Here is a 57671-nt window from a genome sequence, read left to right on the forward strand (position 1 = left end):
CGCCATCAGCAAAAGGGCGCTCTCCTCCCCATTGTGTCGGCACCCACTCTTCGTATTCTTGCTCGGTTAAGTTGGCGTATTGAGAAAGATCTAGCTTCAATGGCGAATCTGCATTCATGCCTGTCATCGCGGCATATTCCCTGAATACCGCCCGCTCAGAAGTAAACGCAAAGCCATTTTGTGTCTTTTCCAATGCACACAGAGCTTGCCCAACTTGGCTTATCGCCCACCAATCTGATTTTGCTTCACCGGGAGGCGTTTGAAACTGGCGCTGCCTTGAAAGTCGACGCTCAGAGTTGGTCACCATGCCTTGCTTCTCACCCCAACCAGCGGCGGGCAGCAACAGATCCGCGTAATGCGCCACATCCGAATCCGCTGTGATATCGGAAACAATCACAAACGGACAAATCTGTAGTGCACGTTTTACCAATTGGTTATCTGGTAAAGAGACAACAGGATTGGTTGCCATGATCCACAGAACTTTAATCTCACCACGTTCTACCGCCTCAAACAGTTCAACGGCTTTTAAACCGGGCTGAGTGGCAATTTCTGGTGAATCCCAGAACGTCTGCACTTGCTTGATAGACTCTGCGTCAAAAGCACGGTGAACCGCTAATTGATTTGCCAAACCACCCACTTCTCGTCCACCCATCGCATTCGGTTGACCTGTAATAGAAAATGGCCCGCAACCTGACTTGGCAATTTTACCCGTCGCCAAGTGTGCATTAATGATTGCATTGCCTTTGTCGACGCCATTTTCGGCTTGGTTTACCCCTTGGCAAAACAACGTAATTGCGGTTGGGCTTTGCGCAAACCATTGGAAGAATGTCGTGAGTTTTTCTTCTGAAATGCCAATGGAAGACGTCAAATTAGTGACATCGTAACGCAAATCAGAAACTTCTTCTCTAAGTGCATTAAATCCGTCGGTATAAGAATTTATGTATTCAGAATCAATCAATTGTTGTTCAATAAGAAACTTGAGCAGCCCATTGAAGAGTGACACATCACCATCGTTTTTAATCGGTAGATGCAAATCCGCTTGCTGTGCGGTGACCGTTTCACGCGGGTCAATGACCACCAGCTTGAGGTTAGGATTGTTTTCTCTCGCTTGTTGAATACGTCGGAATAAAACAGGGTGCGTCCAAGCGGTATTAGCACCGCAAATGATCAATAGCTCAGTCTTATCAATATCGTCGTAATTGACGGGAACGACATCTTCACCAAATGCTCGTACATGAGCCGCAACCGCCGAAGACATACACAAACGCGAGTTCGTATCGATGTTTGCGCTGCCAACATAGCCTTTCATGAGTTTGTTGGCGACGTAATAGTCTTCCGTTAACAACTGCCCTGACACGTACATCGCGATGGAATCCGGTCCAAACTCCGCTTTCGCTTGATGAATCTTTTCAGCAATCAGATCCGTGGCTTGTTGCCATTGCACCTCTTGCCCTTGAGGTCGTTGCTTGGTGACAAGCTTTGGATACAACAAGCGCGAAGGCATATTCAAGCTCTCTGCCAGCGCGACACCCTTCACGCACAGTGATCCCGCATTTGCAGGATGACACGCATCCCCAACGATTCCTTTCGCATTGACCTCGACACCACATCCAACACCACAATAGGGACAAGTGGTTTTTTTGCATCCTTGCGACATAACACCTCCAGTGCGATTCAGCCCAACTTACTAGCAAAAAAAAGCCTCTCCCGAATCGAGAGAGGCAGCAATGCCTTTAACGCTGTTAGTACATTTTCAAAAAGTAATACCCTATACCGCTCTCGCCTGCTATTAAGAGCGGCGCATCGAGTTATCGATGAACGTTTATGTAAAGCAAGTGAGGTGCCAAGATTAAAAACCCTTACCATACAAAGGGTTAGCTTAAAACCAATTATAGCAACGTAATGCTACGCACTGATTGTGTGCAAATTTCGGTCATTATCGTGCAGTATTACTTTACTAATTCCATAACTAACCTGGATTCTTCGTCACCAAAATAATGCGCTTCTTCTTCTAACGTTTTAAAGCCAAGGGAGAGGTATAAAGACAATGCAGGTTGGTTCTTAGGATCGACAGTCAATTTCACGCTTGAGCCTAACGTCAACGACGCAATAACGTTTTCTAGGAGGGAACGCGCAATACCTTTACCTCTATGTTGAATATCGACGGCCAATGACATGATCCAATATTGATGTGCATTTGTGCTAGTCGTTAGCAATATATACCCTGCGACCTGCTCTCCCTCTTTTGCTACCAGTAAACTCTCTCCCCAACAATCAAAAGCTTGCCGAAAGAAAAATTGAGGATAGGCGTGTTCTCCAAATAAAGTATTTTCGAGCTTATATATGGCAAATAAGTCCTCTTTTTGCGCAGACAAGATGTCCATTCAATGACTCCTTCTTTAACATGAATGGCAGCAGTATACCTAAATCTCATCTAAATGACGGGACACAAACATCTCAATTAAGTGCTTAAGAAATGTAATATTCTTCCTGAAAATTAGGCCTAACTCACTTAGAACATACATCCGTGATTAAGTTTTAACCGCAAAATCAAAAACCACACAAGATGAAAATTTCAATACATACAACCATTAAATGCATTACATTTAAGAACTTTATTCTGGTTTATTGAAAAATTCATAGTTGGATAATTTACAACCACCCCAAATTCACAGCATTATTCACCAAGCTTCGCGTGTGATAATAAACACTAAAACCTTTACCATTTTCAGCATTATTATTTTTATAAAAGCGAGTTTTAAAGTGAAAGAATCTCGAAATGCCTTAAATCCTAGTGAAATAAACACAACCACAGCTTGGTCAAAACATGATACACATTGGGTTCTTAGCCTATTTGGAACAGCCGTTGGCGCAGGCATCCTGTTTCTGCCAATTAACCTTGGGATTGGTGGTTTTTGGCCTTTAGTCGCGATGGCAGTACTTGCTTTTCCAATGACCTATCTTGCGCACCGTGGCTTAGCTCGTTTTGTACTATCTTCTAAGATCAAAAACGCAGACTTCACTGATGTAGTGGAAGAGCACTTCGGCGCAAAAGCAGGTCGTTCTATTTCACTGCTGTATTTTCTTTCGATCTTCCCGATCCTGTTGATATATGGGGTTGGAATAACAAACACAGTAGATAGCTTCATGGTAAATCAGGCTGATATGGCTTCTTTACCTAGACCTTTGCTTTCTGGCGTACTAGTGTTTGCACTAATTGCTATTATGATGGCGGGTGAAAAAGTAATGCTACGGGCCTTTGCCATCATGGTGTTCCCACTTGTTGCCATTCTTGCCTTTCTATCATTTTACTTAATACCGAACTGGACCATGCCTGTCATGGATGTGCCAGAAGCGTCAGCTTTTGCTAGCACTATGTGGTTAGCAGTTCCTGTAGTGATTTTCTCGTTTAGTCACGCAGCTGCAATTTCAAGCTTTGCAAATGTACAACGTCGCCATTACGGTAAGCAGGCAGATGCCAAATCCGAAGTTATTCTTCGTCGCACTAGCATCATGCTGATTGCCTTTGTTCTTATTTTTGTATTTTCCTGTGTGCTAACACTGTCACCTGAACAATTGGCTCAAGCAAAAGAACAAAACGTATCCGTATTGTCTTACTTAGCGAACGCAACCGATAATCCATTTATTGCAACACTTGGTCCTTTAGTAGCGTTTGTCGCTATCACTTCATCTTTCCTTGGGCATTTTTTAGGTGCGCGTGAAAGCTTAAATGGTTTAATTAACAAGCATTTTAACCTACCTGAGAAGCGTGTTGATCGTATCAGCGTGGCAGCACTGTTCTTCTCAATCTGGGCGGCGGCGATCATGAACCCAAGTATTCTTGGTATGATGGAAGCATTGTCAGGGCCTGTTATTGCAATGATCTTATTTATTATGCCAATGTTAGCGGTGTATAAAATCGAGGCGATGAAACAATATCGAGGAAATATCTCTACTTACTTTGTTCTAGCAGCAGGCATTGTGGCGGTAAGTGCATTGATTTTTAGCTTCTTCAGCTAATAACTAAAGACTAGCTTGGATTTTCAGGGGAATACCTTACACAAGGTTAAGGTGATTCCCTGAATTTTCTTACTCTTTAAAAGGTAATCATCGTTACCCTTGACTCTTAAATAAGAGCGAAAACACCCGCAATCATAAGTACTGAAGCAATGCAGGTACGGCCGATAATGCCGAAGTGCGAAGGTTGAATCATTTCATTATGCATAGTTAATCTCCTATTTATTATAAAAGCCATTTTTTATTGGCTTAATAACACTATGTCTAATATCCAGTTTTTTAACAACCCATACAAACATTAAATATTTATGACAGAAACGTAATTTTTTACACTTCACTCTGATTTCGAGCGATGAATCCGCAGCTTAAATCATTAGATTGAGTCCACCGAATATGCTCACTTACCTTCCATCGTTACCCTACCTATGCCATCTTCCAATCATTACATAAGTTTTCAATAGATTTTGTTTTTATAAATCATAATATTATAGAGATCCTTCTCGTCTCTCACTCCCAAAGCACTTTGCCACTGGGAATCCATCCGCACTTAACCAACAAGAAATGGTAGACTTAACTGGTATTCGGTTAAGAGATCACATTTTATTAATACGCTCATGCACTTCTCAATTAAAAAACTGGCTTGCGCACTTTGTACTGCACTTGGACTTTTCTTGCATCCGACCAACGTGCTGGCGAGTACCGAAAAGCAAGCTTATCTGGAAGAACACATTTCAGCAGAAAGCAAGCCCATGTTAAAACTCTACTTTCGCTCGATGGGTAAGCCGCGATCAATTCAAAAAGATGAGTTAAATACGCCACAGCATGCATCAGCGGAGTCTCTTGCTCTGTATTACTTTGCACGAAAGTACCTTAAGCGTTACGAAGGCGTTCCATTACCGAAAGATATGCCCGATTTAATCGAATTCGGTAAAAAGCACCATTTGGAATGGGTCGTCGCTGAAGCACAGCTCAATAAGGCAGTAACAATGATTGAGCAAGACGATAACTGGAACGCAGAATTGTTACTCCATGACGTTGTTTCTACAGCCCGTGATCTTGGTTATCTAGCATTAGAAGGCCGTGCTTACCGCTGGTTAGGCAATCTAGAAGTATCTCGAAATCAACTACGCAGTGGCCTAAAATATTATCGCAATGCCTATGAGTTATTAGAAAAAACAGTATTTGAAATACAAGTCGCGATGACACTGAACAACATTGGGACGGTCTACATCGACGCATCAGATTGGGCTCGGGCCAACAGTTACCTAACGCAAGCTCTCGACACTTACCTAGAGAGCGAATATCAATACGATAATAGCTTTTTTATGGGGGTTATCTACGCAAACCTTAGCATCGTTCACTCGAGCCTCGGAGATAACAAAGAAGCGGAATATTATTTCAATGAAGCCATTCGACTTTCAATGCAAACAGGGTCGGACACAGTCAAGCACCACTCTTTATCCAGCTTTTCACAAATGTTGAGCTCGGTAGGAAAAATTGATGATGCATTAATGGTCGCACAGCGTTGCGTAGACCTGCCCATTCCAAAAAATCTAGAAATGCTAAAAACGTCTTGTTACGAGGCATTTGCAGAGGCTTACCTCGCAAACAAACAATACGATAAAGCTATTACAACAGCACTTAACGTTCTAGAACAAACCAAATCAACCAGTGAATTAGAGCTGCGTCAGCGTATTGATATGCTTTCGGTACTGGTAAACGCTCATCAAATTCTTAATGACTATGAAGCGGCTTTTCATTATTTAACCCAATTAAGAGAGCTAGAGGCTGAGTTTTCTCATCATATTCATGGTGAAGAGATGATTAACATTAAGTTTGACCTCGAAGCTAAGTTAGCCCAGAAAGAACTCAAATTGCTAGAAACAAAAAATGCGCTACAAGCCTCTGAACTGCGTTCACAGCGCTATCGAGAAATGTTCTACTTTATCGCTATTGCGGCAATTGGAGTCGTTGGTTTTCGTTACGTACTGCGCGTTAGACGTATTAATAAAGCACTCACTCAAGAAAATACTACCGATCCATTAACTCAACTGCATAACCGTCGCTATCTTCACATTTGGTTGGACAAAATGGCTCGTAGAAGCCCAGATAGAACATTTGCCTTAGCAGTTTTAGATGTTGATCATTTTAAAACCTTTAATGATCAATATGGACACGATATTGGCGATAAAATGCTGACTCATATTGCCACGCTATTTAATGAATCCACTCGCTCTGGTGACCTACTCATTCGTTGGGGTGGAGAAGAGTTTGTCCTATTATTCGAAGTACAGCGAGTTGAAGATTGCGCTAAGTTTTTGGAGCGATTGAGATATACTGTTGAAAACACGCCATTGGTGGTTGACTCTAAACCATTAAGCGCGACAATTTCCCTTGGAGCAGTGGACAAACTGTCGGCACAAATAATTAAACAAGAATGGGATCAGTGGTTTTTCTTGGCAGACCAAGCTTTGTATGATGCGAAGCAAGCTGGCAGAAACCAGTTCATCATTCACCCTACATCATAAAAAAGCACACATGAAAAAAAATCTAATCATTATTACTTTTGCGCCTCTATTTCTTATGGCGTGCAGTAATCAGCAAGCATCTCAACTGGGAATGCGCAGCAGCAGTGTCAATGTATATGCCCAGCAAATGAGTAACACTCAACTATGTGAAACTCTCTACTACAACCGTGCAACCAACCAAACCAAAGTGGCGATTGGTGCTGAGTTCAATCGACGTGGATTAAACAAAAAGTGGTGTGATAAAGAATTCGATAAGTTGTACATTAAAAAGTGGATTGATAACGTGCTGCCTAAAGAAAAAGCCGAACCTAAGAAACCAATAGCAACTATTCAACCCGCTTCAACTAAATAACTCCCCTCTTGAAGCAGACGGTACACTCGTATTTTCTGCTTTTCACTTTTCATGCATGCTCGATGCGACATATAAAAACCTCATGGTTTCAGTAAATTAACAAAGACTTATGTTGTCCATCGAACTTTTAATGTAAACAAGTTGTAAATGGTTTTCGTCCTTATTCTTTGTCGTTAGCTTTGTTTGTTCCTGTTAGCGGAATATGAAACAGGAACTAAAAAATTCCAAACAAAGACATGAGGTCAAAAATGGAAATACGCATTAATCGCCTATTTGCTGCTATGTTGGCAGTAGGCATTGCACCTGCCGTCTCGGCGTTTGATCCACTCTATTCTGAACAATGGCACTTAGACAACACGGGGCAAACTGCGTTTGCGGCTAATCCTGCTGTTGCTGGGAACGACTTAAACACTAAGCTCACTCAGGCAATGGGGATTGCAGGTGTTGGTGTGAAAGTTGCCGTTATTGATTCTGGAGTGCAGATCGATCACCCCGACCTTGCAGGTAATATAGTTACAGGTAGCAGAAACTTCGTCGAAGACTCTTCATTCCCACCAAGTTATCCGGTTGATACTAATGGTCATGGCACTGCTGTAGCCGGTTTGATTAGCGCCGTCGGCAACAACGGTGAAGGCGGACGCGGTGTCGCTTCTCACTCTTCCCTCATCGGTTTTAACTGGTTAGCCAACCAGACATTAGAAGGCTGGTTAATCTCCCATGGCATGGACCCAGCAACACGCGATGTTCGCGTATTTAACCAAAGTTACGGTTTCAGCCCTATAAACCCGATTACTTTTGATGAAAGCGACCCTCAGCTAAAACTTGAAATGGACGTGATGAAAAACGTCAGCAACAGTAACGCCTGGGGTCGAGGTGCTGTATTTGTAAAGTCAGCAGGTAATGGTTACCGCTATTTCAATGCAGGGCGATTCTTCGTATTGCCAAGTAACTTCTTTGCTGGTGGAGACAATCAAGGCTTACCGATGCACAACTCTGCTCAGTCTTATGATAACGCCAATTACTTCAATTTAGTCACTAGTGCACTACGAGCGGATGGTACGCGAGCGAGTTACTCATCGGTGGGTTCGAACGTGTGGGTTGCAGCACCAGCAGGTGAATATGGGCAAGATTTCCCTGCTATGGTCACCACTGATTTAATGGGTTGTGAAGAAGGGCAAAATACCAGTGAAGGCCTTGGCATTAATGGGTTACACGGCGGAACGGAGCTCGATCCGAACTGTAACTATACCAGTACGATGAACGGAACCTCATCGGCTGCGCCAAACACATCGGGTGCCATCGCGGCAATCATGTCAACCAACCACGCACTTTCTGCTCGTGATGTACGTGCTTTACTAGCGGAGACAGCAAAAGTAACGGATAAAGCGCATCCAGGCGTACAGCTTGAATTTACTAACCATAAAGGTGAACAGGTTAGCTACGAGGCCATTGCCCCTTGGCAAAAAAACGCAGCAGGCGTAGATTTCCATACTTTTTATGGCTTCGGCGCTGTAGATTTAGATGAAGCGATGCAACGTGCTCGCATGACGAATCGTGTTTTACCAGCTCAAAGCATTACGCCATGGGTTCATAACGCTACAGAAGTAAGTGTACCCGATGCAAGTCTAGTTGGTGGTTCTTCAAGTATCGCCATTGCCGATGAGCTGACAGTAGAATCCGTTCAGGTGACATTGACATTGGACCACGCTCGTCTGCCCGACTTAGCTATCGAGCTCATTTCGCCATCAGGGACTCGTTCCGTTTTGCAAACACCGCGCAATGGTCTTGTTGGTCAATCTCTTGATCCAACGATTACAGGCTACAAAGATCAATTAATGTTGTCTAACCAATTTTATGGCGAAGATGCAAAAGGCGAATGGACGTTGCGAGCAATAGATACGAACGGCGATGAAGCCTATTCTTACATTGCATATTTCAACTCTTCCACCATCTATGACGTTCCGATGGCAAACAACGCTCAACCCGGTGTTATTAAGAACTGGTCGATGCGCATATTTGGACACTAAGGAGTCAATAACATGAAATACAAATCATTTTCTATGCTGGCTCTCGTTATCATGACGTCGAGTGTATACGCAGAGCAACAGCTCTCTCAACAACCTGCACCAGAACTGTTTGTGCCATCAGAAGCGGTTGAGATTAATGGCCAAGACTATCGAAAAGTGCAAACTGGCACTGTTAGAACCCTATCTGAAGACGTAAAACTTCAAGCGGGTGATGAGGTGTTTAAGAATGCGTTTAGTAACGTATCCAAAGCCACTGGACTGGTTTACATCACCGTAAACAATCCTAACGAAGCGAAAGCAGTCGCCAAAGAGTTAAAATTAGAAGTTATCTTCGCAGAGGGGGAATCAGCGGTGTTAAAAGCATCTCAAGATCAAGATCTGCTAAGTATTAGCGACTACCTAAACGCAGACAGCCGGGTAAAAGCGTCTAAAATTGAACTAAACAGCGGTAAATACCGTGCACAATAATTCTCTAACAAGAGAAGTTGGCCTGTAAAACCATGCCTCAGCGATTGCTGAGGCATTTTTATGGGTAGTAACATATAGGCTATTATTCTTTAATAACATTTCGCATAACCAGTATGATACCTAAACACCCTACTCGCCTGCGCCTGTCATTTCTTAAACAAAATAATTTCCGTTCTTAGCTCTTCTTCCGTGGTTTCCTTCGGGCTATTCAGATAGCGTTCGATTCCTAAAGGACTGGTTTTGACTTTCATACCACTCTGACGAACCAAGTTCATCGCTAAAGCCCATGCATTTCCCAAAAACTGATATTCACCTCGGTGTTCAACGACAAATGTTTCACTCTCAGGAATGGTACCAGTAACCGCCCCTTGAGGCGCTGGTACTGAGTTAAGAAGAGGAAAGCAAGTGATAAACTCGAATGTACCTTTCTGCATATCCATCGACTGGTAATAACAAAACAATTCACCATTCACGGATAGGGTTTCGTCACTAATTAACTGTTCTAGTTGCTGAACATGCTTCTCAATTACCGAACCTAATTCCTGCAAGCTAGCCACACCCTTGATCCCAATGTAATGAATTTGAGGCAACGTTCGGTTACCAATTTCGGCTAAGTCTGAATGCACTCGTCCGGTTTCAAGCTTACTTTTAAGCATGCGTAACCCACGTTGATAATCCATCTCTATCATCGACTTAAACATACTTTTCAGAAAGAACAGATACCAAGGGACGCGAGATTGCATTTGCCATTCGACTAAACAGCCATTTTGTGACGGCGTCACGATTAGAGTCACCTTTCCATGGCTCTTGATTGGGCGAAAGAAATGTAGCTCCATATCTAATCGATGCTCTTGAGTACTTTCCAGTACAATCGCGCCAGTCCCAATACGCTGACCATTCCATTGATAACCAGCTCCAACGTGGCCCTGATTATCACTGAATGTCAGCTCGCAGCTTGGTTCAAGAATGACCCATGGTGACCAGCTGGGCCAGTTATTGAAGTTCTTGAGATAGCCAATAATTTCACTTTGATTCTTATTAATTTCAATACTTCGGCTGACCTGATAAGAGAGCATAACGGTTCCTCGAGTTTCCGCTTCACTAACTTCAGTCTAATCCAAATTCCAGTTTTTTCTTGTTTGACTGCGGGTTAGATGCGTACGACAAGAAAAATCCAGAGCGTTAATTCTCACTTGAATCAATACGCGCAAAGCTAAGAGCAGAACTCCACTTTTGCACTAAATCGAACACCATCATCGTCCAGTACTAACGCCCACCCCATCCGTTCACATATTCGTTGTACGATAACAAGCCCACAACCATAACCAGCATTGTACGTCTCGTTGCCATCGTGACGGTTTAGGATCTTAAGCGCATGACCTTTCAACTCAATTTCAATATCTCCCACACTATAGCTAAAGGCGTTTTTAATCAGATTGTTGATTACAATGGTCACAAAACTCTCCGGTGCATTCACGACACCACTATGTTGTTCGTGCAAAGCGTAGTTCGAATCTTGCTTGGCAAATAAAGGCGCTAGCTCTTCCAACTGTTTTTGTAAACAAGTGAGAAGCTGATGCTCTCCGTAATGCTGAGGCTCTATTTTCTCTTTACCAAGTAAGAGAAACGCTTCTGTCAGTACACGCATCTCGTCACAAGCTGACTGCATCCTCGTGATGGCTTTTTGCGCAATTCGAGGTTGATCAGGAATACGCGTCAGAATGTCTGTTGAGCCTTTTATCACCATAATTGGCGTTCTCAACTCATGTGATGCAAAACGACTAAATTCTTGTTCTCGTTTGAAATAGCCCGCGATATCGTTCTTATTATCCAGCAAAGTCTGCTCTATCTGGCGTGTTTCGCTGAACTTAGTTTCAACTTGGAAAGCGGGTTGATCCGGTGACATTTGGCTAATTTTGTCTTCAATTTGCGCTAATGGCCGAGACAATATTCGAACCATGTAAATGCCATACCCAACCATGACAAATGAAAACAAACCACCGAGCAGCAGCGTAAACTGATGCAGCGAGCTTTCGTATTCGTCCAAGTAATCATCTGAGTCATCTTGAAACACAATGTACATAAGCCCCTTCCCTGAGGGATGGTTCAATACAACAAAGTGTTTGTCTTCTTCACCAAGCAGGTATTCGTAAAAACCAGGTGAAGTAAAAGAGAGCAACCAATCGGGTGTCGGTGCTTCACTCCAATATGAGTTGAATTCCAATACGTTTGGCAATGGCGCATCCCAGCCCTGTTTCTCGAAATTCTCACTATAAAGCGCAGCTTCAGTATCTAGCCAGTGATGTAAACTCAGCACTTCCAGTTTGTTTTCTGCCACATAAATCAGCGACCAAAAAAGAGTAAACATCACAAACGTCATGACCCCAAAACCCCAACGGATCTTGCGATAAATGCTTGGATATTCGTTATGCTTTAAGTCGGTAACCTTGTCCATGAATAGTCTCTAATCGTGATTCTTCAAAACCTTTGTCTAGCGCGGTTCTTAAACCGTAAATATGGCTACGAAGTGCATCACTTCCGGGTGGTTCGTCTCCCCATACACTATCGATCACTTCTGTGCGCGAGACCGCTGCTGGAGCACGTTGGAGGAGCAATTTTAAAATTTTAGTTTGAATTCGACTCAGCTTAATTTCTTTGTCTTTTCTCGTTACTTTTCCTGTACGCGCATCTAAACAAATATCTGCAAATTTGAGCGTTCCGATATCTTGTCTTGGACCACGATTAGCCAAAGCATGAGCACGCAAACTGAGCTCTTCCATCGCAAATGGCTTCATTAAATAGTCATCTCCCCCCGCTTTAAAAGCCGCGATTTTGTCATCTAGCGTATCTTTTGCCGTTAGGAAGAGAATTGGCGTTCCACATAACTTATCTTGTCGAAGCTTCTGTACCGTACTGATGCCATCGAGCTTCGGCATCATGATATCCATGATGATTACATCGTAATGATTTTCCTCGATTAACTTAATCGCAGCCTCTCCATGAAACGCACAATCGATAATCATGCCTTCTAGCTCAAGATAGTCTGCAATCGTCTCCGAGACGTTATGGTTGTCATCTACAATTAAAATTTTCATAAAATCACATTTCTTCACGATCTCTTCACGATATGCCCAATAAGATACAGGCAATTTCCTAAACTCGCTCGTAAATTGAGGTTAATACAATGAAAAAACTCGCTCTTATTTCTGTAGTAGGTTTGGCATTGTCTGGTTGTGGTGGTTCAGGTGGTGGCAGCAATAGCGATAGCACATCAACTCAACCAGCAGTGAAACCAAGTGTAGCGATTGGCTCTGTTGAAGCGGTCAACGCTGAAGAAAGCACGTTAACCGTCAATGGACATACGTATCGTGTGTCTGAGGTGGTTTATGACGACACACAAGTGCAACTGGCCGATGTAAAACCAAAAATGGTGGTTCGCGTGGGGTCAGATATTCGGCAAGCTTCGAATAATGGCGTCCGAGTCACACTTGAACCAACCATTACAGGACGTGTCACAGCGATTGATCATGTGAAGAAAACATTTACGGTAAACGGCGTAGATCTGCAGTTTGACGGTTTAAGTGATGATATAGAGGTCAACGACTGGGTGATGGTGTCATCCTTGCCGACTGCGGATGCGGGTTATCGAGTGTTGTCTGTGGTCGAACTCGACGTAGATAACGATTACCCAGTACTTGATAACGACTACGAACTGGAAGGCCGTATTACCAGTATCGATGAAAATGCTGGCACGTTTGAGCTTGGTACAAATATAACCGTATCTTACGACAACATTAGCCAACTTAGCATCGGCCAATGGGTGGAAGTAGAAGGTGAAATGCAAAACGGTATCTTCATGGCACATGAGGTAGAAGTTGAAGGCTACGACGTCATAAGCAATGACAGCGATGTGGAAGGCATCGTCACTTGGGTTGCAAATGACTACAGTGAGTTCTCACTAAACTACCGAGGTGCATTCTTCATCGATAACGCAACACGATTTGAGGATGGTAGCAAAGCTAATCTAGAACAAGGTCAAGAAGTAGAAGTGACCTCTGTGATGAAAAATGGCAAACGCACAGCTACCGTCATCGAATTTGAGCGGTCGGAGTTTGACAATGACAACCAATGGCGGGGTAAAGAGTTTGAATGTGAAGGCTATGTATCAAACTACGATGCTGATTCAAGAGTGTTTGAAATTGAGCATTGTGAGAATGATGCTGATCAAGTACTAAGTAACACCACCGTTGTGATTGATGCACAAACACGCTTCCAAGGCATTGAAGAACTTAACCTAAATGGTACTCGTGTCGAAGTCGAAGGTGTGATCATTAACGAGCAAAATATTGCCCGTGAAGTGGAGTTAGACGTTTACGACTACTAATCCCTTCTACGCTTAAGAAAAAGTGTCACTTCGGTGGCACTTTTTCTTTTCACCTTACTTTGCTTCCCAAGCTCAAACCAACAAATTCTCAGCCAAAGCCTTTTCTCTCCGTTACACTTTACCTATGTTTCACAACATTGGTGACGAATATGAAAAAACGCAACCTCATTTTGTTAATCTTGTTTTTTGGTTCAGCCACGAGCTTAGCTAGCGTTATGGATCCTGACTGCGATGCAGAAAAGGCAGCTAAAGCCGCTGCGACAAAAGCCGTGGTTGGTGTTGGGGGTCGCTGTACGCCTAAAGAGGCACTGAAAGATACCGCAGTTGATGCAGGAAAAGACAAATTGCCAGATGAAGGGGTGGCGGGTAAAGCTGTTGATGCAATGACACCGGAAAAAGAGAAGAAAACGGTGAAAGACGTAACCAAAAAGCTCAATAAAGATTGATACCTACATCATAGATGTTTGAGCGTAGAAAACATTTTCCTAGAATAAAGTGGTGATTTACCAGTTGTTTGAAGCACACGTCTAATCTTGGTTTTTCATATTCAAAAACCTGCATTTGACCACACACTATTTTTACTACACAAGTTCAAAAATTAGTAATAGTTTCTCCTAACTTTGAGACTTTGAGTCTAACTAAATGCGTAATGCATTGCATACGGATTGCTTGCCTATATTGTACACATACTATATCGGTTTAACGATGGTTAGAGGTTATAGTGAACAGACTCTAAAAACCGAACTGTAGTTCAATTGGCGGTACTGACTGGCTTAGATGTCGATTTGAGTTCATCAGAAACAACAGAGAAAAGGTTTTGCCTATAATCACAGGTCTCATTTTGTATCGACAGCTCAATAGACTCGACCAAAGAAAAGTCCTTGAGCAGGTACAGGCTTTAGGGAGTTCGAAATTTTTCGGTAAGATTAAAATGCTGGTAGCGCAAAGTATTGCAAAGCCAATGTGGAACCCTTGGAGCCTATCAGATGGTGAGCTGCGCCAGTATTTTAATACTCATAAAGCAGTTGCAAATTTCCTTTCTACATGGTTTATCACCATCGATATTAAACTTGAGGTCGGCTTTATGGCAGCTGTTATATACGCACTATCAAAAGGTCAAGGGGCTGCATTGATTAAAGAAATGGCTTCAGTGCACATCGCTGAAGAGACTTTCAAAAAACTCAGCCTCTCATCAACTGCACAACAAGCTGGCGCGAGAGCATTTTTTGTAGCTGTTATTCTCGCTAGTGTACTCAAAGGCTTTAACGAGGCAGATGCGCTAGCTGCAAAGAAAGAGTTGTTACGACGTAACATGCTTGGAATAGAGGATTTGTAAGCTATGTTTTGGATACTGGGTCTTTTAGTTTCCTTGTTTATCATGTACTCGGATTACGCGCATTACTTCTATACCAAGCGACATGGAAAGAAATCTAGGGTTTCTCGCTTATTTAGCTTGTTGATCACGGTAACGCTTCCTATGATTGCGACTACCGAGATTTTGAACGATCTTAATGTAGAGAAAACCAGCTACCAAGTGTGTGTAGTTTTAGTCTCAGCTTTAGTTGGCCTTCTGGTCTGCTTGTCGGAACAGTATCGTTTTAAGTCAGAAAGAGATTAGTGGAACCGGGTTGTCCAGCTATCACCAAAGGCATCAAATTGGTGCCTATTTTATTATTGGTTTATTAATAACTGATCTGGCGAGTAAGGCCGGTTCGAATATCTTCTAACGTTCACCTTCGAGCACGAGACCGCTATCATGACTTCTTTAATGAAAAAAGAGAGCCTTTTGACTCGGGGATTTAGAGCTCTTGAACGTCTGAATGCGCATAGTTCATACCCTCTATTGAGACGTCGGAATTATTCGCTGTACCGTGATAGAAAATTATTTATGTATTGAAACACATATACCTTGCTCGTGAATATCTAGCTGTCTCGGACATCTCAAATCTAACCTCAACTTATATCCAAATGAATTTGTAGTTTGTATCACCAACTGCTCATAGTTTATTTAACAATTAACAACGAGTTCATGGGGAGCTAATACAAAAAAGAGCGCCGATTGACGCTCTTTCCGATCTCTAATAGATAACCAATTATGCGGTCTCTGCTTCACCTATCCAATGATAATGGTGGTTGGCTTTTTTCCCCACTAAACCGAGCTCTGCCAATTCTTCAAATACCTCGTCTACCTCTTCCGCAGACAGCCTAAACTGTTTAGCAACGGCTTTTTTGGTGCACGTAATTTGATGCGTTTTAAGTGCATCGCTAACTTGCTCTAACAAGGTTTTCGGTTCCTTTGGTTCTTCTGGCTCCGGCGCTACTGGTATTTCTTGCTCTTCTTCCTCTTTTATATGAGGAAGATAACCCGCAGGCGCTGGGTCTATATCGCGAACTGTTTTCAATATCATGCCCTCATTTCTGCGATAGAAATATCGGAACCGTTGCTCTTCACCAATCAAGCCAACAAAAAATGCAGCAAAGAAGTCCAACAGAATCGAAAGAAATATAACCAAGCCAAGCTGAGCTTGCTGAGAGGTGGTACCAAATGCGTTAGCTAGACTATCAATTAAACCAATCACTGATCCTTGCGTGACTGGCGGTAAACTATCACGCTCCATAGCCAAGCGTTGCTGCTCTTCACGTAAGGTTTTGTTTTGATCCTGAATGCGAGTTACACCAGTCGCGATACGCTCCATCTCGATGTATTTCTGCGCTGCCATATTGTTGAGCTCAATCTGCTTATCGATTGCCGCAATCTGACGATTAAACGCTTCCACTTTCGCCTGCTCTACCGAAATATGACTTTGTGCACTATTGGTTGCACTATTAATGCCACCAATACTACCGCCAATGGAAATCGCAGCTAAGACTAAATAAAACACGAGAGCGGTTGCGGCTCCTGTGTAGTTGCGATGGGCTCGGCGCTCACCGTATTCATACCAAGCGTAAAATTTACCCGCTTCAAAAATGATCGCTAAACCACCAAATAAGGTTTGCATCATCGGATTTTCGTCGATAGACAAAAACAGCAATAGAGAAAAAATAGTCGATGCTAAAATCGCAGCACCGGTGAATGCATATACACTCACCATGGCAAATCGACCTTTAGGGTATCGATATCCAATCTGTTGTTCGTATTTCATTTGAGAAATTTCTTAAGATTAATCGCCCCTCCGACTAAGTAGGACGGACGTTTCTGGCATGTACAAAGGAGCGCAGAATACCGTATCCTTTATTAAATTACTGTCATAATTCCGTTAATGGAAAACAAGTGAAGATTCGGTGTGCATTTTGAATCGATATCAGCCAAATCTAGCACGTAAAAACACCACCACGACACCCACTAACCGAAGCTTCAGTGACATATAAGAGAGATTAATTCGGTATCTTCAGAAGCGACTAAGCAAGACTGACAAGTTGAATTGGAGGTTGTGAATGTCAGCCTAATCAAGACATTAAAGCGTTAAAAATAGGCAATAAAACAAATAATGCACACTTGCATCACCTTTTAGTAAACTGATAATTACATTGTTTGGTTAATTTGTTAGTATCCCGCGCCGAAGAAGATAAGCACTCAATTGTATGGAAAACACTCTAATACAGCACAAACACCATCGCTTGCACGCTATTGCGGTTATTATCGCGGTGTTGTTTCAGTTGTATTTAGCGTCCACAGCCGCTCTTAACCCTACACAAGTTCACAGCACAACTTGGCTCAACAAAGTCCAAAGTGAAAAGGTTTTACTGTGTACCGCAGATGGTTTCAAATGGGTGGATATCAATACGTTGATTGAGGCTAACGCTCAATCTTCTTCTAAGCTCATCCAAGATCTTAACTTACACGACGGCTTTCAGTTTGAATGCCCGCTTCTTCAAGCTGTTCAATTCTTTCTTTTGGTTGCGATTGGGCTTTACCTGACAACCATCCATTGGCTGCGCCGAGTAAAGTATGCACTGACGACTTATCACTTTTCAAAATGCGATAAGCTCGTTTACAAACACATCGCGCCTAAGCACTCTCCGCCGAGTGTTTTTCCTGCCTAACAGGCATCTAATCATTGACAACTTTATTCAAAAATAACGATGACTCTGTTTGTTGTCCATTCAGAGAAGCTATTCATTCAAAAGGAAAAACACATGCTTAAATCATTTAAAACCGCCGCTATCGCGCTTATTGCTGTCATCGCTAGCCCACTGAGTTTAGCGCACGATTATGAAGCAGGAAAAATTCATATCGACCATCCATGGAGCCGAGAAGCGCCACCAAACGCACCTGTTATCGGTGGTTTTTTTCAACTAACCAACCACGGTGACAGTGAAGATACATTGATCGCAGCAGAAAGCCCTATCGCAGGGCATGTCGAAATTCACACGCATAAGAAAGAAGATGGTGTGATGAAAATGATTAAGATTGACGAAGTGCGCGTTCCAGCCAATGAGTCTGTGTTGTTTAAACCAGGCAGCTTCCATTTAATGATTTTTAACCCAACACAAACTCTTAAAGAGGGTGACCGCTTCCCTATGACATTAACCTTCAAAAACGCAGGTAAGGTTGAAGTGGAAATGGCGGTTGAGAAACAAGGCCACATGGAAAAACACATGCATCATTAATGACGCAAACAAAAGTGCCCGCTGATTTAGCGGGCATTTTTATCTCAGCTTAGTCAAAATCATTATCCAATAGGTCCTAACTCGACTCTTCAGAATAATGGTGATAAATAACGCTTGGCGAAACGGCGTCATATATCATAACAGCGTGCTCGGGCAAGAGATTCTAAATCACGCTCGTCCCTCGCTATTCAGAATGACCTTGAAAGACTTAAGATCCTAAAAAGGTTCCCTACCCGCTTAAAACTCAACCTCTCGGCAAAGTTCTCCAACCATCACTTGGCAAGCCTAAATGAAATCATAAGTTTGGCAACAAAGACCCACGGTTAATCAGCTTTCTTTCTACTAGAAACAAACCTCAGCCCAACGAGCTAAGCCCGCAGCTATAAGCTCAATTGTTTATGCATCCCAATTATCCTGACTAAATACAAACCATACACGACCGTAAAAGTCGATATATACCACTGGATGAGTCAGCATCTCAAGAAAGTACGTGATCGACTTCTCATTGTTGGTGTTTCTCTGTTTATTAAACTCATTTGTATTACAATAATACTCTATGTTAAATAAAAAATCCTTTCCAACTCTACAAACATGAGAGAACACCATTATGTCTACTAAAATTGCATTTATTTCTGGTGCTACTGGCGGTATCGGCTTCCAAGTGGCAAAGCGTCTTGGTCAGGATGGATACACGGTCATTCTAAACGGCATTGAAGATGAAAAAGGTTCGGAGTGTGTCTCCAAACTACATAACGCAGGAATTGAGGCTGAATACTACGGTTTTGACGTTACAGATGAACATGCCGTCGATGAAAACATCAATGCTATTGGTGAAAAATACGGCAAAATCGATGTTGTCGTTAATAACGCAGGTGGTCTTGGTGGTCGTAGTCCTATTGAAGGTATGGAAACTGATTTTTTCCGTAAAGTCATGGCTTTAAACCTCGATAGTGCATTCTTCGTATCACGCGCAGCGATTCCATTTCTAAGAAAGTCTGATAATGCATCAATTATCAACTTCACTTCAAACGCGGCTTGGAATGCAGGTGGTCCAGGTGCAGGTATTTACGGTACATCAAAAGCCGCCGTTCATACATTAACTCGCGCTTTAGCTAAAGAGTTAGCTCCGGCTGGAATTCGTGTCAATGCAGTATCTCCTGGCACTATCGATACACCATTCCATGCTCAAATCAAAGCAACCAAGCCTGAAGTATTTGCTTCTTGGGCAGACAGTATTATGCTTGGACGCCTAGGCCAGCCAGAGGAAGTCGCCTCTGCTATCTCTTTTCTGGTAAGTAAAGATGCATCATTCATTACCGCAGAAACACTGCAAATTGGTGGTGGTCAAGCTTTAGGCATTTAGTACCAATAAGTCTTTTTACCTATCAGTAAGTGCGCTTTAGTACTGATTTGATTACGGCCGCAGTATGTTTGTACTGCGGCTTATCCTTATACCACCTCGCCTTTCACCCCATCTGTAACGTTTCATCCATTTTTTGGTATGGACAGTATTCCTCTAGCTGAAACAAAATCACTTGTATTACAATAAATTTTATTTTTACGTTATTTAAGCCTCCTAAAGGCTTTGTTCACGATAAAAATGGAAGCGTGAGGAATCCGCTTTTCTTATATACTCTGATGAATAAAACCCTCACAAACCTTACTTACATCTCACTTTTAGAAAAAATCCATCCCAAGCCCGCTATGCTCACAATTTTCAATTGCAAAAGCCACAATAGTCATTATGATTATCAACAAGCAATATAATCATACAATAGTATTTTTGGAGTTAAAATGACTAAACCTATCATTGGTTTCATCGGCCTAGGCTTGATGGGCGGAAACATGGTTGAAAACCTACAGAAACGTGGTTACGAAGTTGCTGTAATGGACCTCAATAAAGATGCTGTTGACGCAGTACTAGCTCGTGGAAACGCTTCTGAAGCTTCTTCAGGTAAAGAGCTAGCAGAGAAAAGTGATATCGTGATGCTGTGCCTAACAACATCTGAAGTTGTCGAAAAAGTTGTTTACGGAGACACTGGTGTTCTAGCTGGCATGTCAGAAGGTAAAACACTCATCGACTTCGGTACATCTATTCCAGCTTCAACGAAGAAGATTGGCGCTGACCTTGCTAAGAAAGGGGCTGGTATGATTGATGCGCCTCTAGGTCGTACACCTGCCCACGCAAAAGATGGTTTACTGAACATCATGGCCGCAGGCGACGTCGAAACATTCAATAAGGTTAAGCCAGTGCTGGACGATCAAGGTGAAAACGTATTCCACCTTGGCGCACTAGGCTCTGGTCACGTAACTAAGCTTGTGAATAACTTTATGGGTATGACAACCGTAGCAACCATGTCTCAGGCATTTGCTGTTGCTAAACGTGCTGGTGTTGATGGTCAACAATTATTCGACATCATGTCTGCAGGACCATCAAACTCACCATTTATGCAATTCTGTAAGTTTTACGCCGTAGATGGCGAAGAAAAACTAGGCTTCTCTGTTGCAAACGCAAACAAAGACCTCGGTTACTTCCTTGCTCTATGCGAAGAGCTTGGTACAACTTCCCTGATTGCAGAGGGCACTTCTAAGAGTCTACAAGCAGCAGTTGATAAAGGCCTTGGTCAAAATGACGTTCCAGTCATCTTCGACTACTTTGCAGAGCTAGAAGCTTAGTCACACTCAGTTGTGACTAAAAGCCCAGCTACTAATGTAGCTGGGCTTTTTTTGTTTTTCCCCTGACGCTCATCACTCCTTGGTACCCTAGCCACTCCTTTAAAGTTTTGCAGGGCAGCCTCTTCCAATTCTCTTATATATTTTCCACTAACACTTCAAAACCTCTCTCCTATTTCTGGCGTACGCCTCATTAAAGCTACGTCTGATTTAATGCTTTTTCTTTGCTAAGAAGGCACACATATTTATTTAAATAGACAAAGCATCAGGTTTGGGGTGTAAAGTGTAAACACAGCGTGCAAAGAAAGTTAGATTGCTTTTTCGCTTTAGGCTGACGACTCTAATGCGAATATAGTCGCACCTTATTGGGAGTTCCCCAATACAACGAATAACAACAAACGATGCGCCACGCTTTCTCAGTCAGCGTGATCAAAAAATCCCACGGCTTTAACACCGCGGGATTTTTCATTGAGAGTCTTTAACTTTGGTTAGCTTTTCGCGTTAGCTAACTTTGGGCTTTTAGGCCCTCGTGCTGCGTTCACCAATAGAACACCCACTGAGAGAACAATCGCACCACACAAGATAAACAGTAGTCGACCAGATGGTTCATTTGGAATTAGAGCCATAGCTAGGATACCGAAGCCCGCTACGCTGATAAGCTTACCAAGCATGCCGCGCTGTTTTGTATCTAGGTTCTGCTGCTCTTCGCTGTCAGCCACAAGTGGCGTATTCCAGTTCTCGAACAATTGGTCCACCTCTTTCTCACGTTCAGGTGATAGACCTTTGTAGAAGCGCGTTGTCAGCAGGAAGAAACCACCGGTGAAGATAACGTGTGCCGCTAAGCTCAAGCCAACTTTCAGGTCTGCCCACTCACGTCCTGTAAACGCTTGCTCTAGACCGAATAGGCGCTCTACATCTTCTGCTTGTAGTGAGATACCGAAGATGTAAGAAACAAAGCCACCAACAACCAGTGTTGCCCAACCAGCCCAATCCGGCGTCTTACGAATCCACATACCAAGTAGTACAGGAATCAGCATTGGGAAGCCAATTAATGCACCGACGTTCAGTACGATATCGAACAGGCTCAAGTGACGTAGTGAGTTAATGAATAGACCGATACCAATGATGATGAAGCCCATCACGATAGTCGTTGCTTTACTCACGATAACCAGTTCTTTTTGCGACGCTTGTGGACGCACAATCGGGCTGTAGAAGTTCATCACAAAGATGCCCGCGTTACGGTTAAGACCAGAGTCCATTGAAGACATGGTCGCCGCAAACATTGCTGACATCAGAAGACCCACCATACCTGCTGGCATTACGTTTTGTACGAATGCTAGGTATGCTGCATCACCACCTACTGAGCCGTATTGCTCTGCGAAATCAGGCATAAATGCCGCAACGTACCAAGGTGGTAGGAACCAGATGATAGGACCAACAATCATCAGCACACATGCAAGACCTGCAGCTTTACGTGCGTTTTCACTGTCTTTTGCACATAAGTAGCGGTAAGCGTTGATGCTGTTGTTCATGACACCGAACTGTTTAACAAAGATGAACACAACCCAAAGGATAAAGATACTGAAGTAGTTCAGGTTGTTACCCAGCATGAAGTCGCCGTGGAAGTTCGACACGATGTTGCCAATACCGCCACCATGGAAGTATGCCGCCACCGCACAAGTGATCGTCACTGCCATGATAACCAGCATCTGCATAAAGTCAGATGCAACAACTGCCCAAGAGCCACCCGTTACCGCCATTAGCATTAGCACTAAACCCGTAACGATGATGGTCGCTTCCATAGGAATGTTGAAGACCGCTGCCACGAAAATCGCAAGACCATTCAACCAAATACCGGCTGAGATCAAGCTGTCTGGCATACCAGCCCAAGTGAAGAACTGCTCTGAAGTCTTACCAAAACGTTGACGAATTGCTTCAATCGCCGTCACTACACGTAACTGACGGAACTTTGGAGCAAAGTAGAGATAGTTCATGAAGTAGCCAAATGCGTTGGCTAAGAATAGGATTACAACAACGAAACCGTCGTTGAACGCGCGTCCTGCAGCACCTGTAAACGTCCATGCTGAAAATTGCGTCATGAAGGCGGTAGCACCTACCATCCACCATAACATCTTACCGCCCCCTCGGAAGTAGTCACTGGTTGAGGTAGTGAACTTACGGAACATCCAACCAATTGCAACTAAGAAGAAGAAGTAGGCAAGAACAACAAGAGTATCAATAGTCATTTTTTCAGCCTTTCAAGTTTGATCATTTTCTAACGTCTAGACTACTCTCCTCACAACGCTATTTGTACTACAATAAGCTTTAATTGTGATCTAAAGCATAAGTTATTCAACGAAAAAAAACACGTCAAACCCCTTACTTTCTTAGACCAATGGCTTTCTAGGAGATAATTGCCACTCAGAACACCTCAATATATTGTAATACAAATTATCTAATTGAAATTTATTAGAGTATGTAATATTTTTCTTCTTCGTGCTTTGTCTGAAGATCAAAAATGCGCGGCATTTCTTTGAAGGAAACGTAATGAGATGTTTCGAAAAAATTGGATAGAAAGTAGGATTTATATGAATGCGATTCTTAACTCTCGCCTCTTTAAAGCTTTCAAACACAAATAAGCGAGCACTGAGGCTCGCTTTTCATTCTTTTCGCTAGTTTTATCGGGGTGTTACGACACTTATGCTACGTGAGCTACTGCGTCGCGAACCAGTGTCCCTAGTTCATCCCACTTACCTTCATCGATAAGTTTTGTTGGAATCATCCAAGTGCCGCCACATGCCAGTACTGAAGGGATAGACAAGTACTCGTCTACGTTACCTAGGCTCACGCCACCTGTTGGCATGAATTTCACTGGGTAAACCGCCGTTAGTGCTTTAAGCATACCAACGCCGCCAGATGGCTCAGCAGGGAAGAACTTAAGTGTACGCAGACCCATTTCCATCGCTTGCTCAACTAGGCTTGGGTTGTTTACGCCAGGTACGATAGCCACGCCTTTGTCTAGGCAGTATTGAACCGTGCGAGGGTTAAAGCCAGGGCTTACGATAAAGTCCACACCAGCTTCGATCGCTTGGTCAACTTGCTCGTTAGTTAGGATCGTACCTGCGCCGATCAGCATTTCTGGGAACTCAGCGCGCATAGCACGAATCGCTTCTGCAGCACACTCTGTGCGGAACGTGATTTCTGCGCAAGGCATACCGTTTTCAACCAAAGTGCGACCTAGAGGGATCGCATCTTCTGCTTTGTTGATGGCAATAACAGGAATTACTTTTAGGTTTGCTAGTTGTTCGTTTAATGTCGTCATAAAAGTGTACTCGTCGTCGTTAACTTGAGTTCAATAAATCACTGCGGAGCGCCGATTAATCAACGCTCCGCAAAAGAATTACAAAGGAAGATCTGGCATCACTTCACGTGGAATGATGGCACCTTTATGTTGAATTACCGCGCCAGCCATACAGTGACCAGAGTAAGCCGATTCCGCAGCATTGCCGCCAGTCAAACGCTTCGCCAAGAAGCCCGCACTGAAAGAATCACCAGCCGCTGTTGTATCAATCACGTTGTCGACTTTGTTTGGCGCCACGTATTGCGCTTCGCCATTCGCCACAACCAAGCAATCTTTGCTACCACGTTTGATGATGATTTCATCCACGCCCAGTGCAGAGGTTCTCTCGATGCACTGTTCTAGATGCTCGTCACCGTAAAGCATTTGCTCATCTTCAAATGTGAGCAGTGCAATATCTGTGTGCTTAAGGATCTTAAGGTACCAAGACATGGCATTCTCGCGGCTTTCCCACAATTTAGGGCGGTAGTTGTTATCAAAAATAACCTTACCACCTTGTGCCTTGAAGCGCTCAAGGAAGCCAAACAATTGCGTCTTACCTTCTTCAGTAAGGATCGCTAATGTAATACCGCTCAAGTAAACCGCATCGTACGAGTAAAGTTTGTCGACCAATAGCGGAGACTCATTTTGTTCGAATAGGAACTTAGCGGCCGCTTCGTTACGCCAGTAGTGGAAGTAACGTTCGCCAGTTTCATCAGTTTCGATGTAGTAGATACCTGGTTGCTTTTCTTTAACGGAAAGAACGAGGCTAGTATCGATGCCCTCTTCTTGCCATGCTGATAGCATTTCTTGGCTAAAAGGATCGTTACCCAGAGCCGTTACATAGCTGGTTTTGATATCGTGAGCTTTGGTCAAACGAGATAAATACAGTGCGGTATTCAACGTATCACCACCGAATGACTGCTTTAGCTGACCTTCCTTTTTCTGTAGCTCAACCATACATTCGCCAATGACCGCGATGTTTAATGATTTCATGTTGTCACCTTAGCAACTGAGGTTGCGCTATAGATTATTTTAAGAAATCTTCACGTGCTGGGTTGAAGATGTCTAGAAGAATGCTGTCTTGCTCTAGTGCAACCGCACCGTGCATCATGTGCTTACGAGCAAAGTATGCGTCGCCTTCTTTTAGTACTTTCTTCTCGCCCTCGATTTCCGCTTCAAAGCTGCCACGTACTACGTAACCGATTTGATCGTGGATTTCGTGAGTATGTGGAGCGCCAATCGCGCCTTTATCAAAACATAGGTGAACTGCCATTAGGTCATCTGTGTAAGCAACAATTTTACGTTTGATACCGCCGCCTAGCTCTTCCCACGGGTTCTCATCTAATACAAAGAAAGAATTCATCGTCATACTCCTAAAAAGTCTCTATTAAAGCGAACCCTACGGCACTTCATTCTTAAGCATGCTTTTATTAAAAGGTTCTCTTAAAAAAGCGTCGTATTGATAAAAGCGAAAGGGTCTGCTGTCGAATTGGTAACGAGCATATCCGATCTATTTTAATTGTAATACAATACATCTAAAAATATGTGATATTCATCAAACGGTGCTCGTTAAAGCATTCCACTTAACGATTGATAAAGCCGAAACATCAGTCACAACAAGGATTACCACAACAATATAAATCAATGGGTTAGCTAAATTCGCGTGATTTCACTCTCCCTTTTTGCCACAAAAACTACAACCAAATCTAATATTGTATTACTTTACAGAAAGTTTAAGAAAACAACACACTTCATCTGAGGGTGGTAAAGAAATGACTACACAACCGATTTTGTTGACTGAAGCAGAAGTCGAACTACTAAGAAAGGAAGTCGGAAAGCCGAGCTTAATGGGCAAATCCATTGAAGCGAATCGCAAGGAACTTGAAGCCTTCATGCGTCTGCCTCTAGACGTACCAGGTCACGGCGAAGCGGGTGGCTACGAGCACAATCGCCACAAACAAAACTATACCTACATGAACTTAGCGGGTCGTTTGTTCTTGATCACTCAAGAAGAAAAGTACGCGCAGTTCGTTAAAGATCTTCTCGCTATTTACGCAGAGAAGTACCTCACTTTTGATTTCCACGTACAGAAAAACACTAACCCAACAGGTCGTCTTTTCCACCAGATCCTCAATGAACACTGTTGGTTAATGTTTACTAGCCTTGCTTACTCTTGCGTGGCATCAGTGATGACAGAAGAAGAGCGCACAGCCGTTGTTGAGCGCATTTTCGAACCAATGCTAGACATGTTCACAGTGAAATACGCGCACGATTTCGACCGTATTCACAACCACGGCATCTGGGCAGTTGCTGCTGTTGGTATTTGTGGCCTAGCCATTGGCAAACCTGAATATCTAGAGATGTCGGTATACGGTCAAGACCGTGATGATACTGGCGGCTTCCTAGCGCAAATCTCACAGCTGTTCGCCCCTTCTGGTTACTACATGGAAGGCCCTTACTACCATCGTTATGCGATTCGTCCAACTTGTGTATTTGCAGAAGTAGTACACCGTCACATGCCTGAAGTAGACATCTACAACTACAAAGACAAAGTGATTGGCAACACAGTACAAGCGATGCTGGCAACGGCTTATCCGAATGGTGAGTTCCCTGCCCTAAACGACGCATCTCGTACCATGAGCATTACCGACATGGGTGTTCAAGTTGCAGTGAGCGTTTACAGCAAGCACTACGGTCTAGACGATAACATCCTAGGCATGGCGAAGATTCAAAATGCCGTTTGGATGCACCCATGTGGTCTTGAGCTTTCTCAAGCCTACGATAAAGCCGTCGCAGACCGTGAAATCGGCATGCCTTTCTGGCCAAGTGTGGAACTAAACGAAGGTCCAACCGGTAACAACGGTGCACAAGGCTTTATCCGTATGCAGGATAAAACCGGTGATGTGTCACAGCTTGTGATGAACTACGGTCAACACGGTATGGGACATGGTAACTTCGATACGCTTGGCATTACTTTCTTCAACCGTGGTCAAGAAGTGCTGCGTGAATACGGCTTCTGTCGCTGGGTAAATGTAGAGCCTAAATTCGGCGGTCGTTACCTAGACGAAAACAAATCGTACGCACGTCAAACTATCGCGCACAACGCGGTAACGATTGATGAGCAATGTCAGAATGGTTTCGATGTAGACCGCGCTGATTCAGTGCACGGTTTGCCTCACTTCTTTAAAGTAGAAGGCACTGAAATCAACGGTATGAGCGCGTTTGCGAACGACCATTACCCGAACACAGACATGCAGCGCAGTGTGTTCATGCTTAACCTAGATGAGCTTGAAGCACCGCTATTGCTAGACCTTTACCGCATCGAAGGTGAAGGCGGGCATCAGTACGACTACTCTCATCAATACGATGGTCAAATCGTACGTACTAACTTCGATTACCAAACCTTTGGTGAACTGAGCACGCTTGGCGATGACTTCGGTTACCAACACCTTTGGAAAGTAGCAAGCGGCAAAGTGCAAGATACGGCGCTGGTTAGCTGGCTACAAAACAACACCTACTACACTTGGTTAGGCACAAGCAGCAGCGCGAAAGCTATTGTCGATGAGAACACGCGAGATAATGAAGTGATCTTCACTCGCACTGGCGCCAATGACCCAAGCTTTAACCTACGTAGCGAACCGGCATTCATTCTACGCAGCAAGGGCGAATCGACGCTATTTGCTTCTGTGCTAGAAACACACGGCTACTTCAACGAAGAGTTTGAGCAGTCTGTGAATGCACGTGGTCAGGTGAAAGATATCCGCGTCGTGGGTTACAACGCCGTTGGCAGCATCGTAGAAATCACGACTGAAAAATCACTAGTTACTGTGATGATCAGCAATGTGCTAGGCGCTGACGACCAAACCCCACACCAAGTAGAAATGAACGGTAAAACCTACAGCTGGAATGGCTTCTACTCTCTAGAAGTGAACGCACTCGGGCAGGAGAAATAATAATGAGCTACCAAACCCAGTCTTACCAACCGCTATTAATGAACTTTGAAGAAGCGGCAGAACTAAGCAAAGCACTTGGCACGGATAGCCTATTAGGAAATGCATTAGCACGTGACATCAAACAAACTGACGCTTACATGGCCGAGGTCGGCATTGAAGTTCCTGGTCACGGCGAAGGCGGCGGTTACGAGCACAACCGCCACAAGCAAAACTACATTCACATCGATCTAGCGGGTCGCCTATTCCTTATCACTGGTGAGCAGAAGTACCGCGATTACATCGTTGATATGCTAACGGCTTATGCGAAGGTTTACCCGACGCTAGAGAGCAACACCAGCCGTGACTCTAACCCTCCGGGTAAGATCTTCCACCAAACTCTGAACGAGAACATGTGGATGCTATACGCGTCTTGTGCGTACAGCTGCATTTACCACACGTTGGAAGAAGAGCAAAAAACACTGATTGAAAACGACCTGTTCAAACAAATGATTGAGCTGTTCGTAGTCACTTACGGTCACGACTTCGACATCGTACACAACCACGGTCTGTGGGCGGTAGCAGCAGTAGGTATCTGTGGTTACGCAATCAACGATCAAGATGCAGTAGACAAAGCGCTTTACGGCTTGAAACTGGACAAAGTGAGCGGTGGCTTCCTAGCTCAGCTAGACCAACTGTTCTCGCCAGATGGCTACTACATGGAAGGTCCTTACTACCACCGTTTCTCGCTGCGTCCAATCTACCTATTCGCAGAAGCGATTGAACGTCGTCAGCCTGAGCTTGGTATTTACGAGTTCAACGACTCGGTCATCAAGACCACGTCTTACGCAGTATTTAAGACGGCATTCCCAGATGGTACTTTGCCAGCATTGAACGATTCATCGAAGACGATTTCGATCAACGATGAAGGAGTAATCATGGCAACGTCAGTATGTTTCCACCGTTACGAGCAGTCTGAAACGTTACTTGGCATGGCAGACCACCAGCAAGATGTTTGGGTTCATATCTCAGGTAAAACATTGTCTGACGCGGTTGCAGCCGCAGACAACATCAAACCATTCAACTGGGGTAGCCTATTCGTAACAGACGGTCCAGAAGGAGAAAAAGGCGGCGTAAGCATTCTTCGTCACCGTGACGAACAAGATGATGACACAATGGCGCTTATCTGGTTTGGTCAGCACGGCTCCGATCACCAGTACCATTCAGCGCTAGACCACGGTCACTACGATGGTTTACACCTGAGCGTATTTAACCGCGGTCATGAAGTGCTGCACGATTACGGCTTTGGTCGCTGGGTGAACGTTGAGCCTAAATTTGGCGGTCGTTACATCCCAGAGAACAAGTCTTACTGTAAGCAGACGGTCGCGCACAACACAGTAACGGTTGACCAAAAGACGCAAAATAACTTCGACACAGCGCTAGCAGAAACCAAGTTCGGTTCTAAGCACTTCTTCAAAGCTGATGATGAAAAGCTGCAAGGCATGAGCGGTTGTATTTCTGGTTACTACAACGGTGTAGACATGCAGCGCAGCATCATTCTTGCTGAATTGCCAGAATTCGAAAAACCACTTGTGATTGATGTTTACCGTATCGAAGCAGATCAAGAGCACCAATACGACCTGCCAGTGCACTACTCTGGTCAAATCATCCGTACGGATTTTGAATACGATGTAGAAAGCACGCTACGCCCAATGGGCGAAGACAACGGCTACCAACATCTATGGAATGTGGGTTCAGGCCAAGTTCAAGGCAGCTCACTTGTAAGCTGGTTGCACGACAACAGCTACTACTCGCTAATCACAAGCGCAACAAACGGCGGCAAAGTGTTCTTCACTCGCACTGGCGCAAATGATCCAGACTTCAACTTGAAGAGCGAACCAGCACTGATCTTACGTCAATCTGGTCAGAACCACGTGTTTGCTTCTGTATTAGAGACACACGGTTACTTCAACGAGTCTATCGAAGCATCGGTTGGCGCTCGTGGCCTAGTAGAGTCAGTAACCGTCGTTGGTAACAACGAAGTGGGTACCGTGATTCGTCTGCAAACTACCACAGGCAACGCTTACCACTTCGCTATCTGCAACCTAGACGAAGACAAGCAGAACGCGGCACATCGCGTTGAGTTCGACGGTGTGAGTTACACTTGGGAAGGCGCATTCGCACAAATTTAATCTTTAGCTAGTCACTAAAAATTAATGTAAAAATCGGGAACTAATTCAAAGCCGGACGTCATGTTCGGCTTTTTTTGATTGTTTACATGACTCTACATGAGCTTATCAATTAGCGTTTAATCATAGTAAAACCGTTAATAACTCTTAGGAAAAACAGACATAACTTAACCTTACGCCTTATCAAAGACACCACTTATAGATATAGAACTCTTCTGAGATTTAATTAACACTTTTACTATTTAACTTATGACTAAACTACTCCCCAACAACACTAAAATGATATTGTATTACAAATATTAAATAGTGTAAGAGACGTACTACTGTGTTTATAAAATCAACTAAATTGCTTCTAATAAGCTTCTCTGGGCTTGGATTAATAGGGTGTGGAGGAAATACCTCCCCTACAAGCCAAGATGATAAACCAAATATTCCACACCAAGAGCATGTAGCACCATACTCAATAGCAAAATTTCAAAACATATTGAGTAATTCAGATTTACAAGTATCAGATCCCAACGGGAAGGAGGGAAATAAAACCAGTGACGTCAAAAATGGAGCATTCTCGGATTATAAGAGTGACCACTTTTACGCAGAAAAGGATTCCAATTACCTTGTCTTTAAAATGTCGAACTACAAAATGCGCTCAGAAGTTCGTGAGCGAGAAAACTTCAACATTTCAGAACAAGGCGTCTTTAGAACTTTGTATGCAGATGTTCGATTACCAGAGATTAACCTTACAATGGCTAGCTCCCCTGCAAACCATGATGAAGTCACTTTCCTGCAAATTCATAACAAAGGCACAGATACTTCTGGTACAGGTGCTATCCCACACCCTTTGTTACGAATCGTTTGGGAACAAGAACGAAACAGTATCACTGGTCATTACTGGGCGGTAGTAAAGAACAATGCCATAGATTGCAGTCTACCTTCTAGCGCATCAGATTGTTATGCAACATCATATGATCGTTATGACTTAGGAAAAGCCGATCTCAAGGCATTCACGCGATTCGAAGTAAAAATCGGAGAAAACACATTAACCATTAAAGTGAACGATGAGCAAAAGGTAAATGTAGATGTATCCTACTGGCAGCACCTCCTGAGCTACTTTAAAGCCGGAGTTTATAACCAGTTTGAAAACGGTGAAGCAAAGGTACAATTTAAGCAGTTAGGACTAACCAAAACTGACCATACTGATTCAATAGCTTGGAATATTGACGATTGGAAATTAACCATTCCTACAAGCAAAAATGATTGGTATGGTTTTGGCGGTGACAGCGCGGCTGAATTAGAGCCTGAGCGTTGTAATTCAAGTAAAGATCTTCTGTCTAACGAAGAGAGCGTTTACCAACGCGAGATTGATTTATCATACTTCAATGTTATTGACGGTAGCATGCATTTCCGCGCCGATATGGGTTACGGCACGTCAACGGCCAACTCCAGTTACATCCGTTCAGAATTGCGAGAGCTCTACATCAGTACTAACTCCCCGGATTGCAGCACCAGCGATGAAGAGACAAGTTGGTATATTGAAGATAGTCGTACCGGTGCAACTTCGCATACGCTAAACGCAACACTAAGAATTAACGAATACCCTAAAATCGACGGTCAATTACCAAAAGTCGTGGTAGGCCAGATACATGGTTGGAAAATCAGCCAAGCACTCGTGAAGCTACTTTGGGAAGGTGACAATAAGCCAGTCAGAGTTATTCTGAACGATAACTACAAACTTGATAACAACAAAGACTGTACTGATTGCAACGCATTCAGCGTTAAGCTTGGTACCTACGCGGTAAACGAAGACTGGCAATATACGATCCGTGCCGATAAGGAAGGACTGTTTTTAGCCTCCTACGATGCAGATGGCAGTAATATGGTCTCGCACACACTGAAGTGGGGAGAAGCATACTCAGACACCGCTAACAACAAGTCCTATACTCTTACTGAAAGATGGGCGTCGCCTGATATTGCGTTTTACTTCAAAGCCGGAATTTACCCTCAGTTTAAACCTGATAATGCATATCGAGGAGAAATCTTTGATGTGAGCTTTAGTGCTTTGAGCACTCTTCATCAATAGTCATTTCAATCTCTTAGCAATAGGCTTGCTACTTTGCTCTAAAGCAACGAACAAAGCTCATACTGCCGCCACGGGAAATTTATTTTCTCGTGGCCTCTTCTTTTAGAACACCACAATTCAACTCGCTTCACGCATAGTGTTTCCTTCTACGATAAATATATAAATCAACCTCCACTTAGGCAGCTTAAAAACAGCTTCTATAGTTTCGTGAGATATTTATCTACCCTAACGCTGAGTTATTTTAAATTTAACCAATTAAACTACTCTAATATACATTCGCACTTAAAAATAAACATTGTCATAAGATAAAAGCAATCAATAATTATTACCTATCTATGGTGATAAATTTTTAAATTAATTTATCTATGTCAATTAAAATAATATTTGAGCTGTTTTATTCTTCTATAGAAAAAAAGCCCTCAGCTACAAAGCTGAGGGCAAAGGACTTCAATCAACTAAAAGTGATAGAACTAGCCTTGGTACTTACCAAAAGATTGTTTTAATTTATAGAAAGTAGCTTGTGCGTAATCATCTGGATTACCGTACATATTCTGGTTATAGACACCGGCTTTAAAGTACATATATCTGCCACCTTCGTCATAGCCACTGTCACTCATATCTACGACTTGAACAACATCATCTTTACCATCACGTTTTACCGTAACTGTCATTGTGTTGCCTTTCACATCAATGATGTAGCTGAATTTTTCACCTAGCGCGATGCCATCGTCACCGATTTCACCAGTCATATCACCCACTAAGCTGTAGTAATCCTCTGTTCCAGTTTTGGTTTTTTCGTGAGCAAAGTAAACTGTACCTGTTGGTTGGTCTGGTAGCTTACGATAATAAAGACGAATTGGCTCATCATCTTTGTCATGAATCTGGCCGATAATAAAGCGGCCAACTTCATGCGACTGACCAGTTGTGGTTGCGTGGTCAATCTTCAGAGTCGCTTCAAGCGTACCGTCTACACCACCCGCTTCTTTTTGATCTTCAACTGGTGCAGAACTGAATACCCAGTTATTAGGATTTACACCTTTTGTGCTGTAAGACTTATCACCAGCACGAAGCATGGTACGTAACTCAGTTCGCGCGTATTTAGTGTTTTCAGAAGTTCGAGCGCCTTTCACATAGCTCTTGAATACCATTCCGCCATCATCTGCTGTGTAGAATATATCAGAGTGTTGGAAGCCGTTAGCCAAGTCCCACTCATCAATATCATCAGCACGACCATCTTTGTCATGGTCGAAAGGTGTCGTCAGTTTCCAACGTGTTAAGTCAAAGTTTTCACCCGGTGCATTTGTAGCGAGTGGCTCTTTCGGTAACGTAGGGTAAGGCATCGCTTTAGAAAGATCACACGTCACAGTCGTTTCACAAGGACGGACGATTGGTGCTCCAAAGTCGCCTTTACGATTCTTTTTGAGTAAATCCTTTTGTGCCTTTTGCTCCGCTTTCATTTGCGCAATCATAGCCGCTTCAGCGTTAACGACGTCATCAGTAATGATGTGACTTGCCGGACAGGCATTAATTCCGCAATTAACTGCCGCTAACTCAGTAACTGAGTTCCATTGGTTTTTGCTATTACCGTGGCCAACGTAACGAACATAGCGTGCTTTTACTGCAGGCTCAAACTGGAAGCGCTCTAAGCCAAGTGCGCGACCAGAGCTTTGCGCACCCTCAATAACCGTCACCCAGTTTTCACCATCAGTACTAAACTGAACATCAAATTTGCTGACGCGTTCGTTACCTTTGCTGAACGAGGCTTGAATTGCGTCGAACTCATAAACCGAGCCGTAATCCAACATCGCCCACTCACCATCACCATTTGCTGACCAGCGTGTCATAATATCTTGGTCAAACAACTGCTCTGGAACATTACCATCATGACTACTCGCCGTTATCGTAACGGGAGTCAGAATATCAGCACCAGTTTCTTGGTTGTTTGGAAATGGATCTACCATGGTCGCCGTACTATTACAGCCCACAGCAAGTAAAATAGAAGAAGCTAACAAGCTTTTGAAGAAAATATGCTTCATGTAATCTAACACCTACAATATAAAAATGAATTAACAGCTCTTTTGCTGTAACAACAATTAGGCAATAACACTCGGGTTAAAAGCTGTATTTAAGGCCAAGGCGTGTTCTCAATTGGCGGTCATCCGTGGTTGAACCATCCTTACCTTTGACATTCCACAATTCAAAGTAAGGACGGAAATCTCCCATTTGGTAACCAACAATTAAGCCAGCATCCCACTCAGAATCTTTCCAATCAGATAAACGCACTTCGTCATAGTTTTTGTTGTAGTTGATCTCATAGCTCAGCTTGACGTTATCAAGGTACTCGTTATCAAACTGACGCATATCGTAAGAGCCTGTCAGTGTCCACTTACCTTGTTCAACTGTTTTCCCAGCAACGCTTACCGAAGTACCATCCGTTAGTGTTTTGTTACCTGCACCATCTGAATAAACTTGAAATTCGTGTCGGTAACGTAAAGCGGTACTTAAGCCAAAAGAGGATTTGTAACCAACACGAACTTGTGGTTTATAAGTGGTTTTTTCGTCATCATCGCCAAAAGTAATAGGCATCCCTGGTTGGATAAACCATTGTTTATTTATTTGGTAGCGAACTCCCCAATCAAACTCAGAATCACCAGCAACGAGTTGATCCCAAAAATGAGAGTTGTCGTAACTATGGAATTTTTGTTCAACACCAAAGTTCAGTTTGGTCTGATCGTTAATTTTAGAACTACCACTAATTTTGATACGTTGGGCATAAGTTTCACTCTCATGCTTATATTCTGCGCGATAGTCTAAAGTTGCTGCGGAAACCGCTCCCGCCATTAATGTGGAAGCAACGAATAGGGACATTGTTGTAACTGCTTTCATGATTATATCTCTCTGTATATATTTTTTGGGATACCACTTAAATCCCTGGATTTGATTCAACACTATTGAATTAATGTATGACAAATACTAGTTAATTCATCATGAGAGTTCTGTGATATTAATCATGTAAGTGCCCCTCAACTGACAATTTGTATTATTATATATTCAAAAGTATTAGCTATGTCTGATTCTAAAACGACCTTTGTAGACATCACTTACAGAGAAATGTTTTAACTCGTTTCATATGATAAAGAAGAAGATTAGAAAAAACACAAACAACAATAATTTCAATGACTTAAAATAAAAAATCTTGATGTGAAATCAAATTTCTTTCCTAAATCACCTGTAGTTTTTGCTGTTTCTCTATAAAGAAAGCCCTCAACCTCATAAACGTTCAGCTCTTATTGATGTTGATATTCAACTATTTTGTGTGACTTATTCATCACTTCAGTGAGCAATCATTGTATCTAGTGTGAGTCGGATCATTCTATTGATAAAACCATCTAGATGACAGAAGTTATTTGTCTAACAATATTACATAAATAAAAACACATAGAAGTGAGTACCTACCATGCAAGTAACAAAAATTGCAGCAGCAATTGCTATTTCCACAGGTTTGTTAACCGGATGTAACACTGATTTAAGGGATGCACCATCGGCTCCCCCACCAACAGAAACTGAGTCTGAGTTGAGCCAAGGTATGTGGGATATTTCAACACCAGCCACTGTGGCGAAATCCGATGATGAGCACGACCTGCCAAACGTCTATGTCTTTGAAGACGGTACGCAAAAGTATTATAACGATGATGATAACTTCGGTACTTACACAATCTACACTTCAACTTATACCGAAGATAAAGATACAGAGACGCTTACATTCAACCTTTATGACGAGAGCGATCTAGGTAACCCTACCGAGTTAACAGGGACTTATGAAGTTTCAAACGGCATGTTAACCATCTCAGGGACAAATGACGGAAACTTCACCGGTAACGATGAATCAGAAAACGATGCGGTGAAAGATGCAGTTGCAGCGGCAAATAATGACGCTGGCGATAACAACGTCGTACAAATTTTGGATACCAATAAAGGTGGAACAGAAGAAGACACCGGTGAGTTACGAATCAAGCTGTCTGATTCAACGAGTGTTTCAGAAATTTCAACAGGCCGACTAACTGTAGATCTAACTTACCAGCATCATGAAGAAACAGAACAGGAAGCCGACGGTTCTGGTGACAATGCTTACATCTCATTTTATGCAGCAAAAACCTCGAATTCCAACTTGCATGGCGAAGTGGCATTTGAAAACGGCAAAATCAAATACCGCGATGCAAGTGGAAACTTGACGGAAACAGGCGACACGTTTGAGTTAGGTGAAAACCTCGCGATAGAAGTCAGTTGGATAGAAAACTTCTTCTCTTTTTCGGTTAACGGTAAACAAATAGGTGAAATGTTACCTGTCGCTGATGGCACCGCTGTAACCTATGTATCACTGAGACTAGGTGATAATGGCAACACTACAAACTTTGAATTAAATGCAGACAACTTGAAGATTTACTCTAGTGATTCGGGCTCTGAAGTGTTGGTTCTAGAAGAGGATTTTGACAACTACATTCCAGGCTTAGACCTCGCGACAATTTACAACAGTGCATCAAGCGAAGCGGTTGTCATTTCAGACGGAAGTTCTAATCCTGATAAACCGTCAGAAGACGTGAGTGAAAACTTTGACTCATACCCAGTAGGAACAAATATCAGTTCAGCAAACTCTAGTTGGAAAGAATACAATACGGTTGCTGATGACTCCTCCACCTTGACGTCCGTGGCTGTAGTAAGTGATGACGTATCAAAGAGCGGCGCTAACTCTCTGCTAATATCCGACACAGATACGACCAACAAACCATACGTTACGCGCGAGTTTTCAAACGGAGCAACATCAAACGGTAGCGTGTCATTCGATGTTTACATTCCGTCAGACAACGAAAAAACTACATACATTAATGTTGGCTCAGGTAAAAACAACTCAGATCGTTACTACGAATTGAGAATTTCGGGCAGTGGTAAAGTTGAAGCCGAAGCAGGATCAGATGACGTAGAAATAGGCACTATTACGACTGACGCTTGGAACTCAATGTCCCTAGCTTGGGATGGTGATGAGATTAACGTTTCTATTAATGGAAAAACGGTTGATGCGCCAAGCCAGTCCGAAACAGGCTTAGACGCAACGAATACACCATCACAGCTAACTATTTACGTAGGGGACACAAGTGGTGCTTCAACAAAAGCATATTTCGATAACATCGATTCAAAGCAACTCTAGTGTTATTTTGTAGCACTTGATACTAGGCCAGGCTTTCGAGCCTGGCTTTATTTTTTTACCTCTTCAGAAGAACAAAATTCAACACAATACTCTAAATTCAAGCCAGTCCCAGTGATTGCTTGCTCTATCTTGTTTCTTACCTTTTAAAGAATTCCACTGAAAACAAAAGCCTCATCAAATCGATGAGGCTTAAGTAGAAATCGAGTAGCTCTTAGCTTTCTATTAGTTTCAATTTTGATTTAGCTTGAGCTTAGAAAATGTCACGCTGTTATAGTCACCGTTTTTCTTGTCGACTGAAAAATCACCGGTGCCCGCACATCCTGTACCCCACACAGGGTGAGACTCACTGACGCTACATTGACCATAAGCTCCTGCTTTAAAATAGAACATGTCTTCTGCGTAGCCATGCTCAAAGTCCTTACTATCAATCCCCTTACTGAGATCTATGGAATAAGTCACTGTCTCGTGGCGTTCTGTTTCAAACGTCAAGTTCATCATAGTTCCTTGAACTTCTATCTTGTAGCTGAACTCTTCACCAAGAGCGATACCTGCTTGGCCTGGTTCTTCAAGGTTATCCCAAGTATTTCCCCATACTGGATATGCAATATCAATACGATTTGGATCTTCCTTCGCTAGGTTACGCTCGTAGTTCCAAAATACAGAGCCCATTTTGTGTTCTGGGAATTTTTTATAGAAGATTTTAATGGGTTCATTTCCATGTCCATAACCTTTACCCTCTTTTATTCTTGCATCAATTTTTTTCGCGTGGATTTGACCGACAACAACAGAATGAGCAGGCCCTTTTTCTGGAAATTTGGCGTGTTCAGAAACATGGTTCACTTTCAAGGTCGCTTCCAACGTTCCACCTACGCGACTGTGTTTAGCAGCCTGAGGGTGGCTCGATAAAGCCCAATGGTTTGCTAAATCATCGGTTTGAATAGAAAAGTCAGCGCCACGAGGCATTTCACGTAGTTCAGAGCGAGCATTCTTCGAGTTTTTTGTCGTTACCGCTTTATTCTGCACTTCAAACACCAAGTTGCCTTCTTCGTTCAAGAAGAAGAAGTCTTTGTGTGAATAACTCAGCATCGCCACACCCTCGATTTCGTCCACTTTTCCGTCTTCATTGATATCGGAAGGAATAGTGATCTTCCAGTTTCGCATATCAAATTTATCGGCAGGGACTGGATAATCAACGCCATTATTTAAATCAGAAGCGATAACAAGAGTTGGTAAGGTAACAGCCATTGCGGCTACGAGTAGATTGAGTTTCATGTTCAAACCTTATTATATGTAATATTGTCATACATATAATAAGGTTTGCAACGGAATGATTCGAGGAAAGAAGTTATGATGTGCTCTATTGATCACAATTTATAAACTCGATAAACCCCAAAATGATAAGCTAGACATACTCCTCTTTAGTCCATAGCATCTACGAATATTTTCGACCTAATCCAATAGTCATAGAATCAATCGTACATTAGCTTGTCTGCCTTATTAATATCGAAATCTTTCAGAGACTTACGTGCTAAATGCCTAAATGGCCATGCCTTAACAATTTCTTCAAACGGCATGATTGCAAACACCCAAAATACTGAAAGATCCAAGTATAAAATCATCAAAGCACATAACGGTATTGAGATTACCCACTGACCGGTAAAGTTAATCTTAAACACCTCCGTTGTTTTACCTAACGCTCTCAAAATATGACCATGAACGGTGTTATAGCCACGTACTATCGGTAGCAGTATATAAAGTGGAGCAATCGCGGATAACGCTTTGTAAGTACTCGGGTCTAAGTCGGGATACAAATCAGGAAGAACGAAACTAAGTGCAAAAAAGAAAAATGCTGAAACGAACGAGATCATCACGGCCATATCAATACTAATATCGACATTGTTACGCAGCTCATCCATTTTTCTTGATCCAATTGCTTGGCTAATCGTGATTGCCGATGAATGCGCCCAAGCGGTAATGAACTGAGTACCCGCTTTGATCCAAGGCATCACGATAGTCATAGCGACATAAGCATTTAAGGTCAGTTGCGAGTACAGCAACATGTATATCGTTGCGCCAGTTTGTAACATTGTGACGTTCGCCGCGACGGGGAAAATCTCTTTAAAATGCTTATGTATATTGCTTTTCAATGACGCATCAAGCTTCTTAATAGACAAGATGATAGAATCGTCAAGCTTAATGCACATGGTTAAATATAACAGCCGAATACTAATAGCAACCAAACTACCCGCCGCGGCGCCTTGAACGCCAATACCTTCAAAATTAGTCAGGCCGTGAATCAGAACATAAGACATCGCCACGTTGACTGGCAATTCAATCAAATAGCCTTTAAATGGAACTTTGGTCCGTCCAAGCGCATTGAACACCGCAATCATAACCTGAGTAATGGCATTGAATATGACGATGAACTTAGCAATTGCAAGGTAGCATTTTGTCTCCGCATAGAGATCAACGTTATCCGTCAACTTACTGATTAACGCTTCATCAAAGACAGTAATCAACAGCCAGAATAAGGATGCGACTAGAACGTTGATAACTAAAGCTGCCCAGAAACCTTTATTTAACGATAGATAATGACCAGAGCCTACGGCACGGCTAAGTACCAATTGAGACCCATTTGCTAGAGCCATTTGGATACCTAAAACAAAAGAAACTATTGTTGTAGCAATCCCCATAGCAGCAAGTGAAACTTCACCTAATGGCGTAACAAGCAGCGTATCAATCATAAGCATTGATTGCATCAACAAAGCATTAAGAGCAAGCGGCCAAGCAAGAGATAAGTTTTTCTTTATATATGGTTGGGAAAACATTAGTAAACCTTTGTAATGAGGTTAAACGTTTAAACTAAAGAGCCCTGTCATTAGGCAAAGTTCATGACAAAAAGAAACGACAGAAAACTCTTTTTAGTCAATAAAAATGTACGCAAGATCTTAACTATTCACGGCGTCGGAAAGCCTCTGATTCTCATCATTTAACAGCGTTTGAGAGGCTAAACGAGCTTGAAATGAGTTTCCGACCATAATTGCATCATAAATTGCGCGGTGCTCATTAAGGCAGAACCTCCCTCCTTCAACTGACTTGTCAATAAACACCTTAAATATGGTCGAAAGTATATTGCTGAAGGGAACGTAGAATTGATTATCGGTACAAAGGAATATCGTTTGATGAAACAAATGATCGTTAGCAATCCACTCATCATAATCGTGACATCGTGCTGCCATCGTCATTCTTTGAAATACAATTGACAACAGCTTTCTTTGCTCAGCATTGGCATTTTGGGCTGCCAGCGCACACGCCTCTGGTTCTATGGCTTTACGCAATCCTAAAAACTGAGATAGAAACGGCTTAGTATCTTCTAAATCTTGGATCCACTCTAAGAGTTGAGGATCAAGAAAATGCCAATAGTTTCTTGGTAGTACCGTAGTTCCAACTTTTGGTTTAGAGATAATTAAGCCTTTAGCAGACAGCAACTTCGTCGACTCTCGTAGTGCTGTCCGACTAACACCAAACAACTTACACAGTTCTATTTCACTCGGGAGCTTCTCATTTTGACTTAATTCTCCTGACAATATTTTGCAAGAAATCTGTCTTGCTACTTGTACATGTATCTTGTGATTTGAATTCCCGAGAAGTGAAAACTCTGCCATCTATATTCCTCATTGCCAGCAGCCTAAACGACTTGTTTAGCTAATAGTTAGAAAAGGCCAAATGAAACACGCTTTGAAGGCGGAGACTTTCTGTGTAAATGTAAAGCACTGTTATTTAGCGTCTAAAATCTAACGATCTTATGAATATGATTTTTACTCGCGAGGTATATTGGCCAAACTCAATATTGAATGGTCGAGTAGTAACATCATGCACACCGATCTTTAGAATATAATAATACAATATCACTTTATTTAACAAGAAACCTGACCTTCTATTCAAATTGTGTGCTGTGTATTGAAAATCAGTGAGTACAATAAGTAGGCGCGACTAGAGTTAACTAACATATTGAGCTAACAAATAAATAAGGAATGATGTAAGAATCGGTGGCCTCATCTGTTATACGCTAAGTATCATAATCATGAAGGCTTCATAAAGCAGTCGGAGATTCAAAATTGATTTGTGAAGACAACTGTTATTACGTAAACATCTTCTTGGTGAGCTACACTTTGGATGATATAGTCCAAGCTTAAATAATACAATTTTAACGATAAGTGATTTTATGTCTGGTGAATTTCATTCTATCTCCGGTTCCAAGCGCAGCTTACATGTACAAGTAGCTCGCGAAATTGCTCGTAGCATTTTGTCAGGCAAGATCCCTCAAGGGTCCATTCTTCCAGGAGAAATGTCCCTGTGTGAACAGTTTGGTATCAGTCGCACAGCTTTGCGTGAAGCCGTAAAACTTTTAACATCAAAAGGTTTACTCGAGTCACGTCCAAAAGTTGGTACTCGAGTCATCAACCGAGCGTACTGGAACTTTTTAGACCCACAATTAATTGAATGGATGGACGGTCTAACAGAGATAGATCAGTTCTGTCATCAATTTTTGGGGTTACGACGCGCGATAGAGCCTGAAGCTTGTGCACTCGCAGCGAAAAATGCCACTGCGGAACAGCGAATTCAGCTATCAGAAGCATTCCAAGATATGTTGGAAGTCGCTAAAGCAGACGAACTGGACAAAGCGCGCTGGATGGATGTAGATATTCGTTTCCATAGCATTATTTTTAACTCAACCGGAAACGACTTTTTCTTACCGTTTGGGCATGTTCTGACTACAATGTTCATTAACTTTATTGCTCACTCATCTGAGGAAGGCAATACGTGCATCGAAGAACATCGTGAGATTTATGAAGCAATAATGGCAGGCAATGCTGAAAAAGCACGTCAAGCTTCGGCTAACCACTTGTTGGAGTCAAAACATCGCTTACCCGAAGCCAGTTAAGCTTAGGGCTTGGGCGATCTAATAACTAGGCAAAAGCACGCATCTCGCGTGCTTTTTTAATTTCGTTTCCTCCATTCTTTATGGCACACTATCAACATTTTGATATATAGTAATACAAATGTATTTTGAGAATGTTGTGTTATGACCGACTCGCTACTGCCAAATATCATACAGTTTATCAGCCAGATTGATCCGTTTGACAAGGTACCTAAAGGTGCACTTCGCGAGCTTGCTTCATCTGTTAAGATCACTTATTTAAGCAAGGGGGATGTTGTTGATCAGTATTCTTCTAAGAACGAAAAGTCACTTTATATTATTAGAACTGGCTCTATCGAACAGCGTAAATCTGATGGCATATTGAGAGCTAAACTTGGTCCGGAAGATTTGTTTGGCTTCACTTTTCTTGGTAACGAAGTCGAAAGCGGAAAAGAATACAAAGCAATTGCAATTGAAAATTCATTAGTTTATGTAATTCCAAATGCTGCGCTGAAAAAGTTGTGCACTTCTCATCCTGAATGTGCTGAACATTTTGCATCACAAGCTCAGGTACGGCTAAAGTCAGCATTAGATGTCGTGTGGTCTAACAAAGAAAAAGGGTTGTTTATTCGGCGTGTAGAGGAAGTTGCTAGTGGTCGAGTTGCAATTGTAACCGCTGAGCAATCCATTCAGTCAGTCGCCAACGAGATGATCGATAAGTGCTCTCCCTGCGCTGTCGTTTATCGTGATAATAAAATAGTTGGACTGATTACCGACCGAGATATGACAAAGCGAGTCATCGCCAAAGGATTAAGCATCTCAACACCAGTCGTCGAAGTCATGTCGCCTGATCCTAAAACAATTCATCCTGACGATTTAGTTCTGCACGCAGCCTCCATTATGATGCAGCACAACATAAGAAATTTACCCCTAGTCAAAGACAATAACGTCGTTGGCGTTTTGACAACAACGCACTTGGTTCAAAACCATCGAGTCCAAGCAATATTTTTAATTGAAAAGATCAAATATGCTGGCAGTGTCAAAGCGTTGTCTAGTTTTACGTCTGAGCGCCAAGCTATTTTTGAAGCATTAGTCGAAGGACGGGTTTCACCAGAAATCATTGGTAAAGTGATGACCATGATTATGGATGCGTACACTCGTAGGTTAATACAAATAGCCATTGATAAGTTGGGAACACCTCCCTGTGACTTCTCTTGGATTGTGGCAGGCTCTCATGCTCGCCAAGAAGTACATATGCTGTCAGATCAAGATAGCGCCATCGTATTAGATGATTCGGCAACAGATAACGACCGTATCTACTTCAAACATTTAGCAATGATAGTAAGTAATGGTCTGAATAAATGTAACTATCCATTGTGTCCAGGGAAATTTATGGCAGCGACCCCTAAATGGTGCCAGCCTCTCTCTGTTTGGAAAAAGTACTATAAGAAATGGGTGGCAAATCCTGAATACGAGCGCCTCCTCAATATCAGTGTCTTTTTAGAAATCCGAACCGTTTATGGAAACAAAGACTTTGAACAGATACTTCGCGATGAGCTTCACTCTAACATCAACGCTAATAGAGAATTCCTTACGATGTTAGTTAACGATGCGGTGAAAACAAACCCACCGCTAGGAATATTCAATAGCCTAGTATTACAAAAATCGGGAGAGAACAAGAAAACGCTCGACGTAAAAAAATACGCGATTAATCTAATCATTGATCTTGCAAGGATTTATGGTCTTGCAGTTGAATGTGACCTCACTGCAACTGATGAGCGTTTTAAAGCAGCTAACGAAAAAGGGCTGCTCAGCCATGACGCGTACAAAAATATAATAAACGCATATCAATTCATCTTGTCGTTTCGATTTGCCCATCAATTAGAAGCACTAAAAAGTGGAGATGAGCCAAATAACCACATTGACCCCAATACGTTCGGTAGTTTTGAACGTCAACATTTAAAAGACGCGTTCCGCATCATTGCAGATCTACAAGAAGTCGCCAAACTCCGTTTTGGGAGCCGATAATGAAGCGCTTACTTGAGTACTTTCATCCATTGACACGAAAAAATCGTCAGAGACAAAAGCACTGTAAAAAGAAGCACATCCCTCTTTATCTTAAAAAGCTGCTTCGCTCGCCAAATCTGGACGTAAATCAACGAGCTTTTGACACTGAGTTCATCGTTCTTGATCTTGAAACAACTGGCTTAGACAGTGAGGAAGAAGTCATTCTTTCCATGGGCTGGGTAGAGATTCGACAAGGCCATATTGACTTAGCAACAAGCCAACACCTTTATGTACATAGCGACTCAAAAATTAAGCCCGAAACCATAGTTGTTAACCATATTACCCAACAAATGCTGACTGATGGAATCTCTATTCATGAAGCAATGCGGACATTCTTTAAAGCAGCAGAAAACAAAGTTATTGTTGCGCACGGATGTATAGTCGAAACTAGCTTTATTAATCAATATTTACAGCGAGTTTTCAACATAAAAGAGTTGCCGCTCATTTGGATAGACACCTTGCGAATAGAAAAAAGGTTACAAAGAGCTATCAATGCTTCCGATGAATCAGATGTGACTCTAGCAGCGACAAGGGAACGTTACGGGTTACCCGCTTACAACGGCCATAATGCACTTGCAGATGCAATTGCAACTGCAGAGTTACTATTAGTTCAACAAACCCGTATCGCACCTCAGACAAAAGCGACAGTCGGGCCCCTTTACCGGCTTAGCCTGTAATCATCCAGATCACAGGCCTATTTGCTAAACATGTTCTCTGTCACAATTTGGTATCATCAGCATTTACCTTAATTAATAATACAATATCATTAATGGAGGCGACGTTAGCAAAATGCAGCGAATAGCCATTGTCACTTGCCAACATCAGAGCGAGTGTAAACTGATTAGTTGCTCCATATCATAACTACATTTTAGAGAGCTTAGCATTGCATGTGCGCAATGATTGTCGAAGATCTAGCAGCGTTACATAAACAACCGAATTCAGGTGATGTCCCCTCGAACGTCATCTGCAGTGGTTAGTAATCATGTAAAGCCGCTGTTGCGAACTTCAGCCGACAGCTCGCGGTACTAGTACCGTTTGGCCCATGCAGTACAGGCTTGCATGGGCTTTTTTTTAACAATCCTACATCAATCGATGTTATATCCCTCTGCCAGATATGCATAAATCCGCGTCCATTCTTATTAGAGGACTTAAGATTCTTTATAAGTATATTCATAGAACCCATACCTAAACTCGACACTTTTAGCAGCTTCAGAGAAAAGCAATATCTGACACCGATCACTTGTATGATTAATTAAAGGGTTTATTACGCCTTACTGGTCACGGTTTTGAGTTATTGTACTACAAATAAGAGGAGCGAACGTTACTATTACTTAGGACAATAAACTACTTCAAAGGTCTAAAGATGGAACTCAATACTCTCATTGTGGGCATCTATTTTCTATTCTTAATCGCAATAGGTTGGATGTTCAGAACTTTTACTAGTACTACAAGCGACTACTTCCGAGGTGGCGGCAACATGCTTTGGTGGATGGTTGGAGCAACGGCGTTTATGACTCAATTCTCTGCTTGGACATTTACTGGCGCCGCTGGTAAAGCCTACAATGACGGTTTTGCTGTCGCTATTATTTTCCTTGCAAACGCGTTTGGTTACTTCATGAACTTCGCTTACTTTGCACCGAAATTTCGTCAGTTACGCGTCGTAACTGTCATAGAAGCCATTCGTATGCGTTTTGGTACAACAAACGAACAAGTATTTACTTGGTCTTCGATGCCAAACAGTGTTGTCTCTGCAGGTGTATGGCTTAACGCCCTCGCTATTATAGCTTCAGGTATTTTTGGTTTTGATATGACAGCAACCATCTGGATTACCGGTTTAGTTGTACTTGCGATGTCGGTAACTGGCGGCTCTTGGGCGGTTATCGCCTCCGATTTCATGCAAATGGTCATCATCATGGCGGTAACGATCACATGTGCAGCCGTTGCTATTGTTCAAGGTGGTGGAGTTACTGAAATTATCTCTAACTTCCCAGTCGCAGAAAGTGGCAGCTTTGTTGCAGGTAACAACCTGAACTACTTAAGCATCTTTAGTATTTGGGCGTTCTTTATCTTCGTTAAGCAGTTCTCTATTACAAACAATATGTTGAACTCTTACCGTTACCTAGCTGCAAAAGACTCTAAAAATGCAAAAAAAGCAGCTTTGCTAGCATGTGTATTGATGTTGGGTGGAGTTTTCATTTGGTTCATGCCTTCTTGGTATATTGCAGGCCAAGGTGTTGATTTAGCGGCAGCTTATCCAGATGCTGGTAACAAAGCAGGCGACTTCGCGTACCTATACTTCGTTCAAGAATACATGCCAGCAGGTATGGTTGGACTTCTGGTCGCTGCAATGTTTGCTGCTACGATGTCCTCTATGGACTCTGGTCTTAACCGCAATTCAGGTATTTTCGTAAAGAACTTTTATGAACCGATCGTTCGTAAAGGCCAAGCATCAGAGAAAGAGCTAGTCGCAGTTTCTAAAGCAACATCGGCGGTATTTGGCGTTGCAATTATTCTAATCGCGCAGTTTATAAACTCTCTAAAAGGTCTGAGTCTATTCGACACTATGATGTACGTTGGTGCGCTCATCGGGTTCCCAATGACAATTCCAGCGTTTTTAGGCTTCTTTATCAAGAAAACTCCAGACTGGGCCGGTTGGGGAACTCTAGTCGTGGGTGGCATCGTTTCCTACCTTGTTGGGTTTGTTATCACAGCTGATATGGTGTCATCGGCGTTTGGCCTTGAGGAGTTGACTAGCCGAGAATGGTCTGATGTGAAAGTAGCAATAGGTCTAATCGGACACATGACGCTAACTGGTGGCTTCTTCATGTTGTCGACTCTATTCTACAAGCCTCTAACTGACAAACGCCAAGCAGATGTCGATAAGTTCTTTGAAAACCTATCAACGCCTCTTGTAGCGGAATCAGTGGCACAGAGAAAACTCGATAACAAGCAACGTCAAATGCTGGGTAAACTTATCGCGGTCGCAGGTATAGGTGTCATGTTTATGGCTCTGCTACCTAACCCAGTATGGGGGCGCTTAGTGTTTATTCTATGTGGTGCCATCGTCGGAGGTGTTGGTCTACTACTTGTAAAAGCTGTGGATTCAAGCGCTGAACAAGCCTCTGAACCTGTGACAGAAAGTTAAATCTCTTATTCTAATAAACGCGGCTATTCTTTGGCCGCGTTTTTTAATTCTAAGTTCCCAGTACGAACACTTCCCCCTTTTACGAAGACATATCATCTTGTCTAGGGTTATCGAATTGCAGCTTTATTTTGTCATTCGATAAGGCTAAACCAGAACGTGATAATCTGATCGAGTTAAAAGTGCAGCCTACCTTGCTTAAGTAAACGCCCCAAAGCCATCCAAATATCTGATGAAGTAAAGATCTCGGCTCGTATACTTTGTTACCGCTTCGTGATTTAGACTCGCTAGTCCTTTACATCACCACCTAGTCTACAAGCCAAACTATTCCCGCTGAACAAACCATCTCGGGATTACTTAGGTACACTATTTTCTCTTTTTGCAGATGGCACAACAACCGCTACCAATAAAGCTAACAACAGGAACACGGGGCTAAGCATTAATCCATGCCAGATTGAATACCCATCATGGAACAGCCAGAATATACCAAGCGTCAGTAGGTACGAAAAGTAGCTGCAAAACACCAAGCTAATCGCGACAAAGCGCTTTTGATTAATAATAAGAATCCGCACTAGATACTGGCTAAGAATACCAGAGCAGCGCATGGCAAGTTGCCAATTAATGATAAAGAAAGCAAGCGCAATAAACCCAGCTACGACCAGTGCATCATGCGTGCTTAAAATGAAGTAGCTACCAAATCGGCTTATGATGACCGGATAATCGCCTTCGTATATCGTTGACCAAGATATTGCGTTCGCTGCTGCTACGTAATTGGCAAAATAAGCAATGGCGTAGAAAGTCGTTTGAGAACTAAACGGCTGAAATACATCCGTACAAAATTCTCGCCACTCTTCTTTGTTGGTGGTAGGCCCAACCCAGTCACGTTTTTTTTGAGCGGTACGCCCGGCAAACGCAGGCCCGTAGCGAAACAACAGCCAAAATATATAGAGTGCAAGTATAACCAAGAGTATTGAAAACATACCCTTCCCCCTCATAAATTATCAGCGCCACTGCCAATGGCGTTGGGGTCGTAAACTGCACTTCCCTGCTATACCTATTTGATTTATCAAAGACTTATTATTTTATTACCACCAAAATTCATTTAATGGCATGCTAAACAGCAACATTTTCACGCTTTGTGCGTGAAGTTCGAAAGCCTACTTTTAGGTTTAGCACAAAAATAACTACAGCAAAGCGTAAGAGAGGGATTCCTCACCCATCAATGAAGATGAGGCGTTAAGCAGAAGCTGCGACCGCAATGAGAAGAGAAGGATTCAAAGCGGTCATGCATGGGCGAGAAGAGCAACTATTTCTCTAACTTTTCTTCAAATACACCAATCTCTCTGCCCAACCAAATCGCGCGTTCTGTGTGATCGAGCAACTCTTCTTCGCTTACTGGGTGAATAAGCACAGAAAAATCGCCTCGAATCGTATCAAGCCACGCCAAGAACTCTTCACTCAATGATTCTAGGTGAATTTCAAACATCGGCATCTTGTGTGGGCCAACTAACCTTCCAACTAATGGAAACACACGCAGCACATCTTGACGCTCTTGACGGATGATCTCGTTCAAGGCTTGCGCTTTATCTTGTTCTCTTAGGGGAAAATAAACATGAGCGTGGTACATAACTTCTCCATAATCACTTCCACTTGAGCACCACCTACTTTGGATAAGCTCAAGGACTGCCGAGGGTATACATTTGTAATGCCGTCACCCTACCTTGATTCCACTCAGTTGGGAAGAAGTTATGCATTCTCATAAGGTCGAGGCTTCGAGCACAACAAAAATTTGCAATTCATCATATAGCAACTGTTTGAGTTGATTCATTAATAATGACTCACTTTGTCAAATTTTACAGCCAAATTTTGTTGCAAATATGTTTCATTAACCAGTAATTAAATTCGAGTTTAAAAATACCACCAACAAAATAGCAGCATATTACTCTGCAAAATCAGGGTGTAAGCAAAACTTTACTACTGAGCGAAAGTCAAAATGAAGCACAATTTAACAATTTGTTTACACTTATTGTATCTGGCTATACCACGATTTAGTTAGAGGGTTAGATACAGAAAAGCCTTTCTCTGTATCTTGCGGTGAAATGGTCGCAGCGATGTTATCGACAAATAGTTTAAGGGACGAACAGATGCCTACCGCTATCGAAAGCACACGCAACCTTAGGTATGGCCTTTGCGCTGATATCAGAGTTTGAGTACCCATACAAACTCTGGTTTTGTATGAACAGCTGCAGTCCAAAAGACCCGCAGCGTCAAAAGGAGCTTGAGATGAACGTTCAGGCATTACCCATGCATCGGTTTATCGACCATCGTGGGGACCTAGTCGGCCAACTACCCAACTGGGCTGACACTGAAACATTGGTCGGGTTTTACCGAGACATGGTATTAACTCGCACTTACGACAACAAAGCAGTTGCCTTGCAACGCACCGGTAAGCTAGGGACCTATCCCTCACACTTAGGCGCGGAAGCCATAGGCATTGCGGTCGGCAGAGCACTTAAAGCCGATGATGTGTTTGTCCCTTACTACCGCGATATGCCTGCGATGTGGTGTCGTGGCATTGGCATGGAAAAGAACCTTCAATACTGGGGTGGCGATGAGCGCGGGAGTGATTTTGCTCCTGAGGGCAGTCCGGTTCCTAGCCGAGACCTTCCCTACTGTGTACCCATAGCGACGCAATGTACGCATGCTGTCGGGGTGGCTTCCGCGCTAAAAATTCAAGGTAACCACGAAGCTGCGCTAGTCATGTGCGGCGATGGTGGTACATCCAAAGGGGACTTTCTTGAGTCAATAAACTGCGCAGGTACTTGGAATATTCCACTTGTTTTCGTCGTAAACAATAACCAGTGGGCAATTTCAGTGCCGCGTAGTCTCCAATGTGCCGCCGATTTCTTATCAGAAAAAGCGCAAGGTGCAGGTATACCGGGTATTACTGTCGATGGTAACGATGTCGTCGCCGTTTATGATGCAACTAAAACCGCCCTTGAGAGAGCAAGAAAAGGGAAAGGCGCAACACTCATCGAAGCGGTGAGTTACCGACTGAGTGACCACACTACGGCCGATGATGCGACTCGTTATCGTAAAGAAGATGATGTTCAAACTGCATGGCAATACGAACCTATCGCACGTCTTAAAACGTATCTCCTTAATCAAGGCGCTTGGAGCGACGAACAAGAACAGCAATGGCTAGATTACTGTAAAGAGCAAGTAGAGTTAGCTGTTGAACGCTATCTGAGCTTACCGCCACAAGCACCAGAAACCGGTTTCGATTATTTGTATGAATCGCTACCTCAAGAGCTTCATGCACAAAGAGATGAACTCATCAACAAGGCAATGAGAATGCAGGGAGGCAGACATGGCTGAGCTAACGTTGGTTGAAGCAGTAAACCTTGCCCTGCACCACGAAATGCAACAAGACTCCAATGTTGTCGTATTAGGTGAAGACGTGGGCGATAATGGTGGTGTATTTCGTGCCACTGTTGGACTCAAGCAAGAGTTCGGTCTTAAACGAGTCATCGATACGCCACTCGCTGAAGCCTTAATCGGCGGGGTTGCGGTCGGTATGGCAACGCAAGGATTACGACCTGTCGCCGAATTTCAGTTTCAAGGTTTCGTTTTTCCTGCGATGGAACACTTAATGTGCCACGCGGCTCGAATGCGTAATAGAACTCGCGGTCGGCTCACTTGTCCCGCGGTTTTTCGTGCGCCATTTGGCGGCGGTATCCACGCTCCGGAACACCACTCAGAAAGCGTGGAAGCGCTATTTGCTCACACTGCTGGATTTAAAGTGGTGATTCCTTCTTCACCACAACGCGCATACGGCTTACTTCTCGCCGCAATTAGAAGCAATGATCCCGTCATGTTCTTCGAACCGAAGCGCATATATCGCACCGTTAAATCTGAAGTCGTTGATAACGGCGAAGCACTCCCACTCGACACCTGCTTCACCTTACGTAAGGGGCGAGATATCACGCTCGTTACTTGGGGCGCATGCGTCGTAGAGTCACTTCAGGCCGCGCAAACCTTGTCTAGTCAGGGAATTGAAGTCGAGGTGATTGATTTGGCGAGTATTAAGCCAATTGATACCGCGACGATTTTCAGCTCACTAGAAAAAACTGGACGTTTACTCGTTGTTCATGAAGCGAGTAAAACTTGTGGTGTGGGATCTGAGCTATTAGCTCGAACCGCTGAACACGCCATGTGCTTACTTAAAGCCCCACCTAAACGAGTAACTGGAATGGACACCATTATGCCTTATTACCGTAACGAAGATTATTTCATGGTTCAGGAAGAAGACATTGTGACCGCGGCGCGCGAACTCGTGGAGGATTGGAAATGAAGACGTTTAACTTACCCGATCTCGGCGAAGGCCTCGCTGAGTCAGAAATTGTGAAATGGCACGTTAATGTCGGTGACATGGTTAAATTAGATCAAGTGATCTTAACTGTCGAGACAGCAAAAGCGACGGTCGACGTCCCTGCCCCCTACTCTGGCCGTGTGGTCAGCCGTCATGGTGAGGAAGGTGAAATCGTCAATATTGGTGCATTACTGCTAGAGATTGATGAAACAGGTGCCGGGAGAGAAGTAACGGCAGAGAAAAAAGCCACTGCTGACGCCGCAACCGTCGTCGGTAGCGTTTCTCACCAAGCGCATCATGTTAACGTTGATGATTTCTGGATTGGTGGCAACCACAACACGACAGAAAGCAACCTCGTTACCGCCCTGCCTTCGGCTCGCTTGTTGGCACAAAAACTTGGGGTAGATCTTAACCTCGTGTCAGGTAGTGGCCCGAACGGACTTATCGTTGATGCCGATATTTACGACGAAGCCGGAAAACAGCGTCCAGGCACCGAAGTTTTGAAAGGCGCTCGACGTACCATGGTATCGTCTATGACCGAATCGCACGAACATGTTGCTGCCGTAACCATTACGGAAGAAGCATTGTTGGAAGATTGGCTGCCAAACGAAGATATCAGTATCCGCCTTGTTCAAGCGATTGTTCATGCGTGTCAAGAAGAGCCCGCTTTAAACGCTTGGTTTGATGCCGAAACCATGACACGCTGTGTACACACAACGGTCAATGTAGGAATTGCAGTAGATAGCCGTCATGGATTGTACGTGCCAGTCTTGCGCCACGCAGATGAATACGAGCCACAAGATGTTCGTCGTTGGCTCGATCAAACCGTTGAAGGGATCAGAGAGAGAAAAATCGGTCGTGAGCAATTGCAGCACGCGACGATTACGCTTTCCAACTTCGGCGCGATTGCCGGTATTTACGCGACACCTGTCGTCACACCGCCACAAGTCGCTATTGTCGGCGCGGGCCGAATACTCGACCGAGTTGTGATAAGAAATGGTCAAGCAATTTCGGTGAAAGCAATGCCGCTATCCGTAACGTTTGATCATCGCGCTTGTACTGGTGGTGAAGCTGCAAGGTTTACGAAAGTACTTGCAGAGCACCTGCAACGTCCGAGCGAAAAGTAACTTATTAAAATCAAATGATAAAGGCTTCCAATTTGGAAGCCTTTTGTTTTAGGGAACAAGACTATATCTACAGCTTCTCTAACAGCTCAGGCATTACCACAAACAAATCGCCGACCAATCCATAATCTGCAATGTCAAAAATAGGCGCATCCGGATCGCTATTAATTGCAACAATCACCTTGGAATCTTTCATTCCCGCCAAATGCTGGATCGCGCCAGAAATTCCGACGGCAATGTATAACTCCGGTGCAACAATTTTGCCGGTTTGCCCGACTTGATGGTCATTAGACACATAGCCCGCATCGACCGCCGCTCGTGACGCCCCTACCGCTCCACCTAGCTTGTCAGCCAATTGTTCTACTAAAACAAACTTCTCTTTACTCCCGAATGCACGCCCCCCCGACACCACTACTCTAGCCGCTGGCAATTCTGGTCGCTCACTTTCTGGCGTTTGTTGCGAAACAAACTCACTAAGTTTATTGATAATCACCGTGTCGACTTGAGTAAGCTTAGGGACAACTGGCGTGTCAGATAGCTCTGCGGCATCAAAAGCCGTACTTCTTATGGTCATCACTTTATAGGGGTCATTCGACGTGACTCTCGCCAATGCATTTCCAGCATAAATTGGACGAATCACCGTATCGATAGACTCGATTGTCATCACGTCAGAAAGTTGACCAACATTAAGCAACGCCGCCACACGAGGCATCACATTCTTACCAAATGTACTGGCAGGAGAAAGAATGTGTGAGTAGTTTTTGGCTACTTGTGAGATCAAAGGTGCGATATTTTCCGCTAATCCATGTTCATATCCCTTCGCATCAACCCAGATAATTTCTGCAACACCTTGAACACAATTTAACTCATCCAAAACTGATTGGCACTGATAACCAATAAGCAACACAGAAACAGGAAGCGATTTATCATCATCCTTAATCTCAAATGCCGCTTTAATTGCACACAGCGTCCCTACAGCCAACGATTGGTTGTCATGCTCTGCGAGCACAAGTGTTGCTAATGGTCGGTCTTCCATGGTCATGCCTCATATAACACGTCAGCTCCATTACTTGAGCTTAGTCCACTTCACGTTAACGTCAACTGAGCTATAGTTTTCTGTATAGAAACCAAAACCTGTCACGCAGATGACGATAATAGAAAGGAAGCATAAAGATGGAACGAGAATGCATGGAGTTTGATGTCGTGATCGTGGGGGCCGGACCCGCAGGCTTAAGCGCCGCTTGTCGGCTAGCTCAACTCAACCAAGACAGTGAAGGTGACGCACTTTCAATTTGCGTTGTAGAAAAAGGCTCAGAAGTGGGCGCACATATTTTATCTGGCGCTGTTTTTGAAACTAGTGCCTTAGATGAGCTTTTCCCCGACTGGAAAGAAATGGAGGCCCCGCTAGCAGCCTCGGTTCAACGAGATAATTTCCTTTATCTTACTACTGAACAAAACCATATTCGAGTTCCTCACATCCTTACACCGCGTCCAATGATAAATGGCGAGAATAATTACGTAATTAGCCTTGCCAACCTTTGCCGTTGGCTCGCTAACCAAGCAGAAAATCTTGGGGTGGAAGTTTTTCCGGGCTTTGCCGCTGCAAGCATCAATTATGATCAGACTGGCGCCGTGACAGGCATTAACACGAGCGATATGGGACTAGATAAGAACGGCCAGGCCAAACCTAACTTTGAACCAGGTATCGAGCTAAGGGCAAAATACACCCTTTTTGCTGAAGGTTGTCGCGGACATCTGGGTAAAGAACTTATTCAAAGGTTCGACCTAGACGCAGGAAAGCAACCACAGCACTACGCGCTTGGCCTAAAAGAGATATGGGAGTTACCCACTGACAGTAAGGATGTATCTGGCAGTGTTATCCATTCCGCTGGCTGGCCCTTGAGTGAAACAAATACCACAGGCGGCGGTTTTCTCTATCACATGGAGAACAACCAAATCGCCGTCGGGCTTATTGTCGACTTGAATTACAGCAATCCTTACTTGAGTCCGTTTGACGAATTTCAACGCTTTAAGCACCATCCTGCTATTGAACCACATTTGAAAGGTGCTCAGCGCATCGCTTATGGCGCAAGAGCCATTGCGAAAGGTGGGCTTTCCTCTCTGCCGAGACAGCAATTCCCTGGCGGTTTATTGATTGGTTGTGATGCGGGGACTTTGAACGTCGCAAAAATTAAAGGCAGCCACACAGCAATGAAATCCGGAATCATTGCAGCAGAAGCGGTACATACGGCCCGACAAACTGGAGCTTCTGAGCCAGACTACCAGTCGTTGTTTGAATCATCATGGTTGTATGACGAACTCGCCGAAACGCGTAACTTTGGCGCGAACATTCATAAGTTTGGCAGCATACTTGGTGGTGCTCTTTCGACTTTTGAACACAACCTGTGGCAACCACTGGTTAAGAAGCCGTTACCCTGGTCTATCAAGGACTATTCGCACGATCATGAGCAGTTAAAACCTAAACAAGAGTGCCACCCAATTGCATACCCAAAACCAGATGGTGAAATCAGTTTTGATAAGCCTTCGTCGGTATTTTTGTCGGGAACACAGCACGAAGAGAATCAACCTTGTCACCTTGTTCTGACTTACCCTCACATTCCAATTGATGTGAATTTAGGTATGTATGACGAGCCGAGCCAGCGCTATTGCCCTGCAGGGGTTTACGAAGTGGTGGAAGTTGAGAGTAAGTTGAAGTTTCAGATAAATGCCGCCAACTGCGTGCATTGCAAAACCTGTGACATCAAAGATCCTTCACAAAACATCACATGGAAAGCACCAGAAGGCGGCGGTGGACCGAGCTATCAAAACATGTAGATACGTTAGTATGTTGACGATCTAACAAATGGATAAACAAACCGATTGGCAGAGCCTCATTACTCCTGCCAATCGGCAAAATGATCAAGCAAGAAGTCGATAGCCAATCGCGCTCGTAGTGGCAGAAAGTGACGATTCTGATAAACAATCCAGCTGCTGTTACCACTTCCCCAATAGGGCTCTAGGATTGGCACCAAACGACCAGACGAAATAGCATCGTTGAAACTGCTCTTCGGTAAGTACGCCACACCTAATCCTTCTGCACAGGCTTGCAAAACCGTATGCGCGTTATTGCTCTTCCACCTGCCCTGCACTTTTACGCCATCTAACGGCTCGCCGTCTTTTTCAAACAACCAAACGTCTTTGTTGGCGATGATGCAGCTATGACGCTTGAGCTGCTCGGGGTGCGTTGGCAAACCATGTTCATCGAGATAACGCTGACTGGCTGCCGCTGCCATCGGACGATCCACCAGCTTTCTCGCAACCAAGCCTGAATCACTCAACCTGCCATAACGAATGGCAAAATCGAAACCATCTTCAATAAAGTTGACCATGCTGGTATTGAAGTTGATCTCTACCGTGAGATTAGGATGTTGCTTGGCAAATGCCATCAAGGCAGGCGCTACATGGTTCTCAGAAAACGCACCAGCGGCGCTCACGCGTAACGTACCACTTAGTTGAGTTTGCTGCGTGGTGAGCTGTTCATTGGCTTGCTGAAGCCCAATCACCAACTCTTTACACTGCTGATAATACGCTTGCCCTGCTTCCGTTAGACTCACCATTCTTGTCGAACGTGCTAACAAGGCGACACCTAATCGCTCTTCTAATCTTGTGACTTGACGACTGACATGACTAGTACTGCAACCTAACTGTTTTGCCGCTGCAGAAAACCCTAAGCTCTCAGCAACCGTAACAAACTCATTGATACCTTCAAAACTGTCCATACTTACCTTTGCTATATAGCAATAATGTTTTGCCAATTAATCATATTATCACTTATTTGTTTAGCAATTAGTATGAAGGTGTTCAACAAATATACGTAAGCCAAAAAGGAAACCATCATGAAGAAAGTACTCATCATTGTGACGAACCATGCGACCCTTGGTGAAACTGACCAAGCAAACGGAACTTACGCGCCAGAGCTCACTCATGTGCTTAGCGAACTACTAGATGCAGGCTTCGATTACGACATTGCCTCTATCAAAGGCGGGCAAGCACCACTGTACGGAACCGACATCGAAGGCGACGCAGTCAACGAGAAAATCTTAGCGGATGATGATTTCCAGAACCGCATCAACAACACGATTCCAGTGTCACAAATCAACGGTGACAACTATGATGCGATCTTCTATCCGGGTGGTTTTGGTCTTCTTTCAGACCTAGCGAGCAACGAAGATTTTGCCAAGATTTCT

46 protein-coding genes (2 of these 46 cut by a window edge) are annotated in these 57671 nt (G+C 43.3%); 26 read left to right on the forward strand and 20 right to left on the reverse strand.

Going from position 1 to position 57671, the window contains the following annotated elements:
- Both R7O13_RS04570 and R7O13_RS04575 read right to left on the reverse strand, forming a co-directional pair.
- On the reverse strand, window positions 1-1657 hold the 5' portion of the coding sequence (locus R7O13_RS04570; protein WP_318303136.1) for a nitrate reductase. The gene continues 1007 nt to the left of window position 1, outside the view; 1657 of the gene's 2664 nt are visible here — the first part of the coding sequence; its start codon is at window positions 1655-1657; its stop codon lies off the left edge, out of view.
- A 292-nt stretch (window positions 1658-1949) separates the two neighbouring features.
- Window positions 1950-2384, reverse strand: a complete 435-nt coding sequence (locus R7O13_RS04575) for a GNAT family N-acetyltransferase (protein ID WP_017634213.1) — start codon at window positions 2382-2384, stop codon at window positions 1950-1952.
- 379 nt (window positions 2385-2763) lie between these two features.
- Here R7O13_RS04575 and R7O13_RS04580 point away from each other — a divergent pair, with 379 nt between their 5' ends.
- The 5 genes from R7O13_RS04580 (at window position 2764) to R7O13_RS04600 (ending at window position 9392) form a co-directional block, all read left to right on the forward strand.
- Entirely contained in the window at window positions 2764-4020 is a 1257-nt protein-coding gene (locus R7O13_RS04580; protein ID WP_158155229.1) for an aromatic amino acid transport family protein, read from the forward strand.
- A 611-nt stretch (window positions 4021-4631) separates the two neighbouring features.
- Entirely contained in the window at window positions 4632-6545 is a 1914-nt protein-coding gene (locus R7O13_RS04585; protein WP_225455661.1) for a tetratricopeptide repeat-containing diguanylate cyclase, read from the forward strand.
- Window positions 6546-6555: 10 nt separating this feature from the next.
- Window positions 6556-6897, forward strand: coding sequence for a hypothetical protein (locus R7O13_RS04590; protein WP_025767691.1), 342 nt, complete (start codon window positions 6556-6558; stop codon window positions 6895-6897).
- A 248-nt stretch (window positions 6898-7145) separates the two neighbouring features.
- On the forward strand, window positions 7146-8924 hold the full coding sequence (locus tag R7O13_RS04595; RefSeq protein ID WP_205460977.1) for a S8 family peptidase: 1779 nt from the start codon (window positions 7146-7148) through the stop codon (window positions 8922-8924).
- A 12-nt stretch (window positions 8925-8936) separates the two neighbouring features.
- Window positions 8937-9392, forward strand: a complete 456-nt coding sequence (locus R7O13_RS04600) for a hypothetical protein (protein ID WP_025767689.1) — start codon at window positions 8937-8939, stop codon at window positions 9390-9392.
- 146 nt (window positions 9393-9538) lie between these two features.
- Here R7O13_RS04600 and R7O13_RS04605 read toward each other — a convergent pair whose 3' ends face one another.
- The 3 genes from R7O13_RS04605 to R7O13_RS04615 form a co-directional block, all read right to left on the reverse strand.
- Window positions 9539-10468, reverse strand: a complete 930-nt coding sequence (locus R7O13_RS04605; RefSeq protein ID WP_318303140.1) for an SRPBCC family protein — start codon at window positions 10466-10468, stop codon at window positions 9539-9541.
- Between the two features lie 137 nt (window positions 10469-10605).
- On the reverse strand, window positions 10606-11847 hold the full coding sequence (locus R7O13_RS04610; RefSeq protein ID WP_318303142.1) for a HAMP domain-containing sensor histidine kinase: 1242 nt from the start codon (window positions 11845-11847) through the stop codon (window positions 10606-10608).
- A complete protein-coding gene (locus R7O13_RS04615) occupies window positions 11819-12487 on the reverse strand; it encodes a response regulator transcription factor (protein WP_064369211.1) in 669 nt (222 codons plus the stop codon). Before R7O13_RS04615 ends, R7O13_RS04610 begins: the two co-directional genes overlap by 29 nt.
- A gap of 89 nt (window positions 12488-12576) precedes the next feature.
- On the opposite strand from R7O13_RS04615, the gene R7O13_RS04620 reads away from it, so the two are divergent.
- The 4 genes from R7O13_RS04620 (at window position 12577) to R7O13_RS04635 (ending at window position 15394) form a co-directional block, all read left to right on the forward strand.
- On the forward strand, window positions 12577-13776 hold the full coding sequence (locus tag R7O13_RS04620; RefSeq protein ID WP_318303143.1) for a DUF5666 domain-containing protein: 1200 nt from the start codon (window positions 12577-12579) through the stop codon (window positions 13774-13776).
- Window positions 13777-13925: 149 nt separating this feature from the next.
- Window positions 13926-14222 (forward strand): hypothetical protein, encoded by a 297-nt coding sequence (locus tag R7O13_RS04625; RefSeq protein WP_005375845.1) that lies wholly within the window; start codon window positions 13926-13928, stop codon window positions 14220-14222.
- Between the two features lie 395 nt (window positions 14223-14617).
- Window positions 14618-15112: a hypothetical protein gene (locus R7O13_RS04630; protein WP_250155350.1), complete on the forward strand. Its 495-nt coding sequence runs from the start codon at window positions 14618-14620 to the stop codon at window positions 15110-15112.
- 3 nt (window positions 15113-15115) lie between these two features.
- Complete coding sequence (locus R7O13_RS04635) at window positions 15116-15394, forward strand: hypothetical protein (protein ID WP_080996836.1); 279 nt, start codon at window positions 15116-15118, stop codon at window positions 15392-15394.
- Between the two features lie 475 nt (window positions 15395-15869).
- Here R7O13_RS04635 and R7O13_RS04640 read toward each other — a convergent pair whose 3' ends face one another.
- Window positions 15870-16919 (reverse strand): Preprotein translocase subunit SecY, encoded by a 1050-nt coding sequence (locus R7O13_RS04640; RefSeq protein ID WP_132936400.1) that lies wholly within the window; start codon window positions 16917-16919, stop codon window positions 15870-15872.
- Window positions 16920-17358: 439 nt separating this feature from the next.
- Here R7O13_RS04640 and R7O13_RS04645 point away from each other — a divergent pair, with 439 nt between their 5' ends.
- The 4 genes from R7O13_RS04645 to R7O13_RS04660 all read left to right on the forward strand — a co-directional run bounded on the left by R7O13_RS04645 (window position 17359) and on the right by R7O13_RS04660 (window position 21063).
- A complete protein-coding gene (locus R7O13_RS04645; RefSeq protein WP_005388493.1) occupies window positions 17359-17820 on the forward strand; it encodes a hypothetical protein in 462 nt (153 codons plus the stop codon).
- A gap of 93 nt (window positions 17821-17913) precedes the next feature.
- Window positions 17914-18387: a copper chaperone PCu(A)C gene (locus tag R7O13_RS04650; RefSeq protein WP_085568981.1), complete on the forward strand. Its 474-nt coding sequence runs from the start codon at window positions 17914-17916 to the stop codon at window positions 18385-18387.
- Between the two features lie 607 nt (window positions 18388-18994).
- Entirely contained in the window at window positions 18995-19750 is a 756-nt protein-coding gene (locus tag R7O13_RS04655; protein ID WP_017821229.1) for an SDR family NAD(P)-dependent oxidoreductase, read from the forward strand.
- 416 nt (window positions 19751-20166) lie between these two features.
- Window positions 20167-21063 (forward strand): NAD(P)-dependent oxidoreductase, encoded by an 897-nt coding sequence (locus R7O13_RS04660; RefSeq protein WP_372051950.1) that lies wholly within the window; start codon window positions 20167-20169, stop codon window positions 21061-21063.
- A gap of 485 nt (window positions 21064-21548) precedes the next feature.
- Here R7O13_RS04660 and R7O13_RS04665 read toward each other — a convergent pair whose 3' ends face one another.
- From R7O13_RS04665 to R7O13_RS04680, 4 genes are all read right to left on the reverse strand, one after another.
- The gene (locus R7O13_RS04665; protein ID WP_005388503.1) at window positions 21549-23306 is read right to left on the reverse strand and encodes a sodium:solute symporter family protein; all 1758 of its coding nucleotides are present in this window, start codon (window positions 23304-23306) and stop codon (window positions 21549-21551) included.
- 452 nt (window positions 23307-23758) lie between these two features.
- Complete coding sequence (locus R7O13_RS04670; RefSeq protein ID WP_151515490.1) at window positions 23759-24382, reverse strand: bifunctional 4-hydroxy-2-oxoglutarate aldolase/2-dehydro-3-deoxy-phosphogluconate aldolase; 624 nt, start codon at window positions 24380-24382, stop codon at window positions 23759-23761.
- Between the two features lie 78 nt (window positions 24383-24460).
- Window positions 24461-25393: a sugar kinase gene (locus R7O13_RS04675; RefSeq protein ID WP_005437155.1), complete on the reverse strand. Its 933-nt coding sequence runs from the start codon at window positions 25391-25393 to the stop codon at window positions 24461-24463.
- A 34-nt stretch (window positions 25394-25427) separates the two neighbouring features.
- Window positions 25428-25763 (reverse strand): cupin domain-containing protein, encoded by a 336-nt coding sequence (locus tag R7O13_RS04680; RefSeq protein WP_005450851.1) that lies wholly within the window; start codon window positions 25761-25763, stop codon window positions 25428-25430.
- A gap of 409 nt (window positions 25764-26172) precedes the next feature.
- Between R7O13_RS04680 and R7O13_RS04685 the strand changes: the two genes are divergently transcribed.
- The 3 genes from R7O13_RS04685 (at window position 26173) to R7O13_RS04695 (ending at window position 32595) form a co-directional block, all read left to right on the forward strand.
- A complete protein-coding gene (locus R7O13_RS04685) occupies window positions 26173-28353 on the forward strand; it encodes a heparinase II/III family protein (protein ID WP_318303150.1) in 2181 nt (726 codons plus the stop codon).
- A 2-nt stretch (window positions 28354-28355) separates the two neighbouring features.
- Complete coding sequence (locus R7O13_RS04690; RefSeq protein ID WP_318303152.1) at window positions 28356-30521, forward strand: heparinase II/III family protein; 2166 nt, start codon at window positions 28356-28358, stop codon at window positions 30519-30521.
- A 322-nt stretch (window positions 30522-30843) separates the two neighbouring features.
- Window positions 30844-32595 carry a polysaccharide lyase family 7 protein gene (locus tag R7O13_RS04695; RefSeq protein ID WP_262637947.1) on the forward strand — a complete coding sequence of 584 codons (1752 nt, stop codon included), beginning with the start codon at window positions 30844-30846 and terminating at the stop codon, window positions 32593-32595.
- A 470-nt stretch (window positions 32596-33065) separates the two neighbouring features.
- Here R7O13_RS04695 and R7O13_RS04700 read toward each other — a convergent pair whose 3' ends face one another.
- Both R7O13_RS04700 and R7O13_RS04705 read right to left on the reverse strand, forming a co-directional pair.
- On the reverse strand, window positions 33066-34631 hold the full coding sequence (locus R7O13_RS04700) for a polysaccharide lyase family 7 protein (RefSeq protein ID WP_017821221.1): 1566 nt from the start codon (window positions 34629-34631) through the stop codon (window positions 33066-33068).
- Window positions 34632-34707: 76 nt separating this feature from the next.
- Window positions 34708-35481, reverse strand: a complete 774-nt coding sequence (locus tag R7O13_RS04705; protein WP_017634227.1) for an oligogalacturonate-specific porin KdgM family protein — start codon at window positions 35479-35481, stop codon at window positions 34708-34710.
- A 571-nt stretch (window positions 35482-36052) separates the two neighbouring features.
- Between R7O13_RS04705 and R7O13_RS04710 the strand changes: the two genes are divergently transcribed.
- Complete coding sequence (locus R7O13_RS04710) at window positions 36053-37798, forward strand: hypothetical protein (protein WP_033906977.1); 1746 nt, start codon at window positions 36053-36055, stop codon at window positions 37796-37798.
- A gap of 228 nt (window positions 37799-38026) precedes the next feature.
- Here the strand turns inward: R7O13_RS04710 and R7O13_RS04715 are convergent, their stop codons facing one another.
- The 3 genes from R7O13_RS04715 to R7O13_RS04725 all read right to left on the reverse strand — a co-directional run bounded on the left by R7O13_RS04715 (window position 38027) and on the right by R7O13_RS04725 (window position 41463).
- On the reverse strand, window positions 38027-39070 hold the full coding sequence (locus R7O13_RS04715) for a polysaccharide lyase family 7 protein (RefSeq protein ID WP_318303156.1): 1044 nt from the start codon (window positions 39068-39070) through the stop codon (window positions 38027-38029).
- A 197-nt stretch (window positions 39071-39267) separates the two neighbouring features.
- On the reverse strand, window positions 39268-40557 hold the full coding sequence (locus tag R7O13_RS04720) for an MATE family efflux transporter (protein WP_025998585.1): 1290 nt from the start codon (window positions 40555-40557) through the stop codon (window positions 39268-39270).
- Window positions 40558-40746: 189 nt separating this feature from the next.
- A complete protein-coding gene (locus R7O13_RS04725; protein ID WP_005388528.1) occupies window positions 40747-41463 on the reverse strand; it encodes a FadR/GntR family transcriptional regulator in 717 nt (238 codons plus the stop codon).
- Window positions 41464-42023: 560 nt separating this feature from the next.
- Between R7O13_RS04725 and R7O13_RS04730 the strand changes: the two genes are divergently transcribed.
- From R7O13_RS04730 to R7O13_RS04745, 4 genes are all read left to right on the forward strand, one after another.
- Window positions 42024-42743 (forward strand): FadR/GntR family transcriptional regulator, encoded by a 720-nt coding sequence (locus R7O13_RS04730; RefSeq protein ID WP_005388529.1) that lies wholly within the window; start codon window positions 42024-42026, stop codon window positions 42741-42743.
- Between the two features lie 141 nt (window positions 42744-42884).
- Complete coding sequence (locus tag R7O13_RS04735; RefSeq protein ID WP_053307762.1) at window positions 42885-44747, forward strand: putative nucleotidyltransferase substrate binding domain-containing protein; 1863 nt, start codon at window positions 42885-42887, stop codon at window positions 44745-44747.
- Window positions 44747-45463, forward strand: a complete 717-nt coding sequence (locus R7O13_RS04740; protein ID WP_005388533.1) for a 3'-5' exonuclease — start codon at window positions 44747-44749, stop codon at window positions 45461-45463. Before R7O13_RS04735 ends, R7O13_RS04740 begins: the two co-directional genes overlap by 1 nt.
- A gap of 686 nt (window positions 45464-46149) precedes the next feature.
- On the forward strand, window positions 46150-47931 hold the full coding sequence (locus R7O13_RS04745; protein WP_031781211.1) for a sodium:solute symporter family transporter: 1782 nt from the start codon (window positions 46150-46152) through the stop codon (window positions 47929-47931).
- A 350-nt stretch (window positions 47932-48281) separates the two neighbouring features.
- Here the strand turns inward: R7O13_RS04745 and R7O13_RS04750 are convergent, their stop codons facing one another.
- The 3 genes from R7O13_RS04750 to R7O13_RS04760 all read right to left on the reverse strand — a co-directional run bounded on the left by R7O13_RS04750 (window position 48282) and on the right by R7O13_RS04760 (window position 50146).
- Window positions 48282-48908, reverse strand: a complete 627-nt coding sequence (locus R7O13_RS04750; protein ID WP_033906971.1) for a hypothetical protein — start codon at window positions 48906-48908, stop codon at window positions 48282-48284.
- Between the two features lie 326 nt (window positions 48909-49234).
- A complete protein-coding gene (locus tag R7O13_RS04755) occupies window positions 49235-49555 on the reverse strand; it encodes a DOPA 4,5-dioxygenase family protein (protein WP_005375836.1) in 321 nt (106 codons plus the stop codon).
- A gap of 396 nt (window positions 49556-49951) precedes the next feature.
- Entirely contained in the window at window positions 49952-50146 is a 195-nt protein-coding gene (locus R7O13_RS04760; protein ID WP_127891143.1) for a hypothetical protein, read from the reverse strand.
- Window positions 50147-50211: 65 nt separating this feature from the next.
- Between R7O13_RS04760 and pdhA the strand changes: the two genes are divergently transcribed.
- From pdhA to R7O13_RS04775, 3 genes are read left to right on the forward strand one after another with little or no spacing between them, the layout of a single operon-like run.
- Window positions 50212-51306 carry a pyruvate dehydrogenase (acetyl-transferring) E1 component subunit alpha gene (gene pdhA, locus R7O13_RS04765; protein WP_025998586.1) on the forward strand — a complete coding sequence of 365 codons (1095 nt, stop codon included), beginning with the start codon at window positions 50212-50214 and terminating at the stop codon, window positions 51304-51306.
- The gene (locus R7O13_RS04770) at window positions 51299-52282 is read left to right on the forward strand and encodes an alpha-ketoacid dehydrogenase subunit beta (protein ID WP_171344083.1); all 984 of its coding nucleotides are present in this window, start codon (window positions 51299-51301) and stop codon (window positions 52280-52282) included. Before pdhA ends, R7O13_RS04770 begins: the two co-directional genes overlap by 8 nt.
- Entirely contained in the window at window positions 52279-53427 is a 1149-nt protein-coding gene (locus tag R7O13_RS04775) for a dihydrolipoamide acetyltransferase family protein (RefSeq protein ID WP_005375831.1), read from the forward strand. The genes R7O13_RS04770 and R7O13_RS04775 overlap by 4 nt, the downstream gene beginning before the upstream one ends.
- A 67-nt stretch (window positions 53428-53494) precedes the next feature.
- Here the strand turns inward: R7O13_RS04775 and R7O13_RS04780 are convergent, their stop codons facing one another.
- On the reverse strand, window positions 53495-54460 hold the full coding sequence (locus R7O13_RS04780) for an electron transfer flavoprotein subunit alpha/FixB family protein (RefSeq protein ID WP_005375829.1): 966 nt from the start codon (window positions 54458-54460) through the stop codon (window positions 53495-53497).
- Between the two features lie 137 nt (window positions 54461-54597).
- Here R7O13_RS04780 and R7O13_RS04785 point away from each other — a divergent pair, with 137 nt between their 5' ends.
- Entirely contained in the window at window positions 54598-56259 is a 1662-nt protein-coding gene (locus R7O13_RS04785; protein ID WP_258470241.1) for an electron transfer flavoprotein-ubiquinone oxidoreductase, read from the forward strand.
- A 59-nt stretch (window positions 56260-56318) separates the two neighbouring features.
- Here the strand turns inward: R7O13_RS04785 and R7O13_RS04790 are convergent, their stop codons facing one another.
- Complete coding sequence (locus R7O13_RS04790) at window positions 56319-57203, reverse strand: LysR family transcriptional regulator (protein ID WP_213903727.1); 885 nt, start codon at window positions 57201-57203, stop codon at window positions 56319-56321.
- Between the two features lie 117 nt (window positions 57204-57320).
- Between R7O13_RS04790 and R7O13_RS04795 the strand changes: the two genes are divergently transcribed.
- Window positions 57321-57671, forward strand: partial view of a type 1 glutamine amidotransferase domain-containing protein gene (locus R7O13_RS04795; RefSeq protein WP_213903726.1) — the 5' portion only. It continues 321 nt past the right edge of the window; only the first 351 of its 672 coding nucleotides appear in the window; it begins with the start codon at window positions 57321-57323; the stop codon falls past the right edge of the window.

The sequence above is a fragment of the Vibrio sp. Y176 genome, from assembly GCF_033438945.1.

Bases quoted from the DNA above. Each gene is read 5' to 3' on its own strand.
- R7O13_RS04575 (WP_017634213.1), bottom strand. From the start codon at position 2,384: ATGGACATCTTGTCTGCGCAAAAAGAGGACTTATTTGCCATATATAAG.
- R7O13_RS04585 (WP_225455661.1), top strand. From the start codon at position 4,632: ATGCACTTCTCAATTAAAAAACTGGCTTGCGCACTTTGTACTGCACTT.
- R7O13_RS04590 (WP_025767691.1), top strand. From the start codon at position 6,556: ATGAAAAAAAATCTAATCATTATTACTTTTGCGCCTCTATTTCTTATG.
- R7O13_RS04595 (WP_205460977.1), top strand. From the start codon at position 7,146: ATGGAAATACGCATTAATCGCCTATTTGCTGCTATGTTGGCAGTAGGC.
- R7O13_RS04600 (WP_025767689.1), top strand. From the start codon at position 8,937: ATGAAATACAAATCATTTTCTATGCTGGCTCTCGTTATCATGACGTCG.
- R7O13_RS04605 (WP_318303140.1), bottom strand. From the start codon at position 10,468: ATGCTCTCTTATCAGGTCAGCCGAAGTATTGAAATTAATAAGAATCAA.
- R7O13_RS04610 (WP_318303142.1), bottom strand. From the start codon at position 11,847: ATGGACAAGGTTACCGACTTAAAGCATAACGAATATCCAAGCATTTAT.
- R7O13_RS04615 (WP_064369211.1), bottom strand. From the start codon at position 12,487: ATGAAAATTTTAATTGTAGATGACAACCATAACGTCTCGGAGACGATT.
- R7O13_RS04620 (WP_318303143.1), top strand. From the start codon at position 12,577: ATGAAAAAACTCGCTCTTATTTCTGTAGTAGGTTTGGCATTGTCTGGT.
- R7O13_RS04625 (WP_005375845.1), top strand. From the start codon at position 13,926: ATGAAAAAACGCAACCTCATTTTGTTAATCTTGTTTTTTGGTTCAGCC.
- R7O13_RS04635 (WP_080996836.1), top strand. From the start codon at position 15,116: ATGTTTTGGATACTGGGTCTTTTAGTTTCCTTGTTTATCATGTACTCG.
- R7O13_RS04640 (WP_132936400.1), bottom strand. From the start codon at position 16,919: ATGAAATACGAACAACAGATTGGATATCGATACCCTAAAGGTCGATTT.
- R7O13_RS04645 (WP_005388493.1), top strand. From the start codon at position 17,359: ATGGAAAACACTCTAATACAGCACAAACACCATCGCTTGCACGCTATT.
- R7O13_RS04650 (WP_085568981.1), top strand. From the start codon at position 17,914: ATGCTTAAATCATTTAAAACCGCCGCTATCGCGCTTATTGCTGTCATC.
- R7O13_RS04655 (WP_017821229.1), top strand. From the start codon at position 18,995: ATGTCTACTAAAATTGCATTTATTTCTGGTGCTACTGGCGGTATCGGC.
- R7O13_RS04665 (WP_005388503.1), bottom strand. From the start codon at position 23,306: ATGACTATTGATACTCTTGTTGTTCTTGCCTACTTCTTCTTCTTAGTT.
- R7O13_RS04670 (WP_151515490.1), bottom strand. From the start codon at position 24,382: ATGACGACATTAAACGAACAACTAGCAAACCTAAAAGTAATTCCTGTT.
- R7O13_RS04675 (WP_005437155.1), bottom strand. From the start codon at position 25,393: ATGAAATCATTAAACATCGCGGTCATTGGCGAATGTATGGTTGAGCTA.
- R7O13_RS04680 (WP_005450851.1), bottom strand. From the start codon at position 25,763: ATGAATTCTTTCTTTGTATTAGATGAGAACCCGTGGGAAGAGCTAGGC.
- R7O13_RS04685 (WP_318303150.1), top strand. From the start codon at position 26,173: ATGACTACACAACCGATTTTGTTGACTGAAGCAGAAGTCGAACTACTA.
- R7O13_RS04690 (WP_318303152.1), top strand. From the start codon at position 28,356: ATGAGCTACCAAACCCAGTCTTACCAACCGCTATTAATGAACTTTGAA.
- R7O13_RS04700 (WP_017821221.1), bottom strand. From the start codon at position 34,631: ATGAAGCATATTTTCTTCAAAAGCTTGTTAGCTTCTTCTATTTTACTT.
- R7O13_RS04705 (WP_017634227.1), bottom strand. From the start codon at position 35,481: ATGAAAGCAGTTACAACAATGTCCCTATTCGTTGCTTCCACATTAATG.
- R7O13_RS04710 (WP_033906977.1), top strand. From the start codon at position 36,053: ATGCAAGTAACAAAAATTGCAGCAGCAATTGCTATTTCCACAGGTTTG.
- R7O13_RS04715 (WP_318303156.1), bottom strand. From the start codon at position 39,070: ATGAAACTCAATCTACTCGTAGCCGCAATGGCTGTTACCTTACCAACT.
- R7O13_RS04720 (WP_025998585.1), bottom strand. From the start codon at position 40,557: ATGCAATCAATGCTTATGATTGATACGCTGCTTGTTACGCCATTAGGT.
- R7O13_RS04725 (WP_005388528.1), bottom strand. From the start codon at position 41,463: ATGGCAGAGTTTTCACTTCTCGGGAATTCAAATCACAAGATACATGTA.
- R7O13_RS04730 (WP_005388529.1), top strand. From the start codon at position 42,024: ATGTCTGGTGAATTTCATTCTATCTCCGGTTCCAAGCGCAGCTTACAT.
- R7O13_RS04735 (WP_053307762.1), top strand. From the start codon at position 42,885: ATGACCGACTCGCTACTGCCAAATATCATACAGTTTATCAGCCAGATT.
- R7O13_RS04740 (WP_005388533.1), top strand. From the start codon at position 44,747: ATGAAGCGCTTACTTGAGTACTTTCATCCATTGACACGAAAAAATCGT.
- R7O13_RS04745 (WP_031781211.1), top strand. From the start codon at position 46,150: ATGGAACTCAATACTCTCATTGTGGGCATCTATTTTCTATTCTTAATC.
- R7O13_RS04750 (WP_033906971.1), bottom strand. From the start codon at position 48,908: ATGTTTTCAATACTCTTGGTTATACTTGCACTCTATATATTTTGGCTG.
- R7O13_RS04755 (WP_005375836.1), bottom strand. From the start codon at position 49,555: ATGTACCACGCTCATGTTTATTTTCCCCTAAGAGAACAAGATAAAGCG.
- R7O13_RS04760 (WP_127891143.1), bottom strand. From the start codon at position 50,146: ATGGGTACTCAAACTCTGATATCAGCGCAAAGGCCATACCTAAGGTTG.
- pdhA (WP_025998586.1), top strand. From the start codon at position 50,212: ATGAACGTTCAGGCATTACCCATGCATCGGTTTATCGACCATCGTGGG.
- R7O13_RS04770 (WP_171344083.1), top strand. From the start codon at position 51,299: ATGGCTGAGCTAACGTTGGTTGAAGCAGTAAACCTTGCCCTGCACCAC.
- R7O13_RS04775 (WP_005375831.1), top strand. From the start codon at position 52,279: ATGAAGACGTTTAACTTACCCGATCTCGGCGAAGGCCTCGCTGAGTCA.
- R7O13_RS04780 (WP_005375829.1), bottom strand. From the start codon at position 54,460: ATGGAAGACCGACCATTAGCAACACTTGTGCTCGCAGAGCATGACAAC.
- R7O13_RS04785 (WP_258470241.1), top strand. From the start codon at position 54,598: ATGGAACGAGAATGCATGGAGTTTGATGTCGTGATCGTGGGGGCCGGA.
- R7O13_RS04790 (WP_213903727.1), bottom strand. From the start codon at position 57,203: ATGGACAGTTTTGAAGGTATCAATGAGTTTGTTACGGTTGCTGAGAGC.